Annotated in this window: 34 protein-coding genes and 1 pseudogene; 21 read left to right on the top strand and 14 right to left on the bottom strand. The window is 63.3% G+C overall.

The annotated features are described in order from the left end of the window. Positions 1 to 72 precede the first annotated feature (72 nt). The 7 genes from FOY53_RS19220 to FOY53_RS19190 all read left to right on the top strand — a co-directional run bounded on the left by FOY53_RS19220 (position 73) and on the right by FOY53_RS19190 (position 7,126). A complete protein-coding gene (locus tag FOY53_RS19220; RefSeq protein WP_146591911.1) occupies positions 73 to 912 on the top strand; it encodes a hypothetical protein in 840 nt (279 codons plus the stop codon). 387 nt (positions 913 to 1,299) lie between these two features. Beyond that, positions 1,300 to 2,082, top strand: a complete 783-nt coding sequence (locus FOY53_RS19215) for an ABC transporter ATP-binding protein (protein WP_246107474.1) — start codon at positions 1,300 to 1,302, stop codon at positions 2,080 to 2,082. Next, positions 2,079 to 2,816: an ABC transporter ATP-binding protein gene (locus FOY53_RS19210; RefSeq protein WP_146591907.1), complete on the top strand. Its 738-nt coding sequence runs from the start codon at positions 2,079 to 2,081 to the stop codon at positions 2,814 to 2,816. Before FOY53_RS19215 ends, FOY53_RS19210 begins: the two co-directional genes overlap by 4 nt. Beyond that, positions 2,813 to 3,694: a branched-chain amino acid ABC transporter permease gene (locus FOY53_RS19205; RefSeq protein ID WP_146591905.1), complete on the top strand. Its 882-nt coding sequence runs from the start codon at positions 2,813 to 2,815 to the stop codon at positions 3,692 to 3,694. The genes FOY53_RS19210 and FOY53_RS19205 overlap by 4 nt, the downstream gene beginning before the upstream one ends. Position 3,695: 1 nt before the next feature. Beyond that, positions 3,696 to 4,745 carry a branched-chain amino acid ABC transporter permease gene (locus tag FOY53_RS19200; protein ID WP_146591903.1) on the top strand — a complete coding sequence of 350 codons (1,050 nt, stop codon included), beginning with the start codon at positions 3,696 to 3,698 and terminating at the stop codon, positions 4,743 to 4,745. Then, a complete protein-coding gene (locus FOY53_RS19195) occupies positions 4,739 to 5,929 on the top strand; it encodes an ABC transporter substrate-binding protein (RefSeq protein WP_146591901.1) in 1,191 nt (396 codons plus the stop codon). Before FOY53_RS19200 ends, FOY53_RS19195 begins: the two co-directional genes overlap by 7 nt. A gap of 63 nt (positions 5,930 to 5,992) precedes the next feature. Next, entirely contained in the window at positions 5,993 to 7,126 is a 1,134-nt protein-coding gene (locus FOY53_RS19190) for an iron-containing alcohol dehydrogenase (RefSeq protein WP_146591899.1), read from the top strand. A 3-nt stretch (positions 7,127 to 7,129) separates the two neighbouring features. Here FOY53_RS19190 and FOY53_RS19185 read toward each other — a convergent pair whose 3' ends face one another. Further along, entirely contained in the window at positions 7,130 to 7,876 is a 747-nt protein-coding gene (locus FOY53_RS19185) for a FadR/GntR family transcriptional regulator (protein WP_146591897.1), read from the bottom strand. A gap of 73 nt (positions 7,877 to 7,949) precedes the next feature. Beyond that, a complete protein-coding gene (locus FOY53_RS19180) occupies positions 7,950 to 8,960 on the bottom strand; it encodes an AraC family transcriptional regulator (protein ID WP_222435294.1) in 1,011 nt (336 codons plus the stop codon). A 104-nt stretch (positions 8,961 to 9,064) separates the two neighbouring features. Here FOY53_RS19180 and FOY53_RS19175 point away from each other — a divergent pair, with 104 nt between their 5' ends. The 5 genes from FOY53_RS19175 to FOY53_RS19155 all read left to right on the top strand — a co-directional run bounded on the left by FOY53_RS19175 (position 9,065) and on the right by FOY53_RS19155 (position 13,855). Then, positions 9,065 to 9,817, top strand: a complete 753-nt coding sequence (locus FOY53_RS19175) for an SDR family NAD(P)-dependent oxidoreductase (RefSeq protein WP_146591893.1) — start codon at positions 9,065 to 9,067, stop codon at positions 9,815 to 9,817. A 9-nt stretch (positions 9,818 to 9,826) separates the two neighbouring features. Next, the gene (locus FOY53_RS19170; RefSeq protein ID WP_146591891.1) at positions 9,827 to 11,053 is read left to right on the top strand and encodes an acetyl-CoA C-acetyltransferase; all 1,227 of its coding nucleotides are present in this window, start codon (positions 9,827 to 9,829) and stop codon (positions 11,051 to 11,053) included. Continuing rightward, positions 11,050 to 11,934, top strand: a complete 885-nt coding sequence (locus FOY53_RS19165; RefSeq protein WP_146591889.1) for an enoyl-CoA hydratase/isomerase family protein — start codon at positions 11,050 to 11,052, stop codon at positions 11,932 to 11,934. The genes FOY53_RS19170 and FOY53_RS19165 overlap by 4 nt, the downstream gene beginning before the upstream one ends. A 77-nt stretch (positions 11,935 to 12,011) precedes the next feature. After that, positions 12,012 to 12,761 carry an SDR family oxidoreductase gene (locus FOY53_RS19160; RefSeq protein WP_146591887.1) on the top strand — a complete coding sequence of 250 codons (750 nt, stop codon included), beginning with the start codon at positions 12,012 to 12,014 and terminating at the stop codon, positions 12,759 to 12,761. Further along, a complete protein-coding gene (locus tag FOY53_RS19155) occupies positions 12,761 to 13,855 on the top strand; it encodes a CaiB/BaiF CoA transferase family protein (RefSeq protein WP_146591885.1) in 1,095 nt (364 codons plus the stop codon). Before FOY53_RS19160 ends, FOY53_RS19155 begins: the two co-directional genes overlap by 1 nt. A 100-nt stretch (positions 13,856 to 13,955) precedes the next feature. On the opposite strand, the gene FOY53_RS19150 is transcribed toward FOY53_RS19155, so the two are convergent. The 4 genes from FOY53_RS19150 to FOY53_RS19135 are packed head-to-tail and all read right to left on the bottom strand — an operon-like array spanning position 13,956 to position 18,497. Beyond that, entirely contained in the window at positions 13,956 to 14,648 is a 693-nt protein-coding gene (locus FOY53_RS19150) for a nitroreductase (protein ID WP_146591883.1), read from the bottom strand. Continuing rightward, on the bottom strand, positions 14,645 to 16,255 hold the full coding sequence (locus FOY53_RS19145) for an acetate--CoA ligase (protein WP_222435293.1): 1,611 nt from the start codon (positions 16,253 to 16,255) through the stop codon (positions 14,645 to 14,647). Before FOY53_RS19145 ends, FOY53_RS19150 begins: the two co-directional genes overlap by 4 nt. 22 nt (positions 16,256 to 16,277) lie before the next feature. After that, entirely contained in the window at positions 16,278 to 17,450 is a 1,173-nt protein-coding gene (locus tag FOY53_RS19140; RefSeq protein WP_146591881.1) for an acyl-CoA dehydrogenase family protein, read from the bottom strand. A 12-nt stretch (positions 17,451 to 17,462) separates the two neighbouring features. After that, positions 17,463 to 18,497, bottom strand: coding sequence for a phosphotransferase family protein (locus FOY53_RS19135; RefSeq protein ID WP_186766671.1), 1,035 nt, complete (start codon positions 18,495 to 18,497; stop codon positions 17,463 to 17,465). Positions 18,498 to 19,051: 554 nt separating this feature from the next. On the opposite strand from FOY53_RS19135, the gene hmgA reads away from it, so the two are divergent. From hmgA to fahA, 3 genes are read left to right on the top strand one after another with little or no spacing between them, the layout of a single operon-like run. Then, complete coding sequence (gene hmgA / locus FOY53_RS19130) at positions 19,052 to 20,401, top strand: homogentisate 1,2-dioxygenase (protein ID WP_146591877.1); 1,350 nt, start codon at positions 19,052 to 19,054, stop codon at positions 20,399 to 20,401. Beyond that, positions 20,398 to 21,027, top strand: a complete 630-nt coding sequence (gene maiA, locus FOY53_RS19125) for a maleylacetoacetate isomerase (protein WP_146591875.1) — start codon at positions 20,398 to 20,400, stop codon at positions 21,025 to 21,027. Before hmgA ends, maiA begins: the two co-directional genes overlap by 4 nt. Before the next feature lie 14 nt (positions 21,028 to 21,041). Next, a complete protein-coding gene (fahA, locus tag FOY53_RS19120; protein WP_146591873.1) occupies positions 21,042 to 22,286 on the top strand; it encodes a fumarylacetoacetase in 1,245 nt (414 codons plus the stop codon). Between the two features lie 103 nt (positions 22,287 to 22,389). Here fahA and FOY53_RS19115 read toward each other — a convergent pair whose 3' ends face one another. After that, positions 22,390 to 23,169, bottom strand: a complete 780-nt coding sequence (locus FOY53_RS19115; protein ID WP_281289596.1) for an IclR family transcriptional regulator — start codon at positions 23,167 to 23,169, stop codon at positions 22,390 to 22,392. Positions 23,170 to 23,304: 135 nt separating this feature from the next. Here FOY53_RS19115 and FOY53_RS19110 point away from each other — a divergent pair, with 135 nt between their 5' ends. The 5 genes from FOY53_RS19110 to FOY53_RS19090 all read left to right on the top strand — a co-directional run bounded on the left by FOY53_RS19110 (position 23,305) and on the right by FOY53_RS19090 (position 31,217). After that, the gene (locus FOY53_RS19110; protein WP_246107472.1) at positions 23,305 to 25,167 is read left to right on the top strand and encodes a TRAP transporter permease; all 1,863 of its coding nucleotides are present in this window, start codon (positions 23,305 to 23,307) and stop codon (positions 25,165 to 25,167) included. Positions 25,168 to 25,189: 22 nt separating this feature from the next. After that, entirely contained in the window at positions 25,190 to 26,221 is a 1,032-nt protein-coding gene (locus tag FOY53_RS19105; RefSeq protein WP_146591867.1) for a TAXI family TRAP transporter solute-binding subunit, read from the top strand. 57 nt (positions 26,222 to 26,278) lie between these two features. Continuing rightward, positions 26,279 to 27,922, top strand: a complete 1,644-nt coding sequence (locus FOY53_RS19100; RefSeq protein ID WP_146591865.1) for an alkaline phosphatase family protein — start codon at positions 26,279 to 26,281, stop codon at positions 27,920 to 27,922. A 4-nt stretch (positions 27,923 to 27,926) separates the two neighbouring features. Next, a complete protein-coding gene (locus FOY53_RS19095) occupies positions 27,927 to 29,681 on the top strand; it encodes a SulP family inorganic anion transporter (protein ID WP_146591863.1) in 1,755 nt (584 codons plus the stop codon). Positions 29,682 to 30,242: 561 nt separating this feature from the next. Beyond that, the gene (locus FOY53_RS19090) at positions 30,243 to 31,217 is read left to right on the top strand and encodes a formylglycine-generating enzyme family protein (protein ID WP_146591861.1); all 975 of its coding nucleotides are present in this window, start codon (positions 30,243 to 30,245) and stop codon (positions 31,215 to 31,217) included. A 61-nt stretch (positions 31,218 to 31,278) separates the two neighbouring features. Here the strand turns inward: FOY53_RS19090 and FOY53_RS19085 are convergent, their stop codons facing one another. The 7 genes from FOY53_RS19085 to FOY53_RS19055 form a co-directional block, all read right to left on the bottom strand. Next, positions 31,279 to 33,084, bottom strand: a complete 1,806-nt coding sequence (locus FOY53_RS19085; RefSeq protein WP_146591859.1) for a SulP family inorganic anion transporter — start codon at positions 33,082 to 33,084, stop codon at positions 31,279 to 31,281. A gap of 181 nt (positions 33,085 to 33,265) precedes the next feature. Next, positions 33,266 to 34,705, bottom strand: coding sequence for a sulfatase family protein (locus tag FOY53_RS19080; protein ID WP_146591857.1), 1,440 nt, complete (start codon positions 34,703 to 34,705; stop codon positions 33,266 to 33,268). 56 nt (positions 34,706 to 34,761) lie between these two features. Beyond that, a complete protein-coding gene (locus FOY53_RS19075) occupies positions 34,762 to 36,180 on the bottom strand; it encodes a sulfatase family protein (protein ID WP_146591855.1) in 1,419 nt (472 codons plus the stop codon). A gap of 77 nt (positions 36,181 to 36,257) precedes the next feature. Beyond that, positions 36,258 to 37,241 (bottom strand): Bug family tripartite tricarboxylate transporter substrate binding protein, encoded by a 984-nt coding sequence (locus FOY53_RS19070; protein WP_146591853.1) that lies wholly within the window; start codon positions 37,239 to 37,241, stop codon positions 36,258 to 36,260. Between the two features lie 137 nt (positions 37,242 to 37,378). Next, positions 37,379 to 38,893 (bottom strand): tripartite tricarboxylate transporter permease, encoded by a 1,515-nt coding sequence (locus FOY53_RS19065; protein ID WP_146591851.1) that lies wholly within the window; start codon positions 38,891 to 38,893, stop codon positions 37,379 to 37,381. Positions 38,894 to 38,909: 16 nt separating this feature from the next. After that, complete coding sequence (locus FOY53_RS19060; RefSeq protein ID WP_186766670.1) at positions 38,910 to 39,350, bottom strand: tripartite tricarboxylate transporter TctB family protein; 441 nt, start codon at positions 39,348 to 39,350, stop codon at positions 38,910 to 38,912. A gap of 108 nt (positions 39,351 to 39,458) precedes the next feature. Beyond that, positions 39,459 to 40,268, bottom strand: coding sequence for a MarR family transcriptional regulator (locus FOY53_RS19055; RefSeq protein ID WP_146591847.1), 810 nt, complete (start codon positions 40,266 to 40,268; stop codon positions 39,459 to 39,461). Between the two features lie 96 nt (positions 40,269 to 40,364). On the opposite strand from FOY53_RS19055, the pseudogene tnpC reads away from it, so the two are divergent. Continuing rightward, positions 40,365 to 41,480 (top strand): annotated as a pseudogene (gene tnpC, locus FOY53_RS19050) (IS66 family transposase); the annotation flags it as partial. Positions 41,481 to 41,553: the final 73 nt, after the last annotated feature.

Genomic DNA, 41,553 nt, shown 5'->3' with positions numbered 1-41,553 from the left:
GTTACGCTCTCGAAATGACCGCATGACAGACGCAGGCCAAGCCGCCGTCAGCCGCGTGCAAACAAGTTGGCAATGCCCCCCGACGGCACCAACCGCGATTTTCAGGTGCCGTTCCCCGGTGTGGACTTCATCGCGTCCGAGGAGCATTGCGACGTAAAGCTGGGCAACAACTGGTGTAAAGGCCGCTACCCGAATTGGCAGCTTCACGCCGAGCATGATGATGTGATCGTCGACCTTGAGCTTGTCGCGACAGTTGAATCTTGGCGTGCCGGATCCGGTGCGATGTATTTCGACGAGGCGCTGACGGTGTTTAACGCGCATGTCGTGCCCGCACCGCGCGCAGTTGTGAATGGCACGATTCAGATTGCGGGCGAAACGATCGAAATCGAGGACGGCAAGGGCTACCACGACCACAATTGGGGCAAAGCCGGTATCGAAGGTGTTCTTAAGGCGTGGCACTGGGGCCGTGCCGAATGTGGGGATTTCACGCTGAATTTCTCGTATATTCTACACAACGCGGACTACGGCAATAAGGTTGTGTGCAAGTTCATGTTGGCCAAAGGCAGTGAAATCCTGCTGAGCACAGGTGAGTTCGAGGACAGTTTTGTTGGAGAGATCCATGTCGCTCCGCAGTCCGGGAACGGCTGGCCTGACGGCTTTCTGATCGAAACACTTTACAACGGCGACATGATCCGCATCGAGATTTCGGGCAATCACCTGTTGAGTGACGCGCTCAATTCCGACCAGGAACCGAATGAAGACACCGCACAGCCGGGCTATATCCGTCTTGGCGGCGACATCAGGATGACAGTGCCACTCGCAGGCGGTGTCGAGGTCGCAACCGGCAACATCATTCACGAAATGTCCTTCTCGGAAGCGATCCCAAAAGCGGAAGCAAACTGGCTTTTGTAGGTAACCGTTCGCCCCCCGTGCGAGCTATCGCCGCAAGGGGGGGGGCGAGCATTCCGGGGTACTCGGGCGGTCACTCCGACGACAACGGGCCACTTAAACCGTGTTCTGGATGTGGTCTCTCCCGCAATCTTGAGGCGCGGCCCCAGCCAATCTGGCGCAACCCTCGAACTGAGAATGCCGCGGAGGAGGCCGCCGTCCCAGACGCGATCATGGGGTCCAAAGAGCAGGCTGTACTGGCCAGCTTCAGATGTTTTCCAGGACTTTCTAGGCGCAGCAGACTTTTGTCGGACACTAAACGTCAAAGGCTTGACTGATCTCCATGATGTTATTAATGTCGGACACTAATGTGGGAGTATGGGAGATTCCTGCAGGCAGGGAGGACGCACTGTGCGGCAAAACGGCAATCCACTACTCGAAGTACGGGATCTCATCATTCGGTTCGGCGGTGTTGTGGCCCTCAACGAAATTTCGCTCGAAATCCACGAGCAGGAGATTCTCGGGCTGATCGGCCCCAACGGCGCGGGCAAGACAACGCTATTCAACTGCCTCAGCCGTCTCTACCGCCAGAGCTCCGGCGATATCCTCGTCAGGGGCGAGACCATCACCCCATTGGGAGCCGAGGACATGGCCGCCCGCGGCATCGGCCGCACCTTTCAGAACATCGCGCTGTTCGAGACGATGACGGTCTACGAGAACGTCCTGACCGGCGCGCAATTCGCGATGAACGGTGGCCTGGCGGCAGACATTTTCAACGGGGCAAAGGTGCGCCGAGAACGGGCCGAGACGCGCGAGCGGATCATGCATCTGCTGTCGTTGCTCGACCTGGCGGATATCGCCGATCACACCATCGCCGACCAGAACTTCGCCGTGCGCAAGCGGATCGAGTTCGCGCGGGCATTGGCCGCGAAACCGAGCCTCCTGATGCTCGACGAGCCGGCCGGCGGGTTGAACCGCGAAGAGGTGAGGCATCTGGAAGACCTGATCCGGCAGGTGCGTGACGAGTTCAAGGTCGCGGTGCTCTTGGTCGAACATCACCTGAACCTCGTCATGAAGGTCTCCGACCGCGTGGTGGCGATGGATTTCGGCCAGAAGATCGCTGACGGGCTGCCGCACGAGGTACGAGCGCATCCGCAGGTCCTGCGGGCCTATCTCGGGGAGGAAGCGGCATGAAACATGCGCTGGAACTCAACAACGTCACAGCCTCCTATGGCCACGGCAGCATCCTGCACGGCATCGACCTTGCGGTGCCGGAGGGCGGAGTCACCGCTCTTTTGGGTGCGAACGGCGCGGGCAAGACCACCACGCTGCGCGCCATCTGCGGCATGATCGAAACCCATGGCGAGGTGCGTCTGTTCGGCGAGGAGATCACCGGCAAGAGCCCCGAGGCCATCGCGCGTATGGGCGTGGCACATGTCCCAGACGGGCGCGGCACCTTTTCCAGCCTGACGGTGATGGACAACCTGCGGCTCGGGGCCTTCACCGCAAAGAAGCGCGGTAACTTCCAACGCTCGCTCGACCGGGTGTTCGACTATTTTCCCCGGCTAAAAGAGCGCGTGGGCCAGCACGCCGGCACGCTTTCGGGCGGTGAGCAGCAGATGCTGGCGATTGGCCGGGCGCTGATGGCCGAGCCGCGGTTGATCCTGCTGGACGAGCCTTCGATCGGGCTGGCGCCGGTGATCGTGAAGCAGCTGTTCGAGATCCTCGATCAGATTGCGCGCGACGCGGGGGTGTCGATGCTGCTGGTCGAGCAGAACTCGAACCTCGCGTTGAAACTGGCCTCGAACGCCGCGCTGCTGGAGGTGGGCAACCTCGTGGCGCGCGGCACCGCCAAGGAGCTTTCGCAGAACCAGGAGATCGCGCGGGCCTATCTGGGCGACGTCGCGGCAGAGGGGGCAGGGGCATGACCTTTTTTCTTGAACAACTCATCATCGGCCTGTCGTCGGGCGGCATCTACGCGATCATGGCACTGGCCCTGGTGATGATCTACAAATCCACCGGCCACGTGAACCTGGCGCAGGGCGAGATGGCGGTGTTCTCCACCTTCATCGCCTGGACGCTGGTGCAGATGGACGTGCCGATCTGGCCCGCGATCCTGCTGACCGTGGCCGTGTCTTTTGTCGGGGCCATCGTGCTGGAGCGTGTCGTTGTCCGGCCCTTTGCCAAGGCTGATGACCTTGTGGTTGTGGCAGTCTTTGTGGGGCTGTTTCTCAGCATCCACAGCCTGGCCGGGGCGATCTGGAACTATGAGGTCAAACCCTTCCCCAGCGCCTTTTCCGACGGCTCGATCAGCCTGATGGACGACCTGTCGATCCGCGCGCATACCTTGGGGTCGCTGCTGACCACCGGGGCGGTGCTGACGGCAGTGTGGTTCTTCTTTCGCTACACACGCCTCGGCCTCGCGCTGCGGGCTGCTGCGGACAACCATGAAAGCAGCCGCCTTGTGGGGATCAACGTGTCGGTCATGCTGGCGCTCGGATGGGGGCTAGCGGCGGGGATCGGCGCGGTGGCGGGCGTGATGATCGCGCCGGTGACCTTTCTCGATCCCGGCATGGGCCTGGCACCGCTGATCTTTGCCCTTGCTGGCGCGCTTCTGGGCGGCATCACCAGCCCCTTTGGCGCCGCTCTGGGCGGGCTGATCGTCGGCGTGCTGGAGGCGATGGTCTCGGCCTACGTTCCTTACGGCATCGAGTTCCGCGAGTTGATCGCGCTGATGCTGATCCTGTCGGTTCTGCTGGTGCGGCCCGCGGGTCTCTTCGGTGAAATCGTGACGCGGAGGGTGTGAAATGACCATGGAGAGCACAGACATGACCCAGGCCCTGAGCGCCCCCCGCAGCCGCAAGGTCTCGCTGCCATTCGCGCGGCTCGGATACGGCGCCGCAGCGCTGGCCCTGCTGGCCGCGACCGGGGTGCTGGAAGGCTACGAGCTGTTCCTCGCCTCCTCGATCCTGTCCTACGCCATCGCCGCGATGGGGCTGAACGTGCTGATGGGCTACAACGGGCAGATCTCGCTGGGCCACGGTGCGTTCTTTGCCATCGGCGCCTATGCGGCCGCGATCTGCATCGACCGTTTTGCCGTGCCATTCGCCCTGACACCGGTGATCGCCGGTATCGTCGGCATGGGAGCAGGCTGGCTGATCGGCAAGCCGGCGCTTCGGCTGGAGGGCGTCTACCTTGCGCTGGCCACCTTCGGGCTGGCGATTGCCACGCCGACGGTTCTGCGCTCGGACCTCTTTGCAGAGTGGACGGGCGGCGTGCAGGGGCTGTTCCTGCTGATCAACCCCGCGCCCGAATGGGCCGGGCTGGACCTTGACCAGTCGATCTACCTCGCAGTCGTGGGCTATTTCCTGCTTTTTGCCTTTCTCACCCTGCGGCTGGTGCGCGGGCTCAATGGCAAGGCCTGGATCGCCACGCGCGACAACCCGATTGCCGCCCGCGCCATGGGCTTTGACGTCACCCGCGCCAAGACCCGCGCCTTTGTCTTCTCTGTACTGGCCTGCTCGGTCGGAGGTGCGCTTCAGGCGGTTGCCGTGCAATTCGTGGCACCTGACAGCTTTCCGTTTTTCCTGTCGATCTCGCTGTTCACCGCCGTCGTCGTGGGCGGGCTCTGCTCGCCGCTGGTCGGCCCGCTGCTGGGCGCGGTCTTCATCGTCATGGTGCCCAACGTGACCGAAGAGATCTGGCAAGGCGGAAGCTGGGCTGTCTATGGCGGCGTCATCATCGCGATCATGGCGATCCAGCCGCGCGGACTGGCCGGGATGCTCGGCTGGGTCAAGGGCAAGCTCACCACGCACACCAACAGAAAACAGCAGACAGGGAGGAACCGACCATGCTGAAATCAACCACTGCCCTCGTACTGGGCCTCACCCTCGCCAGCGGCGCAATGGCCGCCACCTATGACAAGGGCGCCTCGGACGACGAGATCAAGTTCGGAACCATCGTGCCGCTCAGCGGTCCGGCCTCGGCCTATGGCTCGACCGGCACCTGCATTGCGGCCTATTTCGACATGGTCAACGACAAGGGCGGCATCAACGGCCGCAAGGTCAGCGTCTCGGTACAGGACGATGGCTACAACCCGGCCAAGATGCTGGAGCAGGCCCGGCGGTTGGTCGAGCGCGAAGGCGTGCTCTTCATCGCGGGCAACATCGGTACGCCGACGAACTCGGCCATCCATCGCTACATGAACCAGCGCAAGGTGCCGCATCTGTTCCTGACGACTGGCGCATCGAAGTGGGACGACCCCGAGAACTATCCCTGGACCATGCCCTATATCCCCAGCTACGCGGCGGAGGGGCGGATCTATGCCAAGTACATCAAGGAGAACATGCCCGACGCCAAGATCGGCATTCTCTACCAGAACGACGACTTCGGCCGCGACTATATGGATGCCTTCATCGACCAGCTGGGCGATGAGAGCATGGTGGTCTCGGCGGTCAGCTACGACACCTCGGCCGCCACGGTCGACAGCCAGATGTCGACCCTGAAGGAAAGCGGCGCGGATGTGTTCTTCAACGTCGCCTCGCCCAAGTTCGCGGCGCAGGCGATCCGGCGCGCGGGCGAGATCGGCTGGGATGCGACGCAGTTCCTGGTCTCGGTCTCCAACGCCAAATCGGCGGTGCTGGAACCTGCGGGGCTGGATCATTCCACCGGGATCATCTCGACCCAGTACCTGAAAGAGCCGACCAACCCTGCCTATGCCGAGGATGCGGACGTTCAGGCGTGGCAGGCCTTCAAGGCGGAGTATTTTCCCAAGGCCTCGGACGGCAACTGGTGGGACTGGTCGTGCTATTCCACCGCCTACACCATCGAGCATGTGCTGGCGCAGGCGGGCGATGAGCTTACGCGCGAGAATCTGATGAAGGTGGCCTCCAACCTCGAGGGTTTCGAGGCGCCGATGCTGCTGCCGGGCATCACGGTGAATACCGCCGCCGATGATTTCGCGCCGATCGAGGCGATGTCGCTGATGAAATTCGACGGTGACAACTGGGCATTGTTCGGCGACGTGATCGCCGTCGACTGATATGCCCGCACGGCAGCGCGCCCCTGCTCCCCGGGTGCGCTGCCACTTTGATTGGAGAGGCCGATGACCCGAATTGCGCTCACCCCCATGGAGGCCGTGATCCACGGCACCCCCGCCGCGCAGGCCGTGGCGACCGAGGCCGAGCGGCTCGGCGCGCGGCGCGTTTTCGTCATCGCCAGCGGCACGCTTTGTCGCGAGACCGACGAGGTCGAGAAACTGAAGGCCTCTCTGGGCAGGAGTTGCGCCGGGGTCTTCGACCGGATGGGCGCGCATGTGCCGCGCGGCGATGTGATTGCGGCAACCGCTGCGGCGCGGGAGGTCGCGGCCGATCTTATCGTCACCATCGGCGGCGGGTCTCCCACCGACGGGGCCAAGGCGGTGGCGCTCTGCCTCGCCAATGACGTCTCGACCGGCCAGGACATTGACCGGCTGCTTGACGGCGACGTCGCGGCCCCCGCTGTGCCGCAGATCTCCATCCCCACGACGCTCTCTGCCGGAGAATTCAGCGCCATTGCCGGCGTCACCAACGAGGCCACCGGCACCAAGGACATTCTGCTCCATCCGGGCCTGATGCCGCGTGTGGTGGTGCTCGATGCCGAGGTCGCGCGGCACACGCCCGAATGGTTGTTCCTGTCAACGGGCGTGCGCGCCATCGACCATTGTGTCGAGGGCATCTGCTCGCAGGAGGCCAACCCCTTCGGCGACGCGCAGGCGCTGCACGGCTTGCGGCTGTTGGCGGACGGGCTGACGCGCGTCAAGGCGGACGCTGCTGACTTGCGGGCCCGACAGGATTGTCTGCTGGGGGCCTGGCTGTCGATGGGGCCTCTGACCAGCGGCGTGCCGATGGGGGCGAGCCACGGCATCGGCTATGTGCTGGGCGCGAGATACGGCATCCCGCACGGCCACACGTCCTGCCTGATGCTGCCTGCGGTGATGGCGTGGAATGCCTCCGCCAACGCCGACCGCCAGATGTTGGTGGCAGAGGCGCTGGGGGATGCGTCTGAGCCTGCGTCCAACCTCCTGCACAGACTGATCGCCAGCCTCGGGCAGCCGCGAGGCTTGCTCGCCAACGGTATTGCTCGGGATGCTTTCCCCGATATCGCAGAGGCCGCGCTTCACACCCCCTGGGTGCCGAAGAACCCGCGCCCGATCAAAGGCGCGGACGATGTGATGCAAATCCTCGAACTGGCGGTCTGAGCCTCAGGCCTCCCGCGCCTTGGGAAAGACCGCCGGATCGGTGATATCGAGGCTGGCCAGCTCGTATCCCTTGCGGAAGTCGTTGAGGTGCTTGATCATCCAGGCCTTGGCCTCATCCGCGTCGCCCCACTTGATCGCGTGAAGGATCTTTTCATGCGCGGTCAGCAGGCGTTCGCTGGCGTTGAGGCTGGTCATCACCGTCTGGAACGACGGGTAGAACAGTTCGCTGATCGGCAGCCTCAGCGACTGGATCACCCTGTTGTTGGCGGCCAGAGCAATCAATTCGTGAAACTCGATATCCAGTTTGACCAAGGCGTCGGGGTCGTCCATCGCCGCTCGGGTCCGGGTGATGTTGTCCTCCAGAGCCGCCAGATTGTCGGCGTTGCGCCGGTTCGCCGCCGCCTCGGCCGCCACCGGGTCGAGCGCGCGGATCGCCTCCCAGATCTCTTCGAAGGTGACGCCGTTCATCACCAAGGGGGTTACCAGCCGACGCGACAGTTCCTCGGTATCGGGGCGGGACACGAAGAGTTTGCGCTTGCCCTCTTCACGGTAGAGCAGGCCCTGCTGTTCCAGCGACCGGATCGCCTCGCGCACGGTCGAACGGTGGATGCCGTTCTCGCTGGCCAGCGCGGTTTCGGCCGGCATGCGTGCCCCGGGCTGCAACTCGCCCGAGAGGATCTTCTGTTGCAAGGCAAGCGCCAGCTGTCGGAATACAGGCAGATCGGCGGTGGTGTCGAGGTCGAGTTTCATGGGCAACTTTCACGATGAACTACGCCACGTCAGCCTACATGCTGCCGGACGCTAATGCGAGGCATTTCGTCATTTATTCAATATCGTCCGACACAGTAGGTGCCTGCCGGTTGTCCGCCCGATACCGTGCCGGCGAAGTCCCGGCCCAGCCCTGAAAGGCCCGGAAAAAGGCGCTCGGCTCGGTATACCCCAAGAGATCGGCCACATTGGCAACCGGCGTGTCGGTCGCGGCCAGCAGGTGCCGGGCCTTGGCCGCGCGCAACTCGGACGTCAGCTTGCGAAAGCTCTCGCCCTGATCCTTGAACTGCCGTCGCAAGGTGCTGGGTGACATGCGGAACTGCCGGGCGAGACTGTCGAAGTCCGGCCAATCCCGCGGCGACGTGCGTGACAGCAGCGCGCGGACCTGTCCGGTCACGTCGTCCATGCCGCGATAGCCCACCAACAGGTTGCCCGGCGCCTGTTTCAGGTAGCGCTTCAGGGCGACCTCGCTGCGGTTGACGGACAGGGTCAGAGGCGCGGCGTCGATCACCACCTGCGTTTCCGGCGCGTCGAACTGGACCTGCGTGCCGAACAGGCGCGAATAGGCCTCGGCCCCCGCGGGCGCGGCGCAGCGAAAGGCCACCTGCACCAGGGGCAATCGCCGCCGCGCCAGCCAGCAGAGCGGTCCCAGCAACACGATCAGAAGCGTGCGATAGGCGAAGGCCGAGGCGGGCGGCCCGTCGTCGGTGAAGGCGATGATGGCCTGCGCGTTCCGGACCGTGACCCGCCCGCGCGGCGCGCCGACCATCACGCCCAAGGCCCAAAGCGCGCGCTCCAGCGCCTTGCCCAGGGTCGGCGCGCCACGAATGGCATGGCACAGCAGCGCAAAGCTTCCCGGCCGCATCGGGTGCGCCGTCATGCCCAGCATTTCATCCTGCATCTCCTGAGCGAGCGCGAACCAGAACTCTCCGTATTGCGCCAGCGTCATCGGCCCGTCCGGTGCGATCCGGCGGGCAATCGGCGCGGCATCGAGACCGGCGCGGCGGGCGCAGTCGAAGGCCTCATTGATGAAGACCGGAATGATCGGTGCCGTGAGGTCTGACATGGCTTTCATATGGCATTTCCGGTCATAATATGAAACAGAAATGTCATTGTTTGCCATGCTGGAACGCTCTACCGATCTGAGCCAAGTCACTGAGGGAGGACAGCATGGACATTGACGGCAAGACGATACTGGTCACGGGCGCGAGCTCCGGTCTTGGCGCGGGGGTCGTGACCCGGCTCATCGCGGGCGGGGCGAATGTGGTCGGGCTCGACATCAACATCGATGGCGCGGCAGAGGGTGACCGCAAGGTGATGGTCCGCGCCGATGTGACCTCCGCCGATCAGGTGGCCGAAGCCATCGAGACCGCGAAAACCCGCTTCGGCGGCCTGCATGGGTTGGTGAATTGCGCCGGAGTCGCGCCCGGAGAGAAAATCGTCGGCCGCGACGGGCCGCATGACCTCGACCGCTTCTCGCGCGCGGTCTCGATCAACCTCGTGGGCACCTTCAACACCATGCGGCTCGCGGCTGAGGCCATCGCAGCGGCCGAGCCGGGGCCGGACGGAGAGCGCGGGGTGATCGTCAACACCGCCTCGGTCGCGGCCTTCGACGGCCAGATCGGCCAGGCGGCCTATGCGGCGTCCAAGGGCGGCGTGGTCAGCCTGACGCTGCCGACTGCGCGGGAGTTGGCGCGGTCGGGCATCCGCGTGATGGCCATCGCGCCGGGCATCTTCGAGACGCCTATGATGGCCGGTCTGCCGCAGGAGGTTCAGGATTCGCTGGGGGCCAAGGTGCCGTTCCCGCCGCGCCTCGGGAAGGCCGAGGAATTCGCCGACCTGGTGGCCGCGATCTTTGCCAACCCGATGCTGAACGGCGAGGTGATCCGGCTCGACGGCGCGCTGCGCATGGCCGCGAAATAGGGGATGACCATGCAACATGTTCGGATTTTCGACGCCGTGCGCACGCCGCGCGGCAAAGGCAAGGCCTCGGTCGGCGCGCTGGCAGAGCTCAGCCCGGTGGAACTGGCCACGGTCCCGCTGAAGGCTTTGAAGGAACGGTCGAACCTCGACACCTCGGCCGTCGGCGACGTGGTGCTGGGCTGCGTCGATCCGGTGGCCGATCAGGGCGGAGACATCGCGCGCACGGCAGCGCTGGAGGCGGGCTATGACGAGGCGGTTCCCGGCGTCCAGATCAACCGCTTTTGCGCCTCGGGGCTGGAAGCCTGCGCCATCGCAGCGGGAAAGGTGGCCAGCGGCGAGGTCGGCCTGGCCGTGGCCGGCGGGGTCGAGATGATGAGCCGGGTGTCGATGCTGTCGTCCGGCATGCCGGTGCTGGCCGATCCCGGCATCGCCATCCCGCGCAAGTCGGTGCCGCAGGGCATCTCGGCCGACCTGATCGCCACGCTGCGGGGATACAGCCGCGACGACGTGGATGCCCTGGCGGTGGAAAGCCAGCGCCGCGCGGGCCGCGCGTGGGAGGAGGGCCGATTTGCCCGCTCCATCGTGCCGGTGAAGGACCGCAACGGTCTGACCGTGCTCGACCGCGACGAGGCGATCCGGCCCGGGGCCGACATGCAGTCCATGGGCGCGCTGAACCCTTCCTTTGAGCTTTACGCGAAGAAGATGGGATATGACGCTGTTGCGGAACAGAAATACCCCGACATCGGCATACTGAAATACGTCCATCACGCCGGGAATTCCTCGCAGATCGTCGATGGCGCGGCTGCGGTTCTTCTGGGGTCTGAGAAGGCTGGCAAGGAGAACGGCCTGATGCCGCGCGCCCGCATCCTCGGGCTGGCCTCGGTGGGGTCCGAGCCGACGATCATGCTGACCGGGCCCAAGGCCGCCTGCGACCGGGCGCTGAAGCAGGCCGGGCTGGGCTATGCCGACATCGACCTGTGGGAGCTGAACGAAGCCTTTGCCTCGGTGGTTCTCTATTTCCAGGAGGAATCCGGAGTCAGCCCCGACCGGATGAATGTCAACGGCGGGGCCATCGCCATGGGCCATCCACTGGGCGCCACGGGAGCGATGATCCTGGGCACGCTGCTCGACGAGTTGGAGCGCGCGGACAGGCAATTCGGCTGCGCCACGCTCTGCGCCGCGACGGGACAGGCGATCGCCATGGTGATCGAACGGATGGACGGAGAAAGCGCATGAGCAAGGTCATTACCCTGGGCGTCGACGGGCACGGCATTGCAGAGCTGAGCTGGGACGATCCGGACCGCAAGGTCAACGTGTTTTCCATTGATGCCATCGAGGAGTGGGTGCGCTTGGTGGAGCAGGTGGCCTCGGACTCTTCCATTCGCGGCGTGCTGATCACCTCCGGCAAGACCTCGCTCCATGCCGGCGCGGATCTGCGCATGGTCTGTGGCTTCTTCGACATGTCAGCCGAGGATCTCTGGTCCGTCATGGCCCGCGTCAAGGACAGCCTTTACCGGCTGGAGACCTGTGGCAAGCCGGTGGCTGCGGCGATCAACGGGCATTGTCTGGGCGGCGGTTTCGAGATGGCACTGGCGGCGCATGCCAGATTCGCCGTGGACGATCCGGCGATCAAACTCGGCTTGCCCGAGGCCGGGCTGGGGTTGATGCCGGGCTTCGGTGGCACGCAGCGTCTGGCGCGTCTGGCGCCGTGGCAGCGGGTGACGGCGGACATGTTGCAGGGGGCCACCTACGACGTGTCGGAAGCGCGGTCTTTGGGCCTGTTGACCGATGTTGTTCCTGAAGGTGCCCTGCGCGATGCAGCCCGCCGGTGGCTGCTGGACAATCCCGCCGCCGAACAGCCGTGGATGGCGCGGGGCTATCGTGGGCCATCCGCGCTGGAGATTGAGCGGTACTTCCACGCGCTGAACGCCGGGTTGACCCGGGATGGCGTGGCCGAGCGACCCGAGCAGAGGTTGATTGCCGAGGCCATCTATCACGGGCTGCAGATGCCCATCGAGCCGGCCTTGCGGCTGGAGGTGCGCCGGTTCATCGAACTGACTCGTGATCCCTCGGTCAGGCAGACCCTCCAAGCGCGCTTTTTCGGCGAAGCCGCCTGATGTGACATTCTATTATTGTCCGACACTAATGCGCGTGATAGCGTTCAAGGCAATCGCAGTTTCGGAGGAGGAAACAGATGCTAGAAGGCAAGATCGCGGTGGTGACCGGCGCGTCGTCGGGGCTGGGTTATCAGTTCGCCCTGACACTGGCCGGGCAGGGCGCGGCCGTTGCGGTGGCCGCGCGCAGCACCGGCAAGCTTGACGATCTGGTGGCGCGGATCACGGCAGAGGGCGGCCAGGCGCAGGCCTTCGGCTTCGATGCCGCGGATCCTGCCGCGCCTGATGCGCTGATCGCCGCCGTGTCCGAGCAGATGGGTACGCCCGACATTCTGATCAACAACGCCGGTATCAGCAGGCCCGCCCGCGCCCACAAGGCGACGCTCGAGGATTTCGAGCAGACCATGGCGGTCAACGTCCGTGCGCCCTGGCGGCTGTCGCAGCTCTGCGCCGAGCGCTGGATCGACGAGGGTCGCGAGGGGTGCATCGTCAACGTCTCTTCGATGCTCTCGACGCGTGTGGCCAAGGGCGTGTCGCTCTACACCATGTCGAAGGCGGCGATCCGGCATCTGACCGCCGGTCACGCGCTGGAATGGGGCCAGCACGGCATCCGCGTCAATGCGCTCTGTCCGGGCTATATTCGCACCTCGATCAACGATGAGTTCTGGGACACCGACCAAGGTAAGGCCGAACTGGCAAAGCTGCCGCGCCGCCGAGTGGGCGAGCCGAAGGACCTCGACAGCGCGCTGCTGTTTCTCGTCGATCCGCGCAGCCATTTCGTCAACGGCGAAGCGCTGACGGTCGACGACGCGCAGAGCTGGGCGATCTGATGGCAGAGCGAAAACCCGGCGCCCTCGAAGGGCTGAAGATCGTCTCGATGGCCGAACAATATCCCGGGCCGTTCTGCACGCTGACCCTGTCGGACATGGGCGCCGATGTGATCCAGGTGGAGCGGCCGGGCGGCGACCCTTCGCGGTTTCTGCCGTCGTTCTACGAGGGGCTCAATCGCAACAAGCGCTCAGTGGCTCTGGATGCGCGCGACCCGGCACAGAAGGCGGAGCTCCTGCGGCTCATCGAACAGGCCGACGTGTTTCTCGAAGGCTTTCGGCCCGGCAAGCTGGCGAAGCTTGGGCTTGGCTACGACGACCTGAACGCGGTGAATCCGCGCCTGATCTATGTGTCGATATCGGGCTTCGGCCAAAGCGGTCCCTACCGGATGCGCCCGGCGCATGATGTGACCTTCCAGGGGATCGGCGGTGCCCTGGGCGAACGCATCAGCGGCGCCGTCGACGGTCTGCCCCCTGCGGTGCTGCTGGGCGATTCTGTCTCGGCGCTTTATGCGCTGACCGGCGTGTTGTCTGCCTTGCTGGCCCGCGAGCGGACCGGGCAGGGCACCCATGTCGACATCGCCATGAGTGACGCGGTGCTGGCCTTGCAGACGCCCTTCATCGCCGCCGACGCCGCAGAGGACGCCAGCCTACCGCAGCGCGATCCGGGTTATGCGCTTTACGAGACTTCGGATGGGCGCTGGCTGACGACCTCGGTGGCACACGAAGATGCCTATTGGGATAAGCTGTGCCGCGATGTGGGGCTGATGGAGGGCGTTGGTCTGACCCGTCCACAGCGCGTGGCCCGGCGCGATGACCTCGTCGCGAAGATCGCAGAGCGCATCCGCGAAAAGCCCTTCGCGCATTGGGAAGCGCTGTTCGAGGCCTCGGGGCAGATGTGGGGGCCCGCGTTGCGCCGTGAGGAGCTTGCAGAGGACCCGCAGTTCCGGACGCGCGGGCTGTTTGAAGAGGTCACGCGGCAGGATGGCACAGCACAGCCCGTGTTGCGCCAGCCGGTGAAGTTCTCGGCCTATGACAACGCGCCGCTGCGGCGGGCGCCGGGGGTCGGAGAGCACCAGGGCGACAGTTTTGACTGAGCGGTGAAGGCTGTCAGATGCGATCTGCGCCCCGGACGTGATCCGGGGCTTCATTCGCGGCGTGGCCAGGAGGTCCCGGCGCGAGGCCGGGAGGGGGATATCAGTCGTGAAACCGTGTGTAGTCCTCGACGGCGCGGCGCCCGGTTTCGAACCGGTTCGCCGGATCGGACGGGTCGGCGTGACCCATCGCCATGCCGCAGATCACCGTGCGATCGTCGGGCAGGGCCAGCACCTCGCGGATGGTCTGATGATAGGCAGCAAAGGCTTGTTGCGGACAGGTGTCCAGCCCGAAGCCCCGCGCCGCGATCATGATGCTTTGCAGGAACATGCCGGTGTCGAGCCAGCTTCCAATCGGCAGGTCCCGGTCGATGCTGAAGATCAGCCCCACCGGCGCGTCGAAAAACAAGAAATTGCGCCTGTGCTGCGCCCGCATCCGCGCCGCGTCACCCCGGGCGATGCCGAGTGTGGAATAAAGGCCCCAGCCGGTTTCCCGCCGCCGCGCCAAGTAGGGCTCGCGCCACAGGGTCGGATAATATTGATAGGTTTCCTCGCCCGCATCGCCGGCGTCGAACCGGTCCGTGATCGCGGTGGTCAACCTGTCCAGCGCAGGTCCCGTCAGCACATCCACATGCCACGGCTGGATGTTGGAGCCGCTGGGCGCGCGCCCGGCGATCTCCAGGATGCGCCGGAGCGTCTCGCGCGGGACCGGCTCGGGCAGGAAGGCCCTGACCGAGCGGCGCGAGGTGATGGCTTCGGCAGCAGTGCGCGCCTCTGGCCGCTCGGGGCAGTTCATGCGGGCTGACCCTCGAACTCCTGCTGCTTCAGCAGACGCCGCTGGATCTTGCCGGTGGGCGTCTTGGGCAATGCGTCGACAAAGGCAATCCGGCGCGGGTACTTGTAAGGCGCGGTCAGGGCCTTGGTGAAATCCTGCAATTCTTTGGCGAGCGCGTCGCTCGGCGCATGTCCGGACTTCAGGATGATGAAGGCTTTCACCACCTCGCCGCGGGTCTCGCAGGGGCTGGCGACGGCGGCGCATTCCAGCACGGCTTCATGCTCCATCAAGGCGTTCTCCACCTCCATCGGCCCGATCCGGTAGCCCGACGAGTTGATCACGTCGTCATCGCGCCCGCCGAAGAACAGGTAGCCGTCCGCGTCCATGCTGGCGGTGTCGCCGGTCAGGAACCATGTCACGCCGCCCACGGTCAGATAGCTCTCGCCCGTCTTGTCGGGGTTGTTCCAATAGCCCAGCATCAGCTGCGGATGCGGGCAACGGATTGCCAGTTGTCCGGGGGTGCCGACGGGGGCCTCACGTCCGTCCTCGCCCAGGATCGCGGCCTCGGTGCCCGGCAGCGGCTTGCCCATCGCGCCGGGCTTTACCGGCATCTGCGGATAATTGAGCACGGTCATCAGCGTCTCGGTCTGCCCGTAGCCGTCGAGCAGCAGCGCGCCGGTTTTGTCCGACCACGCCCTGACGATCTCGGGGTTCACCGACTCGCCTGCCGAAACCGACAGCCGCAGAGCCGAGAGGTCATGGCCCGAGGTGTCCACCTGCACAAGCTGGCGGATCTCGGTGGCGGCGGCGCAATAGACGCTGACCTTGTGGCGCGCGAGCAGCTCCAGCCGCTTTTCGAGGTCGAAGGGACCGTCATAGAACAGCACCGTCGCGCCGCAGCTCCACGGACCGTAGAGGATCGAGGTTCCGGCCTTTGACCAGCCGGTGTCGGCGGTACACCACATCACGTCCTGCTCGGTCAGCGACAGCCAGTACCAGGCCGAGACACGCCAGGAAAACAGCGCCCGGCTGGCGTGCATCACGCCCTTGGGCAGCCCGGTCGAGCCGGAAGTGTAGAACATGATCGCCGGGTCTTCGGCCGCGACCCGGGCCGGTGTGAAATCGGCACTGTGCCGCGCCATTTCGGTCTCGAAGTCATCCCAGCCGTTTGTCGCGCCGACGGAGAGCCGCACCTTGGCCGCCCCGGCAATCTTGTGCGTCTCTGCCGCGGTCGTCACCACCGCCACCGCGCCGGAATGCTTCATGCGGTAAGTCACGTCCTTCTCGGTCAGCATGGTGACGCAGGGGATCGGGATGGCGCCGATCTTGTTGCAGCCGACCATGGCGATCTGCCACTCGGGAATGCGCGGCAGCATGATCAGCACGCGGTCGCCTTTTCGCACGCCCTTGGCGGTCAGGTAATTGGCGAAGCGGTTGGTCAGGTCGCGGATGTCGGCATAGGTGAAGCGGCGCTCCTCGCCCGCCTCGTTGACCCAGATCAGCGCCATGCGCTCGGGGTACGTCGCCCAGGCATCCACCACATCGCCGCCGTAGTTGAACGTCTCCGGCACCTGCCATTCGAAGCGCTCGCAGGCGGCCTCGTAGCTCGTCATCTCAACACGTTGCATGCTTGCTCCTCCCCAGAAGCGGTTAACCCTTCATGATCCGGCGCGAGATCGCCCATTTGTGAACCTCGGACGGCCCGTCATAGATACGGAAGGCCCGGGTCTCGCGGAAGATCTGCTCGACCACCGTGTCGCCGGTCACCCCCATGCCACCGAGGATCTGTACGCAACGGTCGGCGACGCGGAACAGCGCCTCGGACACCGCCGTCTTGACCATCGAACTTTCGTGCCGGCCCTGTTCGCCCTTGTCGAGCAGGGCGCAGGCCCACCAGATCATCAGCCGGCTCTGCTGCAACTCCATCTCGTTCTCGGCCAGCATGGCGCCGATCTCGCCGTGGCGTCCGATCGGCTTGCCGAAAGCCTCGCGTTTGCGGGCATAGTCCAGCGCAATCCCCTGCGCCCGCATCGCGCCGCCCAGCCAGCGCATGCAATGGGTCAACCGCGCCGGGGCAAGCCGCACCTGCACGTAGCGGAAGCCTTGGCCAACCTCGCCCAGCACGTTCTCGGCCGGGATGCGCAGATTGTCGAAAGTCACCTCCCAGTGGCCGCCGGTAAAGGAACTGTCGAGCGTATCAAGCTGCCGCGTGAGGGTGATGCCGTCGGCGTCCATGTCCGAGATCAGCATGGTCGGGCCACCGGGCTTGTCGCCCTCGGCCTGCACATCGCAGAAGATGATGGTAAAGCCCGCGCCCTGCGCCCCGGTGATCAGCCATTTGACGCCGCTGACCAGGAGATCCTCGCCGTCATAGCGCGCTTTCGTCCTCAACTCGGAGGGATCGGCCCCGGCACCCCAAGGCTCGGTCATCGAGAAGCACGAGCGGAATTCACCGGCGGCGAAGGGCTTCAGCCAGCGCTGTTTCTGTGCTTCGGTCGCGACCTTGTCGAGCAGGTTCATGTTGCCCTCGTCCGGCGCGGCACAATGCATCGCGATGGGCCCGAGCGGCGACAGCCCGCAGGCCTCGAAGGCAATCGCCATGCTGACGTGATCCAGCCCCAGGCCGCCCCATTTCTGCGGCACATGCGGCGCGAAAAGCCCCGCGTCGCGGGCCAGAGCGTTCAGCTCGATCCGCAATTCTTCGGTGGGGCCATGGGACGTGTTGCGCGGGTCTTTCTCATACGGAACGATCTGCTCCATGACGAAGCGTTCGATCCGCTGGCGCAGCGCATCCTGTTCGGGGGTGGGCTCGAAAGAAATCATGGGCAGTCCTTGTCAGTAAAAGTCACCGCGGGCGACCCGCAGGCCAAAGCTCAGCAGCCCCCGAGAGAGGTCGTCGAAACGGGCGAAATCCGGGTCATCGGTGCCGCCACTCTCGTAGCGGCGGTAAAGTTGCTGGAACACGACGGCGAGGCGCAATGTAGCCAGCACACGGTAATAGGTGAAGTCATTCAGTCTGCGTCCACTCGCGTTGGCATAGAGCGCCGCGGCCTCTTCGCGGGTGGGAAAGCCGTGGCGCGCCGTGGGCATCTGGCGCAACTGGTGCATCGCCTCAGGATCTCCGGCCTCGGTCCAGTAACTGAGCAAGACCGCGAGGTCATAAAGCGGATCGCCCAGCGTGCCCATATCCCAATCGATCAGGGTCCGGGGTTCAAGTGTTTTCGGGTCGAGGATGATGTTGTCGAGCTTGAAATCGTTGTGAATCAAGGTTGGCGCGCTCATCGTTTTGGGCTGATGGGCTGCGAGCCACTCCAGGAACGGGTCCAGTTGGTCGGGCGCCGCACCGCCCCAAGCCAAGCGTGCGCGTTTGCTCCAACCGCGTTGGGTGCGTTCCACAAAGCCGTCGGGCCGCCCAAGGGTTCCAAGGCCGCACGCGTCGGCGTCGATCGCATGCAATTCGTGCAGGACATTGATAATCCTGCGGCCAAGGGCGCTACCAATCGGCCCGGCGTTTCGCCAATTCCCAACAGTGTCCGACGGTAATTTCTCGCCGATGACCAGGCCTGGGCGATATTCCATCAAGAGAAACGGCGCGTCGATGACCGACAGGTCATCGCAGAACAGCTCGGCTTTCGGGACCAACGGCATCACCGGGTGAAGGCTCGAAAGTATACGGTACTCGCGCGCCATATCGTTGGCCCCAGGCGGGACCGGACCCAGCGGCGGGCGCCTCAATACCAGGGGCGCGCCTTCAGTTTGAATGAGGAAGTTCATGTTTCCATAGCCGGCAGAGAATTTCTTGGGCGCGGTACTCGGGTTCAGAACAATTCCGTGTCGCATCAGGTACGCCTGCAAACGAACCAGATCCAAGCCCGGAACGCTTTTCGGAGAAGTTCTATGCTGTCGACTTGACGTGGTGACCATTGCGCTCCCCTTTAGTGTCCGACAGTAAGTGTTATAAACAACACATAGTGCGGGTGCAACGATAATTTTGACGGTCAATAAATTGGCGTGGCGGTGGGTCATGCGACCGCTGTGGCGGCCGCCGCATGGTTTCCGGCCCGGCCCTTACAACTCTGGAGCAGAACCGCCAGAGCGACGCAGGATGGAGTAGACACCTGAAGAAAACTCCCTGTCGTCGCTACTACGTCCGTTCAACCGTTGTAGCGCGGGTAGCAGCTTCGTCCTTGTCCGCATCTTAGGCCTTTCGAGGTACCTCGGATCGTGCTCCTGCAACGCATAGCCGCATTGTGAGCCGCGTGCGCAGCAATTTGATAACCTGACCAAAGGAAGCTTTGGGCAGGACATGCCTTGAACGTTTCACTTGGTGAAACGCGATCTCGACCCCTCCATCAGGAAAACATAGGTTCTCGGCGATATCGCGGTCGATGATCCGACCGCCGTCAGTGGGCAGGAGGCACCAGATGAGCATTGAAGACGGAAGACCGATGGTGAAGGCCGATGGTGCGACGACAACCGCCGGCTACATGCCCGGCTTCGGCAATGATTTCGAGACCGAAGCGCTGCCCGGCGCGCTGCCGCAGGGCATGAATTCTCCGCAGAAGTGCAACTATGGCCTCTACGGCGAGCAGCTGTCCGGAACCGCCTTCACCGATGTCCGCCCCGAGCGCACCTGGTGCTACCGGATCCGGCCGTCGGTCAAGCACAGCCACCGCTACGAAAAGATCGACCTGCCGTATTTCCGCTCGGCCCCCGACATCCACCCCGACGTCACCAGCCTTGGCCAGTACCGCTGGGATCCGGTGCCGCACACGGAAGAGCCGCTGACCTGGCTGACGGGCATGCGCACCATGACCACCGCGGGCGACGTCCACACCCAGGTCGGCATGGCCAGCCACATCTATCTGGTCACCGAGTCCATGGTTGACGACTATTTCTTCTCTGCCGACAGCGAAATGCTGGTGGTGCCGCAGGAGGGACGGCTTCGCTTTGCCACCGAGTTGGGGATCATCGACCTTGAACCCAAGGAGATCGCCATCATCCCGCGCGGCCTTGTCTACCGGGTCGAGTTGCTGGACGGTCCGGCACGCGGGTTCGTCTGCGAGAATTATGGCCAGAAATTCGAACTCCCCGGCCGTGGCCCGATCGGTGCCAACTGCATGGCCAACCCGCGCGACTTCAAGGCTCCTGTGGCGGCCTTCGAGGATCGCGAAGTGCCTTCGACCGTCACCGTGAAATGGTGTGGCCAGTTCCACACCACCCGGATCGGTCAGAGCCCGCTGGATATCGTCGCCTGGCACGGCAATTACGCGCCCTACAAATACGACCTGCGCAATTACTGCCCGGTCGGCGCGATCCTGTTCGACCACCCCGATCCTTCAATCTTCACCGTGCTGACAGCGCCCTCGGGGCAACCCGGCACGGCGAACATCGACTTCGTGCTGTTCCGAGAACGCTGGATGGTGATGGAGGATACTTTCCGGCCGCCGTGGTATCACAAGAACATCATGTCCGAGATGATGGGCAATATCTATGGCCAATACGATGCCAAACCACAAGGGTTTGTGCCGGGCGGCGTGAGCCTTCACAACATGATGCTGCCGCACGGGCCAGACCGCAACGCCTTCGAGAAAGCCTCGAACGCCAACCTCGGCCCCGAGAAGTTGGACAACACCATGTCCTTCATGTTCGAGACCCGCTTCCCGCAGCAATTGACGCAGTTCGCGGGCAAGGAAGCGCCGCTTCAGGACGACTACATCGACTGCTGGAAGGACATCGAGAAGAAGTTTGACGGCACGCCGGGCAAGAAATGAAGCTCTATACCTATTGGCGATCAACCACATCCTACCGGGTGCGGATCGCGTTGAATCTCAAGGGACTGGCTTACGAGCCGGTCCCGGTCAACCTCGTTGCAGGCGCCCAAACGGCGCCGGACTATGCCAGTTTGAACCCGGGGCAGGGCGTTCCGACCGTCGTATTGGAGGATGACACGGTCCTGACCCAGTCGATGGCCATCCTCGACTGGCTGGAAGAGACACATCCCAACCCGGCGCTCTTGCCCACGGATACCACCTTGCGGGCAAAGGTTCGCGCCGCCGCCCTGATCATCGCCGCCGATGTTCATCCGGTGAACAACCTGCGGGTCGTGGCAAAGCTCAAGTCGATGGGTCACAGCCAGCAAGAGGCCGTGGACTGGATGAACGACTGGATGCAGCGCGGCCTGACCGCCTTCGACCAACTGATCGACCCCGGCACGCCCTTCTGCTTTGGCGACGCGCCCGGTTTGGCGGAGATTTGCCTCGTGCCGCAGCTCTACAATGCCCATCGCTGGGGGTGCGACCTCGCCCCATTCAGCCGTTTGACCGAGATCGAGACGCGCTGCCTTGCCACCCCGGCGTTCGACGCTGCCCGGCCCGAAAATCAACCTGATGCCAATTAACGAAGGATGTTCCCATGACTGAACTTGTCCGCTCCTGGGTCGAGACCGCGAATGACCCCGAAAATTCGTTTCCCTTGAACAACCTGCCGTTCGGCGTCTTCTCGAAGGGTGACGCGCCACGCTGTGCCGTGGCAATCGGGGATAAGGTGCTCGATCTCGCCGCGCTGCAATCTGCGGGGCTGCTGCCGGAGTACGGGTTCGATGAACCGGCGCTGAATACCTTCATGAGCAGGGGCAAAAAGGCCTGGGGCGATGTCCGCGCGACGCTGACCGACCTGCTGCGCGACGGTGGCGAGACCGATGCGGTGCGGCGCGCGCTCCACGACATGGGCGACGTCACCATGCACCTGCCGTTTACCGTGACCGAGTACACCGATTTCTACGCTGGCCGCCAGCACGCCTTCAACGTGGGTTCCCTGTTTCGTGACCCGGCGAATGCGCTGCCGCCCAATTGGCTGCATATTCCCATCGGCTACAATGGCCGCGCCTCGACGGTGGTGGTCTCGGGCACCGATTTCCACCGGCCCATGGGCCAGTTGAAAGGCCCGCAGGACGACAGGCCACGTTTCGGACCCAGCCAACGGCTCGATATCGAGTTGGAAATGGGCGCGGTGGTAGGCACACCCTCGAAGATGGGCCAGCGCGTCAGCGTCGACGAGGCCGACGACATGATCTTCGGCTACGTGCTGCTCAACGACTGGTCGGCGCGAGACATTCAGGCCTGGGAATACCAACCGCTCGGGCCGTTTCAGGCCAAGGCCTTTGCCACGACAATCGGCCCGTGGGTCGTGACCAAGGCCGCGCTTGAGCCGTTCCGCTGCGACACCCCCCCGCGCGAGAAGGAGTTGCTGCCGCATATCCGGGACACTGGGCCGATGCTCTATGACATCGATCTGTCGGTCACCATGACGGCACCCGGCGCGAAACCCACCGTGATCTGCCGCACCAACTACAACACCCTGTACTACTCCGCCGCGCAGCAGCTTGCGCACCACGCTTCGTCGGGTTGCGCGATGAGGACCGGCGATCTGCTGGGTTCGGGCACGATCTCGGGACCCGAAAAGGGCATGTTCGGTTCGCTTTTGGAAATGACATGGGGCGGCAAGGATCCGATCACGCTAGAGGAGGGCGAGACGCGCACCTTCATCGAAGACGGCGATACACTGGCTTTGCACGGTCATGCACAGGGAGACGGCTACCGTATCGGTTTCGGTCCTTGCGTTGGGACCGTATTGCCTGAGCTGGGTGATCGGTCTTGACCACCGAAGTCGCCTGACAGCCGTCAACGGGGTGCAGTGCGAGGTCGGAGATCACCGGCTTCGCGGTATCCATCGCCGCTGTGCAGGTTGACAGACCGTGGCGTCAGCCGAGCCCTGCGTATCTCTGCCCGATGGTTTTCGCTGTCGCCTGAAGACGTGACAGGTGGTTTTTCGCGACCGCCTCGACCGTATGATCGCTGGCATTCCAGACCAGGTTGACCGCGCCGACCACTTCCGCGCCAGCCAGGATGGGAACCGCGATGGCTGCCGGAAGTTCGCCATAATCGACTGCTCGGCCCCAATGGCCTTCGGCCCGGGCGGCATATCCGTTTCGGTCAATAGCTTTCAGGACTATTGGAAGTTGCGGCAGGGCAGCCGCGTCGTCACGCGGGAGGCGGGGCACCAGGTCCTTCAGCACGGCAGCACGGTCCGATTCAGTCAGGCCCGAAAGAAAGGCGCCGCCCAAGGCCGACAGGATCGGCGAAGGGCGGAACCCGACCGCATCCGGATAGACCGCATGCTTCTTGAACACCCGGGTGGTATCGACAATCTCGGTCCGCCCTCCGCCAACCGCGGCAGCGAGATCGACGCCCAAGCTGGTTTCCTCGGAGAGCCGGACGATTTCCTCCTTGCTGACGGCCACGAGCCTGTCGACCAAGTCCGGCATACCGCCAGCCTGCGGGAAGGCAGAGCCGAGTTGATAGCATCCGTCACTGCTTCTGCGCGTCAGCCAGCGGCGGCTTTCGAGCGTTGCGCAGATCCGCAGCAACGTCGGCTTCGACAACCCTGTGTTGGCCGCAAGAGATGCAAGCGAAATGGCGCCCGACGCGTAGATGACTTCGAGCACCGTCAGCCCCCGTTCGATGGATCTGTTCAGTTTCACCCTGCCTCTCCGTTTCACCTGGTGTAACGCACCTTCGCAAAATAGGCTGCGATGCGATAGCGTTTTGTAATGCACCCCGCGCTTCGACCAGGGAATCGGAGGCTGAGCGACGGGCGTTACATCGGGGAGGATGTCGTGTCGGAATACAGAAGAAATGCCTATCTGGATCATGTCGTGACCGGGCTGTCGCTTTTGGTTATCGGGGTGGTCTTCTATGTGTCGGTCTTCGGCGTCTTCTCGGATTCCTACCTGCGGGTCGGCATGCTGCTGGCGGGCGGTCTGCTGATCATACTGTCTGCCGTGGGCCGGTCGGACAGCCTTCTGGACCGGGGTCTTCTCGTGGTCGTGGCCCTCGGCCTGTCGCTCAGCGTCTATCAGTACTTTCGCGCGGCCGAGGAGATTGAGACCGGGCTCTACTTTCTGACCTCGACAGATATTTGGATGGGGTTTCTCGGGCTTATTGCCGTGATCGAACTGACCCGTCGCTCGGTCGGTCTGGTCATGGCGGTGGTCGCAGGTCTGCTGCTGGCCTACGGCGCCTTTGGCCATATGGCGCCGGGCTTCCTGCGCCATGCGGGCATCTCGACCGAAGAATTGATGACCGTGCTGTGGTATTCCTTCGACGGCGTCTTCGGGCGTCCGATGGCAACGGTCGTCTCGACCATCCTGATCTTCATCGTCTTCGGCGCGCTGCTGGAACTGCTCGCCATCGACCTCGTGCTGGTGCGGCTTGCCATGGCCGCCACCGGGCGGATGCGCTCCGGCCCCGCCGCCGCGGCCACGGTCGCCAGCGGGTTGTTCGGGACGATTTCGGGCTCTGCGGTGGCCAACGTCGTGGGCACCGGGGTCATCACCATTCCGCTCATCAAGAAACGCGGGTTCTCGCCTCGGTTCGCGGCGGCGGTTGAGTCCGCCGCCTCCAGCGGCGGCCAGATCACGCCGCCGATCATGGGGGCCGTGGCCTTCATCATGGCCGATGTCACCAGCGTGCCCTATCTGACGATCTGCGCCGCCGCCGCCGTGCCCGCATTGCTGTACTACGGCGGCCTCTTCGTCGCCATTTCCAGCGCAGCCCGAAATATGGACCTGGCCGAGGAACCGCGCCCCAAGATCGCGTTCAACTGGCGCGAACTGGTGCAGGTGGGCATCTTTGTCCTCGCCCTCGCGGGCATCGTCGTGACCATGGTTGGCGGCTCGTCGCCCGCTTATGCCGGATTTGTCGGCGTCGAGCTGGCCGCTCTGCTGGGTTTTGCTGTGCGACCCGACCTGCTGTTCAACGGGGCGGCCTGGATAAAATTCATCCGCTCCGCCGGTCTGATCTCGGCGCAGCTTGTCGTCATTGTCGGCGCCGTGGGTATCGTCATCGGCGTGCTGAACCTGACCGGCGTGGGGCTGCGATTTGCCTCGCTGCTGTCGAGCCTCGCTGAAGACCAGTTGATCATATCGCTGATCCTTATGGCCATTGCCTGCCTCCTGCTCGGCATGGGAATGCCCACGGTGCCGGCCTATCTGATCATCGTGCTGGTGATGGGCCCGTCGCTGCAGAAGCTGGGCGTGCCGATCATTCACACCCATATGTTCGTGCTCTATTTCGGCGTCTTGTCGGCGATTACCCCGCCGGTTGCGCTCGCCGCTTTTGCGGCTGCCCCGATCGCGGGCTCCAGCCCTATGGCCACAGCCCTCGAAGCCTCTCGGCTGGCACTGCCAGGCTTCGTGATTCCGTTTGCCTTCATCTATCAGCCGGCGCTGTTGCTGGGGACAGGGTTTGCTTTGACCGAGTCGGTGCAGGCGATCCTCTTTGTCCTGCTCGCCACCGTCCTGATCTCGCGGGCCTGCTATCCGCGCAAGGGCAAGGCTTACATGGTACCGGTGGGGCTGGGTCTGGCCGTGGCGCTGATTTTCTTCGGACCGTTGGTCTCGTGGATCGCCGCCGCTGCCGCAGTTGGGCTGATGTACGTCGACCGGCTGGAGCTGAACGTCAAGAACCAAATTTCATGATAGCAATGAGGAGAACCTAATCATGAAGACCATCACCCTCAATCGCCGTAGCCTGTTGGCCGGCACCGCCGCCGCCACGACGCTGGCCATGCTGCCTCGCGCCGCTTTGGCCAAAGAATTGCTGCGCATGTCGACGCTGGGGCCGGGCACCAGCCCGAATTTGGTTATGACCACCTTTGCCAATATCATTAACCGCGAACTGCCGGACTACGAGATCCAGATCAACGCCACCGGCGCTGCCACCCGCCACGTGTTGGAAGTGGCGATGGGCAAGACTGCCTTCTGCATGTCCTCGCCAGCGCTGCATGCGCTGATGGCGAACCAGCGTGCCATGTTCGAGAAGATGGACCAAGCGCCGAAACTGTCCAAGAAGCTTCGCACCGTGCTGAACTTCCCGATGGGCGTCTATCACATCGCGGTCTACGAGTCGTCTGGCATCACGTCGCTGGATCAGGCCAAGGGCAAACGGGTCTTTCTTGGACCTCCGGGCAGTGCTGCCTATGCGACGATGGTGCGCCTGTTCGAGGCTATCACCGGCTTGAAGGCCGACGAAGATTACGAAGCAGTGAAACTGGGATGGGATGCCGCCGCGGCGTCTTTCCAGGACGGCAACCTCGACATCTATTGCAACCCGACCAACGCGCCCAGCCCGGTGCTGACCCAGATCGCGGTGACCAACCCGATCCGCTTCCTCGGCATTCCCGCCGACCAGCTGGAGACCGACGCGGTCAAGGCGCTGGCCAACCGCCCCGGCTTCGGCCTCGGCACGCTTCCAGCGGGAGTCTACGGCGACAACCAGGTCAACGACGAGGACACGACCACCCTGCGCGTCACTGTCGGCATCGTCACGAGCGAAACCGCTGATGAGGAAATGATCTACGACATGACCAAGACCTTCTTCGAAGGCGTGGCCGAAATGCGTGAAGGCGCACCCTGGCTCAAGGCGATCACGCCGGAGGGCGCGGTGGCGGATCTCAACATGCCGCTGCACCCCGGCGCGCTGCGCGCGCTCGAAGAGCTTGGCGTCACGATCCCCGACGTCGCACGCGGGTAAACAGGCAAATGGCCGGGGCGGCAGCGCCCCGGTCCGACTATCAGGTGGGCCCCGGTCATGACCAAGAACGTTCTATTCATCATGTGCGATCAGCTGCGTTGGGACTATCTGTCCTGCACCGGGCATCCGCATCTGCATACGCTGAATATCGACGCCCTTGCGGCTCGCGGGGTGCTGTTTGACCGTGCCTATGTGCAATCGCCGATCTGTGGCCCATCGCGGATGTCCTTCTACACCGGGCGCTACGTCGCCTCGCACGGCTCCACCTGGAACGGCATCCCGCTCAAGGTGGGAGAGATGACCCTGGGCGACCATCTGCGCACGCTGGGTGTGCGCACGGCCCTTTGCGGCAAGACCCACATGACCGCCGATGTCGAGGGGATGAAGCGACTGGGCCTGTCACCGGACAGCAAGATCGGCGCGCTTGTGTCGGAATGCGGCTTCGAGCCCTACGAGCGCGAGGACGGGCTGCACCCCGACGGACCACGCTATCCGCGCAACACGGCTTATGACCAGTTCATGAAGAACCGCGGCTGGCCCGATGAAAACCCGTGGGAGACAGTGGCCAACAGCGCCGAGGACGTGGACGGCAACATTCTCAGCGGCTGGTTCATGGACAACGCGGACAAACCCGCGCGCGCCGCCGATGAGGAAAGCGAGACGCCCTATATCACCTCCCGTGCGATGGACTTCATCCGCGAAGCCGGCGACACGCCCTGGTGCCTGCACCTGAGCTATATCAAGCCGCACTGGCCCTATATCGTGCCCGCGCCCTATCACGACATGTACGGCCCGGAGACGCATCTCGACCCGGTGCGCAGCGAGGCGGAGCGCGACACCCCCCATCCCGTCTATGGCGCCTTCATGGAGGAACGCGTGAGCCGCGCCTTCTGCGACGATGGCACCCGGACCCGCGTGCTGACCGCCTATATGGGGCTGATCAAGCAGATCGACGACCAGATGGGCCGGTTGATGGCGTTCCTTGACGAGCAGGGTCTGACCGAGGAGACGATGATCGTCTTCACGTCCGATCACGGCGATTACCTCGGCGATCACTGGATGGGCGAGAAGGAACTGTTTCACGACGCCTCGGCCCGCATCCCGCTGATCGTCGTCGACCCGCGTGCAGAGGCCGATGCAACCCGCGGGCAGACATCCTCCGCGCTGGTCGAGGCCATCGACGTCGTGCCGACGATCCTCGACTATTTCGGCGGCGAGGCAGTGCCACACATCATCGAAGGGCATTCGCTGCTGCCGCTGATGCACGGGCAGACTGACAAGCTGCGTGACGTGGCGGTCTCGGAATACGACTATTCCATGCGCGACGTCCGGCGGCGACTGGGTGTGGAGGTCAAAGACGCCAAGCTGACCATGCTGTTCGATGGGCGCTGGAAGTACATCTTTGCCGAAGGGTTCCGCCCGATGCTGTTTGATCTGCAAAACGACCCTGACGAACTGACCGACCTCGGTGCCGATCCGGCACATGCGGAGGAATGCGCCCGCATGGAAAAGCTGTTGTTTGTCTGGGCGCGCCGTACATCGCAGCGCACCACCCGGTCGGATGCCTGGATTGCCGCACGCGATCCCAGCCTGGGGGAAGCCAAGGCCGGCATCCTGATCGGCTATCGCAACGAGGCCGAGTTGCGCGAGGTTCTCGGGACTAGAGCAGGCTGCGACACGAAATCCGACAAGGCCCCCTGACCCGATGGCCCGGACCAGCACGGTCCTCAAACGCCTGTCACCTGTCAGGCCGTGGTTGCGTGACCAGTCGCCAACGTCGTGGAAAGCGGACGCGCTTGCCGGGTTGACGGGCGCCACCATCGTGCTGCCGCAAGGCGTGGCCTTTGCCATCATCGCCGGGTTGCCGCCGGAGTACGGGCTGTTCACTGCGATCATCGTGACCATCGTCGCCGCCCTCTGGGGGTCGTCGCGCGTCATGGTCTCGGGGCCGACCACGGCGATTTCTGCGGTGCTTTTTGCCTCGCTGAGCGGCTTGGCCGTGCCCGGCAGCGAGACCTATATCGCGCTGGCGCTGGTGCTGACCTTCCTCGTCGGCGTGCTGCAACTCGCGGCCGGGATGGCGGGGCTGGGCGGGCTGATCGCCTTCATCTCGCATTCGGTCATCGTCGGCTTCACCGCCGCCGCGTCGGTCCTGATCGCGGTGTCGCAACTCGGTCCGGCGCTGGGTCTCGCGGGCGGCGAGGGCGGTGTGCTGCATCGCCTGTCGCGGATCGTGGCGGAAGCAGGAACATTGAACATCGACGCGATGATCATCTCGGCGGTGACGCTCGCCAGCCTGATCGCCTCCTTCCGCATCAGCCGCCGCCTGCCGGGCTACATCATCGCGCTGGTGGCCGGCTCGCTCGCCGCCGTCCTGCTTGACGCCGAAGTGGCGATGTTCGCGCCACTCGATGCGGTGTTGCCGTCGTTCGAGGCACCGGACCTGTCGATAGGCACCATCGGCGCGCTGCTGCCCGCTGCCGCCGCCGTGGCGTGCGTCGGTCTGCTCGAGGCAATCTCGATCGGCAAATCCTTCGCCATACGGCGCGGCGAGACCTACGACAGCAATCAGGAAATGGTTGGGCAAGGTCTCTCCAACCTCGCCGGCAGCTTCTTTCACTGCTACGCGGGGTCCGGCTCCTTCACTCGCTCCGGCCTGAACGCGGAAAGCGGCGCGGCCTCGCCATTGTCGGCAGTCTTTGCCGCCGGGTTCCTTGTGGTTCTGCTGCTGCTGCTTGCGCCTTTCGTGCGGTTCGTGCCGGTGCCCGCAATGGCGGCGATCATCCTCTACGTCGCCTGGCGGCTGATCACCATCGCCGAGATCCGCCACATCGTCGCGACCAGCGGTTCCGAGACCTTCATCCTCGCCGCCACCTTCCTGACCGGCATCCTGTCGGGGCTCGATTTCGCGATCCTCGTCGGCGTTGTCGCCTCGTTGTCGATCTTTCTCAACAAGAGCGCGCATCCGCTGGTCGCGGTTGGCGCGCCGACAGAAGTGAACGGCCGCCGGGTATTCATGAATGCCGAGTCCTTCAACCTGCCGCAATGCCCGCAAATCCGGTTCGTGCGCATCGAAGGACCGCTGTTCTTTGCTTCGATCGAACATGTGGAGCGCGAATTCCGCCGGATGGAAGAAAAGGACGGCCTGAAGACCTGCATCCTGAACCTCAAGGGCGTCGGCAAGATCGACCTTTCCGGTGCCGACTTCATCCTATCCGAGGCGCGTCGGGCGCGGGCGCACGGCAACGACCTTCACTTGATCGCCGCCAATCCGAGCGTTCTGAACGTGCTCAAACGGCTGCACTGTCTGGACGAGCTGGGACCAAACAATGTGCATCCGCACAAGTCGGATGCCATCCGACCGGCTGTCGCCCGGTCGTCCGACCCAATCTGCGCCGGTTGCGAAATTCGGTGTTTCAACGAATGTGCTGACAAACCGGGCGCGGAACCATCGGCTTGAACGGCCCAGGCCGCTATCGGGTTGGCAGCCAGGAGGGTTGTCATTTCAGACGAAGGCAACGAAAGGCTCGCTTTCGGCCAAGAGGCGGTTAGCGTTTCGAGCGGGTTTTGTACCGCGTAAATCGATGGGTTTTTCCGAACGTCTCGAAAGGGAAGGCCTTGGCAAAGACGCTGTAAAAAAGCGCGTGCAGGTTAGACAACGCCCCGCTTTCGCGCCTCATTGAGCGTATTCGCGTTAGCTTAGCTTTTGTAATGCCGCGAAAGACCGGTCTGGTGATGTCGCACCGCGGCACCCAAGTTGGCGGCCAATGTCTCCTGTGGGCCGATCGCGCTCTCACATTCGTGTTCTGTCTGCGAATTTGCCCTGCCAGCTGCATTGCCCTCTGACCACCTAACTTAAAGGTACGACGAGACACTTTCCGGCAATTCTGCTCGAATAACATGGTGCCAATCAGTCGCGAGCGGATTAAGATGGTTGCTCATTAACCAGAAAGCGATGGCCCTTTTCTTGGGAGCAGCAAGGATGCCAGATACAGGGTTGAGAGAAAGAGTGTCCCCGAATATGCACGATGACAAGCCCAGCTGTTGCGCACCGGGTTCCAACCCCAAGGCGGACGACTTCGACGCGAGGTTCGAGGGCGCCGCGAGCGAGGTCCCCGAGGCGCCGCCCGATATCCGTTCCGCATTGCGCGACCGGCTGGAGTCGATCGAGGGTGGTTTCTTCGACATGGGCGCACGCCGGTCCAGCTTTCCCGACGACCTCGACAGCCCCCGCCGCCGCGTCCGGGTGTCGCCGTTTCGCATTGCGCCCCACGCCGTCACCAACGTCGAATATGCCGCTTTCGTCGATTCAACCGGATACCGCACGGTCGCCGAGCAGGAGGGATGGAGCTATGTCTTTCACCTGTTTCTCGACGACCTGGCGAAGTATCCCGACTATGCCGGGCCCGCGCCCTGGTGGCGGCGGGTGGATGGGGCTTGCTGGAGCGCTCCTGGAGGGCCGCGAAGCGACTGGCAGGATCGGCCAGACCATCCGGTTGTGCAGATCGCCTGGTATGACGCGTTTGCCTATTGTCGCTGGGCCGGATTGCGTTTGCCCAGGGAGGCGGAGTGGGAGTTTGCCGCACGTGGCGGGCTGGCCAGGAAGAAGTTCCCGTGGGGCAACGAGATGATGCCCGGCGGAGTACACGCGATGAATACATGGCAGGGCGAGTTTCCAGCTATCAACACGGCAGAAGACGGCTGGGTTGGCACCGCACCGGTGGGCAGCTATCCGCCCAATGGCTACGGCCTGTACGACATGACTGGCAACGTCTGGGAGTGGGTGCAGGACTACTACGGTCCGCGCCCCGATCCGAAACGCCTTGCGGTGCACGATCCGACCGGGCCCGAGACCGGAACGGAACGCATTCAGAGGGGCGGGTCATACCTCTGCCATATCAGCTATTGCGACCGCTATCACGTGCACTCCAGGACCCGCAACGACCCGAGCGGCTCGGCCGGCAACAGCGGATTCCGCGTCGCCGGTGACGCCTGAACGGGCCGTCCCCGGACGCAAGTGTGGACCTGGGGTGGCCACCCAGCGAGACGGCTCGCCCTCACCAGGATCCTTCGCGTTGCGGTGCATCCTTCTGCGGCGCGATACCCGGCGGCGCGGGCTTGCCAGCGCATTCGACGAACGCCCGGATCGTGCAATTCCGACATACATCATCGTCGAATTGTTCCGTCGCCGCCTGGATCGCTTCGCTCTTGTTGGGGTGGAGATTTCGTTTCTCCAGGGCTTCGAACAGGTTCATCCGCTCCAGCGCGTCCACCGTCTCCTTGAACGGAACGACCAGATGAAAATCGCCGCCGGCTTTCCGGGCCTTGGCAATTTCGTCGACCAGAAGGCCGACCCCGGACAAGTCGATCTTGCCCAGCCCCTTCAGCACGAGGATCTTGAAACGCGGGCCCGGGTACATCGCCTCGAACCGCCGAAATTCGCTCTCCACATGGTCGACCGAGCCGAAAAACAGCGGGCCATCCAACCTGAGAATGCACACCTGCGGGCATGGCTTCAGATCGTGGAACACGGCGCCACGCAATTGCCGCCGCCCGTGACGTTCGATCGGGGCAAGCACGGCGAGGTGCGGGTGCGAACTCCGGTAAAGAAATACGGCCAGCGAGGTGACGACGCCGACGAAAATCGCGTTCTCAAGCTCCGTGGTGATGCCGGCGAGAAAGGTCAGAAACAGGATCAGCGTCTCGCTTCGGCTGCTTCGGATGATGTGGCGGATTTCGCGGAAACTGATCAGCCGCCACGCCACGTAAATGATGATCCCGGCCATGGCTGGCTTCGGGATATGGTCGACAAATGGGGCCACAACGAACAGCAAAGCCAGCAGCCATCCGGCGGCGAAGACCGCGGACAGGGGCGTCTTGGCCCCGGATTCGGCATTCATTGCCGACCGGGTAAAGGATCCGGACCCGGCATAGGCCTGAAAGAACCCCGCGACCACGTTCGAGAGGCCCTGACCGATGATCTCCTGGTTGGCGTCGTATCGCTCGCGCCGACGCATGGCAAAGGCGCGCCCGATACTGATCGCCTCCAGAAGCCCGACAAAGCCGATCGACGCCGCGCCGGGCAGAAGCGCGGGCAGATCCGAGAAGGCCACCGACGGGGCGCCAAAGGCCGGAACAAGCGAGGGCAACTTGTCGAACATCTCGATGCCCGCGTCGCGGGCGCCCAGGATTTCGCCCACCGCCACGCCGACCAACAATGCCACCAGATAGGCGGGGATCCTGCGGCTCAGTTTCTGGGTAATCACGATGGTCGCCAGAGTGGAGGCCGCGAGGAGCAGGGCCAGCGGCTGAAAGCCTTCGCGATGCTCTAGAATCCTGGCAATGCGCTCGATCACACCGCCGCCGCTTTCAACGTCGATGCCGAGCGCGCCGCCAAGCTGAGATGCCCCGATTAACAGCGCGGCGGCCGCCGTAAATCCGACCATCACGGAATGCGAGATGAAGGAGATCAGACCTCCCAGCCGGAACACACCAGCCAGCAACTGGAACAGCCCGGCGATGATCGTCAGCGTCAGCGCGAACTGGATATAGATCGGCGTACCGGGGGGCGCCAGTTCGGCGAGCGTCGCGAACATGACTGCGGAAATCGCCGTCGTCGGGCCGGACACCATGACCATCGATGTCCCCCAGATCGCGGCGATCACGGGGGTAATCATCGCGGTATAGAGCCCGTATTCCGGTGGCAGCCCGGCGATGACGGCGAAGGCCACGCCCTGCGGCAGGACAATCGCGGCATTGGTCAGCCCGGCGATCAAATCGTCTTTCACCGTGTCGCGGCTGACCTGCGCGAACCAGGGCCGACGGGGGCTGAAAGCCTCGATCAACTGGTGCTTGTTGGGCATGGTTTAGGTCACCTGGGTGAAAGTGCGACATCGGCTCTGCCCCCTCAGGCCAAGGCCAAGGAACAGCGCACATTAACAGCGACGGCGGGCCCCGCCGAATTTCAATGCCAGGCTCCCCCACACCCGGGAGGATGGATGGGGGGAGCCGCCCGCTGGCCGGGCCGGTGACCCAGGGGCGGTCTTATACCGGCATCGACCGGGCAAGCACGTTCTGGAACTTCTGCGTGCGCAAGTCGCTTCTAATCCGCCAGTCGAGAAGCCGCCCGATCAGCTCGGTTTTCCTGCCCGCGCAGTCCGGATCGTCCCAGCGATTTACCCGCTCGCCCGGATCGGTCGAGAGATCGAAAAGCTGACCCTCGTCGGTATCGACAAAATGCACCAGCTTCCAATTGTCGACCATGACCATCGACACGAATTCCGTTTCCGTCAGGATCGCATCGCGCGCATGTTCGGCGAAGACGGTGTCGCGCCGGGGGGGCGGCGTGTCTCCGAAATAGGGGCAGAGCGATTGTGCCTCCATCCAGTCCGGCGGCGCGACACCGCAAAGCTCAAGGATCGTCGGCCCAAGATCCATCAGCGACACGAGGTCGGACACCCTTTGACCGGCGGGAATGCCGGGGCCCCAGACGATGGCCGGGACATGCACCGATTGCTCGTACATGTTCCATTTCTGCGAATGGCCGTGATCGTTCAGGCAATCGCCGTGGTCGGAGGTGAATATCAGGATCGTGTTCTCCAGCACGCCACGCCGTTCCAGCGCGTCGATCACCAGCCCAACCTGTTCGTCGATCATGGTGACATTGGCAAAATAATGCTGCCGCTGGCGCTGTAGCTGTTCGTCACTCGGCTCCTTCAGGTGCACCACCGCGTCGTGATCGTCCTCGAGGTGATTGCGGCGCAATTCCCGGAACGGCGTCGGCTGGCTGTCGAGGTCGTAGTCGCGGATCGGCGCGGGCATCTCGCGGCCCTCGTATCTGTCGAGGAAGCGTTGCGTCGGGTCATAGGGCGGATGCGGCCCGGGGATGCCGATCTGCAGAAAGAACGGCTCCTTGCCCGAGTAGCGATCCATCCACATGCAGGCGGTCTGCGGCACGAAGACATCCGGGTGCAGGTCCTCGGGCAGTTCCCAGGTGAAGGCGCCCAGGCATTCCTTGTAATCCTCGCGGTGCCGGTAGGTCTGGCGGCTGGGTTTCTCCAGCCCGCGCGACCAGATCGCCTTGTCCCAGTTGTCGAGGTAAAACGGCAGGTTCGGGTGCGCGCGGTCCTTGTTCTCGGTCACGTGGCGTTCATGAAAGCCGAATGCACCTTCGACCGGCCAGGTGTGCATCTTGCCGACATTTACACAGCGATAGCCGGCTTTGTTCAGATCGCCCACCCAACTGTAGTTCCACGTCTCGTCGTTGCGGAACACGCCGTTGGTGTGCGGATATGTTCCGGTGAACAGCGAGGCGCGCGACGGGCTGCAGGACGGAGAGGAGACGTACATTCGGTCAAAGGTCGTCCCTTCGTTCACCAGCCGGTCGAGATTGGGCGTGTCGACATGGTCAAAACCGAGTGCCGCGATGGTGTCGTAGCGCTGCTGGTCGGTCAGGATGAAGACGATATTGGGGCGGTCACTCATGTTGGATTATCCTCTTGCGGCACCTGTCAGCCGGTGCCCGATGTCCCGGTTGGAGGTCAGAAATTGCCGACGATCTGCACCGGATCGACTGTGGCCACGCTTTGCGCGAAATTCGCGAGTATCAATTCGCATTTCAGAGCCTTGCAGGATGGATCCTCCCATCTGTTGTCAAACTCATCCGGGTCAGTTTCGTGATCGTAGAATTCGCCGATTTCTTGCCCGTGAAAGACCACCAGCTTGTAGCGCCCGTCGAAATACATCGTGGCAAACACGCCTTTGTGGGCTGCGGGCAGCGCGTCGTAGTACTCGCAGTAGACGGATGGCTTGTGCTTGTCCGGATCGGCCTTGCCCCGCAAAATATCCGCCAGGCTCTGCCCCTGCATGGTGAACGGAACGCCGATCCCGGCAAGGTCCAAGATCGTCGGCGCCAAATCGACCAGTTCGACCAGGGCGTGACTGCGCACCTCTGTCATCAGCCGGGCAGGGCAAGAGACGATCAGCGGCACGTGCACCAGTTCCTCGTAGAAATGGCCGCCCTTCAGGATCAACCCATGGTCGCCCAGCATTTCGCCATGGTCGCTGTGGAAGACGATGATGGTGTTGTCCCGCATGCCGGTTGCGTCGAGATGATCGATCATGCGGCCGACCTGCGCGTCGATCAGATCGACCATCGCGTAGAAGTCGGAAACATACTCCTGCTTCTCCCGGTCACTCAGCGACTTGCAGCTTGGGCCCAACCCGCTTTGTCCGCCGTGTTCATAATCCTGACGCTGGATCAGTGGCTTGTTGTCCAACTCGCCCTCTTTCCACTTGGGCAGCGGCATGTCCTCGGCGGGGTACTTCTTCTTGTACTCCTCTGGTGGATCGAACGGGTGGTGCGGGTCGAAGATGTTGATGCTGAGCATCCAGGGGCGGTCCGCGTGGCGATCCATGAAGTCTATCGCTTCGTTGGCGCACCAGGTCGTCTGGTGATGTTCCGGGCGGATACCGCCGTTCTTGCCGTGGTAATCGGTCTCCCAGGACACGCCCTGCGACCGCAGCCAGGCCTGATAGGCATTGTCGTCGCCCCAGCCGTCCCTTGGCCCGTGGCTCCATTTGACCATGTCATAGCCGTGGAGCTTGGGCAGAACCTCAGTCCGCCCATCCGCAGCGGAAAGGTGCAACTTCCCGATCAGCCCGCAGGTATAGCCGTTCTCGGACAGGATATGGGGCACGAGGATTTCGTCGTCCGGGAAATGGTCGTTGCCGTTGCGCGTGGTCCGCGTGGTCCGCGGGTAACGGCCGGTCAGGAAACTCGCCCGGCTGGGCGTGCAAACCGGGCTTTGACAATAGGTCCGGTCGAAAGAGACGCCCTCGCCAAGCAGCCTGTCCAGATTGGGGGTGTTGATATGCTCGTTCCCGAGTCCCCGGATCGTATCGAACCGCTGTTGGTCGGTACAAATCCACAGGAAATTGGGCTTGCTCTGGTCGCTCATGGGGTCAGGAACCTCGGTTTGACTTTCGGGATTGGCGCATTGGCCCGGAACGCTCCGAGCCAATGGCTCGGGGCGGCTTACTTCAGCACGCCGAGGTCGGTCAGGATGCCTTTGTTGACCACATCCAAGGCCTCCATCCGGGCCTTGTAAGCTGCGGAATCGTTGAAGTTGACCATGATCTTCCGCTTGGCCAGGGCTTCGAGCAGTTCAGGATCCTGCAACGCGGCCTCGATGGCGGCCGACAGGGTATCCTGGATGTCCTGCGGCGTACCTTTGGGCGCGATGACGCCGACGAACAGCTGGCTGGGGGTGTAGCCCAGGTCCTTCAGCGACGGGATGTCTGCGAAGTAATCGGGCTTCACTTCCATCACGTCGACGATGGGCCGAAGCGTGCCGCTTTCATACTCGGAGATGATGATGTGCGACGGCATGATCGCCGCTTCGATCTCGCCCCCCAGCAGCGCCTTCTTGGATTCTGCGCTGCTTTTGTACGTGATCTCGTTCAAATCTACCCCGGCAGATTGCTCAAGGTTCAAGAGGGGCAGGTGCTGGACATTGAAGACGCCATCGACGCCAACTTTCACCGCGCCGGGATTTTCCTTGGCATGCGCCAGCAGGTCGTCGAGCGACTGGAACGGCGAGTCGCCCGGCACCACGATGTAATGCGCCGCGTCGAACACGTTCGCGATCAGTTCGAAGTCCTCGTAACCTGAGTAGCTGGTTTTGCCCAGGTGCGGCATGATCGTCAGCGGCGCCACGGACGCCTGGCCAATGGTGTAGCCATCCGGCGCGGAATTGAAGACCTCGGAGACCGCGATGGTCTGGGTCGCCCCCGGCAGGTTCTTGAGCACGAAGGTCGCGTCGTTCGGCAGGTTCTTTTCCACGTATGGGTAGATCGTCCGCACGATGGTATCGAGGCCGCCGCCGGCTCCATCCGGCACGATCCAGGTGATCGGTTTTTCCGGGTAGCCTTGGGCTGCGCCCTCGGTCGGGCTGGTCGCCAGGACCAGCGAGGCCAGCGCCATCGTGACCGCGGCGGTCTTTGTCAGAAACGTAAACATGAGGTTCTTCTCCCTTTTTTGATCTGGTCTTCGGAGCACGTCCAATTTCTCAACTCCCGAAAAGGACGGCGGTGTTGCGGATGTAGTCGCATCAGCCGATACGGTGTCGGCCAATTCGTGGCTCCTCCTTCTTCATGTCATTTGACGCCGTAATCCGTGGGTTCGGCGTCCGGTTGGTTTCGTCTTCGGTTGAGTTCGCCGTAAATCGCGGCACCGACTGCGGCGACGACCATAAGCACCAGCGCGATCGAATAGACGCTGGAAAAGAAAATGTCGTAGCTGCCGTTGGAAAGTGTCAGGGACCGCCGGAAATTCTCTTCGATGATCGGCGCCAGAACATAGGCGATGATCACCGACGACACCGAGTATTCCAGCCGCTTCAGAATGTAGAATGCCACCCCGATTCCAAGCGCCAGCCACAGGTCAAAAAAGGCGCCCTTGGACGCATAGATGCCGATCAGGCACAGCACGAGGACCGTCGCCACCAGGAAGGAATTCGGGATCACCAACACCCTTGCGAACATCGGCGTCAGCAGACGACCGATCAGATACATGGCCACAGTCGTCACGATGAAGCCGTAGAAGATGCCGTAGACCAGGTCCCTCTCGGCGGTGAACACGTTCGGCCCCGGCTGGATGCCGTGCATGATGAACGCACCCATGATGATGGCCACCGCGGCCGAGCCGGGGATGCCGAGCGCAAGGAAGGGCACCAGCGCACCGCCCGCCGAGGCGTTGTTCGACGATTCAGGCGCGGCAATGCCTTCGGCGCTGCCTTTACCGAAGGCTTCGGGGGTTTTGGACGTCTTGCTGACCACCGCATAGGCAAACCAGCACGACGCCCCGCCACCGATGCCCGGCAGGATGCCCGTGCCCGCCCCGATCAGCGATCCGATCGTGGTGGACCTGCCGATTCCCTTGATCTCTTTCCAAGTCAGGCCGGTCTTCAACGTCCCGCGGTCTGCCTCATACCGGACATTCAGCCCCTTGCTGATCATGATGAACAGTTCGGAAATCGCGAACATGCCGACCAGAAAGGCCACAAGGTTGACGCCGTCCATAAGTTCCGGCTGGCCGAAGGTCGCGCGGTTGACGCCGGTGAGCGTGTCGACGCCCACGGTGCCAGCCATCAAGCCCAGCACGACCGAGATCATGCTCTTGATCTTGTCCCGCCCGCTGAGCAGCCCGACGGCCATCAACCCGATGACGCCCAGCAAGAAATACTCGGGGCTGCCGAAGTTCAGCGCGAACCGAGCCAGAGGCACCGAAACGAAGATCAGCACCAGCCCGCCAAAGATACCGCCGATGCTCGACGACACCAGCGAATAGCTCAGCGCCTTGCCTGGCGAGTCGTTCGCCGCCATCGGATGGCCGTCTATGACCGTGGCCGCCGCCTGCGGCGTGCCCGGCACGCCCAGCAGAATGGCCGAGATCGAACCGCCGTATTCACCGGCCTGGTAGGTGGCCAGCAGCATCAGGATGCCGGCCAGCGGCGGCAGCGTGAAGGTCACCGGTAACAGCAGCGCCACCGCGATGACCGTGCCCAGCCCGGGCAGGGCGCCGAACACCATGCCCACGACCGTGCCCAGCAGGATGCACAGCATGTTGGTGAGGGTGAAGAGATTGAGAAGGTCTTGAGCCAGGTTTTCCATTTATCTTTCCATTCCCTCAGAAAGAAATCTCGAGGATTTTCCCGAACAGGGCGAAGAGAAACCCGGTCAAGAAAACCGACGTCACCACGGCCACGAGCGAACTGTTCCTGATGCCGAATTCGATCCGGTAGATCGTCAGCAAAACGGTCAGGAGGACGAAGACATTCAGGTAGAAGTATCCAAAGACCTGCCAGCTCGCGATGAATGCGATGGCAAGGGCCAGCGTCGCCAGGATGTAGCCGAAGTTTTCGGTCGTGACCATGGCGGTGTTCTCCGGGCTCTTGTCCCGAAAATTGCGGATCAGGGTGACGATGCACAACAGGACGAGGATGCCGGTCAGGGCATTGGGAAAGTAGGTCGGCCCGACGCCGGACCCTGAGAAAAAGATCGCTTGCGACGCGCTGTGATTGAGGTTCAGCGTATAGCCAATCCCGCCCATAATCAGCAGTACGGACATGAGGCTGTTCAGGTGTTTCCAGGTCATGCAAGGACACGCCCGGAAGAGATCGAAGCTCTTGGATGTTTCATGGTTCCTCCCAGTAAAAAAATCGTCCCGTCGCTGCCATCATCCTCCACGAAGCGGCAGGGCGTGGTGCTTTGGCACAAGCCGGTTGGCTGCGCTTTCGGCGTGGGCAAGGTCGGACAGGTCTGACCGCACATTCAGCAGCGCGTCGCGGTATTTCTCCATCTGGTCGTCCGGCCGGTCGTCCGGTTCGGCCAGCGCCAGCAGGTGCAGGAACTTGCCTTTCGGGTCTTCGACCACTGTAGCAAAGCGGCGAATGCCGACGTGATTGCCCACGGTATCCGCGGCGAACACCTCCGAACGCATTTTGTCCAGCGCGGCGCGGACCTTGGCCTCGGGCAGCCAGCGCGTCGGTTGGCCGGGCCTGCGAAGGGTTTCGAAGAAGCCATCGGTAAAGAACCGCGCTTGGATGTCGCTCCAGTCCAACCGGCTCAGGTACAATTGCGACAGCACGTCTAGTTCATATAGCGAGCGGCGAAACCCGACCCCTGCGCGGATGACCACCTCCGGGTCAGGGTGTTCTGCCTTCGAGTGCCACAAAAGCTCATGCCCGGCGACCACGATCACCTCGGCCGCGACACCCAGACGGCTGGAAAGGTCTCGCATCGTGCTGTCGAGCATGGCGAGGTAGGTCTGCGACATCGGCACGTTCCGCTCGAGCCGGAAGTTGCGCACACAGTACTTTTCGCTGGTTCTGAACAGGTAGCCCCAATCCGACAGGGACTTGACGATCCGGTTCAGCGTGGAGGGCGACAACCCGCAGTGGCGTGCAATGTCGACCTGCTTCACCGGTCCTGGCCCCGCGGCCATGATGTACTCCAGCACTTGCAATGTTCGCTCAGTCGGATCCATCGTCATTCCATATTTGGCATCATAAATACCAATATTGGTATTTGCGACAAAATGACCGAAGCCGTGAGCTCTGTCAAGCAGTATCTTGACCTAGCGGAGACGGGTATCTCTGCGCTGCGGGCGCAGGTCGGCACGGGCCACGCCTCACAGCAGAAGCGGGCGTCCAGGCCACGCAAGGGCTTTCCGCCGCATCTCGAGCGCGTTGAAGTGGTGATCGAGCCTGAGGATCTGCCCGAACATGTCGGCAAGCAGAAGGTGCTGATCGGCGAGGATACCTCCGAACGGCTGGATGTGATCCCGGCAAAATTCCGGGTGATCGTCACGCGCCGTCCCAAATATGCGTTCAAAGGCTGGGACGGTGTCATCCAGGCTTCGGCACCGGCGCATATCATCGAGAGCGGCCTGCCGACGGAGGCGCTGCTGGCGCAGATCGCGGTCTCGAAATACGCCGATGGCTTGCCGCTCTATCGCCAGGAGGGGATCTATGCCCGTGATGGCGTAGATCTCGACCGACGGCTGATGGCGCAGTGGATGGGCCGGACAGGCTTTGAGCTGGATATCCTCGCGGACCATGTCCTGAGCGAGATCCTAAAAGGCGACAGGGTTTTTGCGGATGAGACCAACCTGCCGACCCTTGCCCCCGGCACCGGCAGCACGAAGAAAGCCTGGCTCTGGGCCTATGCCCGCGATGACAGCACCTTCGGTGGAAGTGGTCCACCCATGGTGGCCTATCGCTTTGAGGACAGTCGGTCCGGCGACTGTGTGCGGCGGCATCTCGGGGGCTATCGCGGCATACTACAGGTGGACGGCTATGCCGCCTACAACAAGCTCGCGCGCAAGGACGGAGGCAATGACAGCCCGCGACTGGCGGGATGCTGGGCCCATTCCCGGCGGCGGTTCTATGAACTTCATGCCGCCGGAGACTCGCAGGTCGCCACCACCACGGTCGATCTCTGGAAGCTTGAGGCAGAGGTGCGAGGTCGAAGCCCTGAAGCTCGCGTTGCCGCACGGCAGGCTGTCTCGGCTCCGATCATTTCAGAGCTGTTCACGCTCTGGCAGCAAACCTTGCCGCGCATCTTGGGCAAGTCAAAGCTGGCCGAAGCGCTGCGTTATGCCATGACCCGTCGCGACATCTTCGCGCGTTTCCTGACGGACGGCCGTATCGAGCTCGACTCCAACATCGTCGAACGCGCCATCAGGCCCCAGACCGTTGGTTGCTCATTATGCACCCCCTTCGTAAGTGTTTGGAAACATTGAAAGCTGGTCGTCGAACTCAGCGCGACAC

It is taken from the genome of Puniceibacterium confluentis (assembly GCF_007923445.1).
Classification (GTDB): Bacteria; Pseudomonadota; Alphaproteobacteria; order Rhodobacterales; family Rhodobacteraceae; genus Puniceibacterium; species Puniceibacterium confluentis.
This window is presented reverse-complemented; position numbering and strand designations above follow the sequence as displayed.

Coding starts and splice junctions, on each gene's coding strand:
- FOY53_RS19220 (WP_146591911.1), top strand. CDS start 73: ATGCCCCCCGACGGCACCAACCGCGATTTTCAGGTGCCGTTCCCCGGT.
- FOY53_RS19210 (WP_146591907.1), top strand. CDS start 2,079: ATGAAACATGCGCTGGAACTCAACAACGTCACAGCCTCCTATGGCCAC.
- FOY53_RS19205 (WP_146591905.1), top strand. CDS start 2,813: ATGACCTTTTTTCTTGAACAACTCATCATCGGCCTGTCGTCGGGCGGC.
- FOY53_RS19200 (WP_146591903.1), top strand. CDS start 3,696: ATGACCATGGAGAGCACAGACATGACCCAGGCCCTGAGCGCCCCCCGC.
- FOY53_RS19195 (WP_146591901.1), top strand. CDS start 4,739: ATGCTGAAATCAACCACTGCCCTCGTACTGGGCCTCACCCTCGCCAGC.
- FOY53_RS19190 (WP_146591899.1), top strand. CDS start 5,993: ATGACCCGAATTGCGCTCACCCCCATGGAGGCCGTGATCCACGGCACC.
- FOY53_RS19185 (WP_146591897.1), bottom strand. CDS start 7,876: ATGAAACTCGACCTCGACACCACCGCCGATCTGCCTGTATTCCGACAG.
- FOY53_RS19180 (WP_222435294.1), bottom strand. CDS start 8,960: ATGTCAGACCTCACGGCACCGATCATTCCGGTCTTCATCAATGAGGCC.
- FOY53_RS19175 (WP_146591893.1), top strand. CDS start 9,065: ATGGACATTGACGGCAAGACGATACTGGTCACGGGCGCGAGCTCCGGT.
- FOY53_RS19170 (WP_146591891.1), top strand. CDS start 9,827: ATGCAACATGTTCGGATTTTCGACGCCGTGCGCACGCCGCGCGGCAAA.
- FOY53_RS19165 (WP_146591889.1), top strand. CDS start 11,050: ATGAGCAAGGTCATTACCCTGGGCGTCGACGGGCACGGCATTGCAGAG.
- FOY53_RS19160 (WP_146591887.1), top strand. CDS start 12,012: ATGCTAGAAGGCAAGATCGCGGTGGTGACCGGCGCGTCGTCGGGGCTG.
- FOY53_RS19155 (WP_146591885.1), top strand. CDS start 12,761: ATGGCAGAGCGAAAACCCGGCGCCCTCGAAGGGCTGAAGATCGTCTCG.
- FOY53_RS19150 (WP_146591883.1), bottom strand. CDS start 14,648: ATGAACTGCCCCGAGCGGCCAGAGGCGCGCACTGCTGCCGAAGCCATC.
- FOY53_RS19145 (WP_222435293.1), bottom strand. CDS start 16,255: ATGCAACGTGTTGAGATGACGAGCTACGAGGCCGCCTGCGAGCGCTTC.
- FOY53_RS19140 (WP_146591881.1), bottom strand. CDS start 17,450: ATGATTTCTTTCGAGCCCACCCCCGAACAGGATGCGCTGCGCCAGCGG.
- hmgA (WP_146591877.1), top strand. CDS start 19,052: ATGAGCATTGAAGACGGAAGACCGATGGTGAAGGCCGATGGTGCGACG.
- maiA (WP_146591875.1), top strand. CDS start 20,398: ATGAAGCTCTATACCTATTGGCGATCAACCACATCCTACCGGGTGCGG.
- fahA (WP_146591873.1), top strand. CDS start 21,042: ATGACTGAACTTGTCCGCTCCTGGGTCGAGACCGCGAATGACCCCGAA.
- FOY53_RS19105 (WP_146591867.1), top strand. CDS start 25,190: ATGAAGACCATCACCCTCAATCGCCGTAGCCTGTTGGCCGGCACCGCC.
- FOY53_RS19100 (WP_146591865.1), top strand. CDS start 26,279: ATGACCAAGAACGTTCTATTCATCATGTGCGATCAGCTGCGTTGGGAC.
- FOY53_RS19095 (WP_146591863.1), top strand. CDS start 27,927: ATGGCCCGGACCAGCACGGTCCTCAAACGCCTGTCACCTGTCAGGCCG.
- FOY53_RS19090 (WP_146591861.1), top strand. CDS start 30,243: ATGCACGATGACAAGCCCAGCTGTTGCGCACCGGGTTCCAACCCCAAG.
- FOY53_RS19085 (WP_146591859.1), bottom strand. CDS start 33,084: ATGCCCAACAAGCACCAGTTGATCGAGGCTTTCAGCCCCCGTCGGCCC.
- FOY53_RS19080 (WP_146591857.1), bottom strand. CDS start 34,705: ATGAGTGACCGCCCCAATATCGTCTTCATCCTGACCGACCAGCAGCGC.
- FOY53_RS19075 (WP_146591855.1), bottom strand. CDS start 36,180: ATGAGCGACCAGAGCAAGCCCAATTTCCTGTGGATTTGTACCGACCAA.
- FOY53_RS19070 (WP_146591853.1), bottom strand. CDS start 37,241: ATGTTTACGTTTCTGACAAAGACCGCCGCGGTCACGATGGCGCTGGCC.
- FOY53_RS19065 (WP_146591851.1), bottom strand. CDS start 38,893: ATGGAAAACCTGGCTCAAGACCTTCTCAATCTCTTCACCCTCACCAAC.
- FOY53_RS19060 (WP_186766670.1), bottom strand. CDS start 39,350: ATGTCCGTACTGCTGATTATGGGCGGGATTGGCTATACGCTGAACCTC.
- FOY53_RS19055 (WP_146591847.1), bottom strand. CDS start 40,268: ATGGATCCGACTGAGCGAACATTGCAAGTGCTGGAGTACATCATGGCC.